Below are 46,061 nucleotides of genomic sequence, written 5' to 3'. Positions count from 1 at the left end.
GCTGGTATTACGAGGACTGGGCGGTCCATGTCAGCAACGGCCATGTTGCACACGACCGCTTTCCGCGCGGCGAACCGGACCACGATGTCGACAACAGTGTCCACCTATACGGCGGCCCCGCGCGCCGAAGTAACCGCTAGCAGCCGCCCTCACACGCGGCCGATAACCACTCGCCTGACCAGGAACAGCCCACCACCGCGCCCGCACGGGTAGCGGCAAATCCGGGCGGTTGTGATTGAGGGTGTTTGCCGTCAACGGCCGAGTACGGCACCGCCGTTGAGACCGATGATCTGCCCAGTCAGGTAGCCGGCGGCCGGTGAGGAGATGTAGCGGATGGCCGCTGCTACATCAGCGGGTGTTCCGGCCCGTCCGACGAGGGTTTCAGCCACCTTCGCCGTCACGAAGTCTGCGGTGTCCTGACCGTGGAAGATGTCGGTCTCCTGGACATAGCCGGGCGCGAGGACGTTGACGGTGATGCCGTCCTTGCCGAGCTGGCGAGCCAGGCCCAAGGCCCATCCGTGCAGGGCCGCCTTCGCCGCAGCGTATGAGCCGGCTGAGTGCGACCCGGCCCCTCCACGTTGCGCGGCGGCGGAACTCACCATGATGAGGCGGCCGCCGGGCCGGCTCAGCTGCTGCAGGAGCGCGTTGGTCAGCAGTACCGCGGTGAGCAGGTTGATGTTCAGGTCATGCTGCCACGACCTCGCGAGCGCTTCGAGGCTTTCGTCCGCCGGCGGCCTGATGATCGCCCCCGCGTTGTTGACCAGTACGTCGACAGCGCCCAGCTCGGCAATCCGCGCGGCGGCACCACGAACCTGCTTCGGATCGGTCAGGTCCGCACTGACCGGAATCACGTGATCCGCCCCGGTGGCTTCGTTGATCTCAGCGCGCGCCTGACGCAGCAGCTCCTCCCGCCGGCCGATGACGACTACCCGATCGCCCTGGCTGGCGAACATGCGAGCGATCTGCTTACCGATGCCGGTGCCACCACCGGACACCACAGCAAGACGGGAACCAGTTGCCATGCCGTCACCATAACGATCATCCTTGGTGATCTCATGCCCTGCATCCGCTTCTCGGCACGAGCGGACGCTGACCCGGCGCGCGGTCTGCGGCAGATCAGTATGCCGGCCGACGTTCGGCACGGCACAATGTCGGCTCACGAGGGGTGGCAGAATGCGCCTGTGTCGATCTCCGCGGAAGACTCCCCCAAGGCTCGCATCGTCACGGCGTTGGTGCGGGACGGCAACCGGATACTGCTATGTCACCGATCTCCCCGGCGCCGTTGGTATCCCGACGTCTGGGATCTTCCCGGTGGCCACGTGGAGCCCGGGGAACTTCCGGGCGCGGCACTTGCTCGAGAGCTTCGAGAGGAGCTTGGCATCGACATCGCGGCGCCGTTGGGTCCGCCTGTGCAAGAAGTTCGTGCCGACACGTTCGACATGCAGATCTGGCTGATCGAAGCGTGGACGGGGTCTCCGGTCAACGTTGCGCCAGACGAACACGATGCCATCGAGTGGTTCACGGAAGACGCACTCGGAGGTTTGTCCTTGGCTCATGACAGCTACCTTGCGATGTTCAGCAGGGTTCTTGCCGAGAGCGCCAGGCCGGAGACCAAGACTGAGCACGCGCCTCATCGGCAGAGTCGGACGCACCGCACTCGTTGAGCTTTCGACGCCCGGCCAGCGGCATGAGAGTTAACGGTTCCTGTCAGAGTCTACCGATCAACACGGTCCTGCCCTGGTCGCTGCGTCAGAGCAGAGTGACCGCGTCGCGGCGGCGATGTAGCGGCGGCCGTGCGGCGCACGATCAGAATGGTGCGGGTCCGCGGCCTGCCAACGACATCAACACCTGCGTGGCGAGTAGCTTGCGTATGCCGGTGACGGCGACTGTCCCCATCCGATCGTAGGGCAGTTCCAATTGCAGCCCTTCGACTGCGTTGCGAAGGTCTGTCGTGATCTCGTCCGGACGGAACGTGCCGCCCCAGCCGTTGAGTCCTCCGCGCTGGTTGGTACTGAGGGAAGCCATGCCGGATATGCATGCGCCGTCGACCAGGATCAGCCTCGCAGGACCCGAGTAGGTCGTCGTCATAGTCATCAACCCTTCAGGATGTAACGCCGCGCACCCCGGGTCCCGGCTGTCTGACAGTCATCAGGAGGCGAGGCGTCGAGTCCGACCATGGTGTGCTCCACCTGGACCGCGACCGTACGTGCCTCGACCGTCAGGGCGGCGGCGATGCGGAATTCGGCTCGTTAGCGATAAGGGTCGATGTCTGGGTCTGTCTGGTTCATGAGCCAGAGGCGCGGCTTGGGCGAGCTGACAGTCGGCCTGTGCAGACTAGCGCCCGAGGTCCGAATCGATCCAGAGAAGAGAACACGGGGGCAATGCTGAGCTGACTCCACACCGAGATGGCCGGCCTTCTGCCGATCGGACGATTTTCGCGATGCCGTGGTGAGCGCATGAAACGCCGAACGGCGGCCCGCTGAACCAGTCGGGCCGCCGTTCGCAGAGTGTGGATCAAAGCGGGCGGATGTTCTCCGCCTGCGGGCCCTTCTGGCCTTGGGTGATGTCGAACTCCACCTTCTGATTCTCGTCGAGGCTGCGGAAGCCGCTCGCCGAGATCGCGGAGAAGTGGGCGAAGACGTCGGCGCCGCCGTCGTCCGGGCTGATGAAGCCGAAGCCCTTGTCGGCGTTGAACCACTTCACGGTACCTGTAGTCATGTCTGCTCCTTCGCAGGCTGTTAGAGACCGCACTGTGCGGACCCTTACGCCGCCGCGTTGATCACCCGCGTCGAAACGACACGAAAAACGAAAAGCGCCTGGATGGGTTTCAGATGCCCCATCAGGCGCCGGAAAACGTCTACGGAAATCAAAACTGCAACTAGGCTACCGTAGCACATGATCCGTCGTCGATCCCATGGCGGTGAGTGGACCTGGTCACTCGTCTGCTTGCCACGCCGCGTGGACGGCACGTTGACCGGGTTCACGATGGGCTAGTTGCAAGACTGGGAAGTGGCAGCGACACCGAGAATCGGCAGGTCGCGCCTGATGTGGCGTGAATTCTAGTCGGGCGCCGTCAGGACGAGCGGCCACGATGTCCGTCCACACGGGCTCGATTAGTCGGCGTGGGCACCTGCGGAAGCGCTGTCTGGCTCCGAGGCGGGACGGGGGCAGGTGGGCGGATCGGCCGGCTCGCCCAGTGGTCTCGGTGGAGAACCTTGGTGTGGTTCGGGTCGTGCCCGACGCTGGTGGCCGTGCGGGGCGGCCGCACCCGCGCGATCGCCTGACATTGGAGAAGCGCCTTGAAGCAAGGTCAGTTGCGCGCACATCGGCACGTCCGGACGGTAACCGGGCCAGCTCGGCGTAACGCTGTGTAGCGCGCGGATCGCGGCAGATGAATCTGTTGATTCTGCACGGTCCGCTGGTGGCACTGTCGCTACCGGCGGATCGTCTCGCTGTCGAGTCCTGCGGGCCGGCGGTCCGGCGCGGTGGTTAGGCTTTACGGATGCAGGGGGCGGTGTGCTGGAGCGGCCTCAATGGCCGACGCCGACGATGTTCGTCAGCTGGCGCTGGCGCTGCCTCATGTGGTCGAGATCGACAGTGACGGCTTCGACTTCCGGGTCGCCGTGCGTCGAGGATACGGAGCTGTTGCTGGGCGATCCCGTCGTGCCCGATGAGGTCGTGCGGTCGCGGTGACCGTTCAGCCCGGCGGTGGCCGTCGCCCGTGCGGGAGCGGGGGGAGGGCGGGCCGACCGTCTTCACTGACCGAGCTTTGCCACTGTCAGCAATACCACCGCGTCCTCGTGGGCGACCAGGCGGTGCCGCTCCGGTGGCACGAGGATCAGGTCCCCCTGGCGTCCGGTCCAGCTTGCCGCGGAACCGATAAGTTCGACCCGCCCCCGCAGCACCAGCACTGTCGCCTGGCCCGGGTTCTCGTGCTCGCTGAGCTCGACCCCGCGACGCAACGCGATGATCGTCTGTCGCAGCGTACGTTCATGTCCGCCGAAGACGGTCTCGGCGCTGCGACCGGACTCGGATGCCGCCGCCCGCTCGCTATGCTCGCGGGCCAGCGCGTCCAGGCTGAGTTTCTGCACCTGTCGCCCACCTGTCTGTTCAACCGGAACGACGCCACCGCCTCGGCAGATGCCGGAACGTCGTACCTGACGGCGTCGGATAGAGCGAGAATACCGATCTCGGGCCGCCAGCCGGTGTGGTCGGCGGAAGTCGTCAGCGCAGCCGTAGGACCAGCGAGATGCCCAACCACGCCACCGTGACCAGCTTGATCGCTTCCATGGCGATGTATACCACGTGCAGGTGGGAGGCGACTGGTTGCCCACCGGCGATGATCTGCTGCGCCCGTACGTCGAGCAGGGGTCGCATGACGAAGGCCTGGGTCAGCAGGACCGCCCCGGTGACCGCGACGAGCGTCCATCGAACTGCCCCGGCGCCAGCGCCGACCAGCGCCAGAGCAAGCAGGAGGAACAGCGTCAGCTCCGCCACATTGAGTGCGCGGAACACCAGGCGTCCGATGCCGAGCCCGAGAGCACGGGTGATCCCGGGAGCGCGGAACTTCAACGGCGCCTCGATCAGAGAAATGGCCACCACCATTCCGAACCAGACGAACGGGATCGCGACCTGCGCAACGAGTCGTAACCTGTCCATGATTTTCTCCCCTCTCTGCTATTGCGACAGCACGCCCGGGGCCATCTCTCGCTGGATCTCCTTGACGTGCAGCTCACGGCGGTGCATGGTGCCGGTCGGACTGGGTGGCGCGACGGCGTCGCGGGCGGCGAAGGTCGGTGCCGGGGGTCGCCATCGGATCGAGGGTCGTGCCGGGGTTCTGATGTTCCGCCGCCGGCTGCGCTGGCGGAGGCGCCGCGCCCACCGACACAATCTGGAGGGTCATGCCGGCCTGGCGATGTCCGGGCAGGGAGCACCACCCCGGATCGCCGCCCTGTCGACTCCCGCGCCCAGGCGGACCGATTCACCCCGGGCCACCAGTGGGGTCCGAGTGCCAGGTCCTGAGATCCAACATCCGGCCGCCGGCTGCCAATGGCAGGTCAGCCACCAGATGAGCGCGACCGACCTGGTGGGCGACGGACGAGTCGACCTGTACGTGGCGGGGCCCGGTCAGGACGAGGGTTGGCGGGTCCGAATGGTGTGGTGCTCGCTGCCGGTGCCGCCGTTGAGGCGCCGCAGCATCGACTGCGCGATCCGGCCGGCCTGCGCCTTGGCCAGCTCGGCCTTGGGGCCGGCGTGCCGGTCGTCGATGGTGCCGCACCACAGCTCCCACCAGCGGTCGAAGTGCCGCTCGACCAGGGGCTCCCGTCGGTGCAGGTCCACATGCAGGCGGAAGGCGCTCCCGTGGTACGCGCCGGTGCGGAACAGCACGGTCTCCCAGAAGTCGCACATGGTCGGCAGGTGGGCCGTGAGGTCCATCCGAGCCACGTCGATGAAAACCGGACCGAGCAGGTCGTCGGCGAAGGCCCGGCGGTAGAAGTCGGTCACCAGGGCGGTGATGTCGGCGCGGTCGGCGATGTCGGCCATGGGACCCTCCTTTTCACTATGCCCATCGTATAAAATAGGCGCGTGGTGGAAGACGTGAGCTACGCCGCACTCGCCGTGCAGAGCCGGCGCCGGATCCTCGACACGCTCCGCGCGGCGGACGGCCCGACCGGCGTCAGCGAGCTGGTCACCGTCACCGGACTGCACGCCAACACGGTCCGTTTCCACCTCGAGGTGCTGGTCGAGGCGGGCTTCGTCAGCAGCGGGCCCGGCCCGCGGCGCGGTCGTGGACGCCCGCACACGGTCTACCGCAGCGTCACGCCGCCGGCGCCGTCGACCGGGTACCAGTTCCTCAGCCAGGTGCTGGCGGCCCAGCTCGACGACCGGGGCGCGGGTGAGCTGGCCGAGCAGGCCGGCCGCTCCTGGCTGCGCGGCGACGGCCGCTCCGCGGCGGCACCGCCCGGCGCCGATCCCGTGGGCGTCGCCACCGCCCGGGCGCTCGCCCTCTTCACCGAGCTGGGCTTCGAGCCGGAGCGCGCGGCCGATTCCGCCACCGTCCAGATCGACCTGCACGCCTGCCCGTTCCTGGAGGTCGCCCAGCGCCACCCCGACGTGGTCTGCGCCATGCACCGCGGCCTGCTCCGAGAGGTCGTCGAGGCGGCGGCGCCGGGCCTGGCCGCCGAGCTGATCCCGTTCGCGCGACCGGGCGTCTGCGTCGCCCGGCTCACCCCCACGGAGAAAGGACCCGTCCGCTCATGACCAGGCTCCGGGACATCGTCCAGCTGGCCGTTCCCTTCCTCTGGCTGGGGATGGTGATCGCCATCTCGCTCATCGAGGCGCCGCTGAAGTTCCGGGCACCGGGCGTCAGCCTGCCGATCGGCCTGGGCATCGGGCGACTGGTCTTCCGCGCCCTGAACGCGGTCGAGTTCGTCCTGCTGGCCGGGCTGACCGTGGCGGTGCTCGGGGCGTCGATCGGCGCGGCCCGCTGGGCGGGGATCGGCGCCCTCTGGCTCGTCCTGCTCACCCAGGCCGCCGTCCTGCGGCCGCTGCTCGACCGGCGTGCCCAGCTGATCATCGACGGCCACCAGCCGCCCGCCTCCACGCTGCACCTGTGGTACGTGGCGCTGGAGCTGATCAAGATTCTCACCCTGGTGCTGCTCCTCGCCGGACGACTGCTGCGCTAGGCCGTGTCTTCAAAGGCTCACAACCGTTGCAGTAGCGCGGCGATGGTGACCGTGGCCTGGTACGACGTGGCGGTCTTGTCGTACCAGGCAAGCGCCGCAACGTCGTCGAGCGCTGCTTCAACCGACTCAAGCAGTGCCGCAGCGTCACACCGGAGGCCGGCCGCCGCGGCTGCCCCGCCGGCGGCGGTTGGCCTGCTGGTCAGCGCGTTCGGGGATCGTGTGCCCGATGCCGCGGCGGCGTAGCTCAGCTCGGATGGCCTTGAAGCTGTAGCCCTTGTCGGCGATGACGCGGTCCGGGCGGACCCGGGGCCGACCTGGACCGGGTCGGGCGATGCGGATGCCGGTGAGGACATGAGTGAAGCGGGTGCCGTCGTTGACGTTGCCGCCGGAGAGCACGAACGCCAAGGTCCGCCCGGCACCGTCGCAGGCGAGGTGGATCTTCGTCGTCAGTCCACCTCGGGATCGGCCAAGGGCGTGATCTTGTGCTTCGTCCGTTTCCTGGCGCCCCTTTTGGGCCAGCGGCATGCTGGTGCGCCCGCACGATCGTGTGGAGTCCACCGACGCCAACCAGTCGACGTCCCCGGCCACATCCGCTTCGGCATGGACCCCGGCGAGCATCCGCGCGAACGTCCCGTCCAAGGCCCAGCTGCGAAAACGCGTGTAGATCGACTGCCAGGAACCGTAGCGGGCGGGCACGTCACGCCAGGCCGCGCCGGCCCGGATCTTCCACACGATTCCGTTGAACACCCGCCGATCATCCGATCGAGGTCGACCGCCCGTCACCGCAGACGGAAGATACCGCGACAATGTCTCCCACTCGACGTCCGACAACTCGTAGCGACGACCCACGCGCTACATCATCCGGCACCAAGATCCTTTGAAGACACTGCCTAGGGCCACCGCCGCTTGGTCTGGGCAACTGGACCGGCAGGAGCCGCTGCGGTACGCGCAGGTCGAATCGACCCTGGTGGTGGAGATCGACGCCGACGTGGCGTTCGAGCACCGGCGATGGCGCCACCAGGTCCGCTACGCCCGCGCGACATGTCGGTGTATGACCCCTGCGCCTTCGGCCTGCTCCTCCCCTGTCGTGCGTCCGGGCAAGGGAGGAGCAGATGCGGTAGGTCAGGCGGACCGAGCAAGCGACTGTCGCGATCATGCCTGGTAGTCGACCAACTCGTTTACTGCACGCACGCCGCATGGGCGTCCGACGCACGACAAGGCCTCGGCCAGGGCCGGTCGCAGCAACTCGGCGTGCCGGCCGCCGTCCGATGGTTCATCCGCTGAAGGGCCGAGTGCCCGGGTTAGCGGGCCGATTGGATCCAGTCCTGGTAGTGCGTGGGTGCCAGGTGTGCGTCCGGGCCCGCGATGAGCACGTCACCGGCGACGACCGCGAACATGCCTGCCTTGTCGTCGGTGACGACGGTCCGGTCGTCGTGCTGTGCGGCCAGGGTGACCTTGCCGAGGTCGTCGAGGGCGAAGACGTCCGGGCCGGCGACGTTGCGGATGCCTTGCAGCGGGGTGCCGGTGCAGACGTCGACGACCGCGTCGACGACGTCCGCGGCGGCCATCGGCTGAATACGGGTGGCGGGCAGGCGAATGGTGCTGTCGTCGGAGGTCCAGGACAGGACGGCGTTCATGAATTCGAAGAACTGGGTGGCCCGCACGATGGAGTACGGCGTGGGTCCCTGCCGGAGCAGGTCTTCCTGCAGGGTCTTGGCGCGGTAGTAGTCCAGCTGGGGCACCTGGTCCACACCGACGATCGAGAGGATCACCTGGTGACGGACGCCGGCACGCTCCCCGGCGGCCAGCAGGTTGGTCATGGAGGTACGGAAGAAGCCCAGGGAGGCCTCGTCGAAGGTCGGCGAGTTAGCGACGTTGACCACGACGTCGGCGCCCTTCAGCGCCTGGTCCAGGCCCTGTCCCGTGATCAGGTCGACGCCGGTCGACAGCGCAGCGGGGACGGCCTCGTGCCCGGCCGCGGTCAGCTTCTGGACCACCTGCGAGCCGATCAGTCCGGTACCACCGACGACTGTGAGCTTCATGGCTCTCACCCTTCCACGGCGTGCGCGGGGGCACGCCAACTTCATCGAGGACGCATCCCCGAACTCGGACACTTTCTGTCCGAGACATTAGTCGGATAGTGTGTGTCCGAGTCAAGCCGGGGGTCGTATGAAGCTGTCAGGTGGCGTCGAGTGGGCACTGCACTGCTGCGTGGTGCTGACCACGGCAACGGAACCCGTGCCCGCTGCCCGGCTCGCGGAACTACATGACGTCTCCGGCAGCTATCTGGCCAAACAGCTGCAGGCACTCTCCCGCGCCGGCCTGGTGACCTCCGTCCAGGGCAAGGCGGGCGGATACGTCCTGACCAGGGCGCCCGAACTGATCACCATCCTCGACGTCGTCGCAGCCGTCGACGGCGCTCAGCCCGCGTTCGTCTGCACCGAGATCCGCCAGCGCGGCCCCCTGGCGACACCGCCGGAGGCCTGCACCCGGCCGTGCCCCATCTCCCGCGCGATGGCCGGCGCCGACGCCGCCTGGCGCGCCGCCCTACAAGCGATATCCATCGCGGACCTCGCCGGGAGCGTGGATGAGGACTACGGCCCTACCGCGCTCGCTAGCATCCGCACCTGGTTCAGCCCGAACGACGGCGATACCGCGATTGTCGAGCAGGGGTAGACGCGCGAGGCGATGTCGGCTTCCGCCTGAGACCGACGGCGAGCACGAACGGCTGCGGGCAGCCGCCCAGGAGGCGCAGCAGCGGACCTCGGGCACCTACCCATCCGGGGAAAAGCAATGTCGGCGCCGCCATGGCTGACTTCGCCCGGTCGAGTTTTGCCTTGGTCATTTCGATCAAAGTCGGTGTCCCGAGCTCCTGGCTCCCGATGCTCGCCTCGCTCAAGGTCGCCGGGGCCGTGGGCCTCCTGCCTGGGCTTCTGGGTATCCGGTACATCGGCGTCGCGGCCGCGGTCGAAACTGGTTCTGTTCTTCCTGGGAGCGATCGGGGTCCACCTGCGCGCCCACGAACACAAGCACATCATCACCACGTCGGCTGTTTCCTCTTTGCGATCGCGGCGCTGGTGGCTTCCATCGCCCGCTGAAGACGGCGCTCATGGGGGCGTTCGAAGCGGGATCCAAGTGTCGAAAGGAGAGGGGTGGCGCGGTGAGGACCAGTCGGCTGGAGGCGTTCAGTGATGGGGTGCTTGCCATCATCATCACGATCATGGTGCTGGAGTTGAGGGTGCCGGAGGGTCACGATCTCTCCGACCTCGTCCACGCGACCGGCGTCGGGTTGCTGACGTATCTCCTCAGCTTTGTCTATGTGGGCATCTACTGGAACAACCACCACCACATGTTCCACCTGGTTCGGCGGGTCAGTGGCGGTGTGCTGTGGGCAAACCTGGCGCTGCTGTTCTGCCTGTCGCTGTTCCCGTTCACGACAGCCTGGGTGTCCGAATCGAGGTTCGAGCAGATCCCGGTCGTCATCTACGGTCTGAACCTGCTCAGCGCGGCCGTCGCTTACTTCGTGCTCCAGGCGGTGATCATCCGGCGGCAGGGACCGGAGTCGCCGCTGCGCCAGGCCGTCGGCACTGACCGCAAGGGCAGGATCTCCGTAGCGTTCCACGTCGCCGGGATCCTCAGCGCCCTGACGATCGACCGGAGCGGGCATGTCGGAGTTTGGATTGCCATGGCGTGCTTCGTCGTCATCGCGATCATGTGGATCGTCCCCGACCGCCGCATCGACCGGGTGGTCCGCCAGTACGAACCTCCGGACTGAGGGCGCGAGGTCGACCTCGCCGCTCGTTGCATCCTCTCGAGCCCGTTTCCAGGGCAGGAACCGGGACGGGCCGAGGTCAACGAACGGCGCCGTTGCATTGAACGTTGGCAAGATCGAGGCAGGCTTGAGCAGTAAGTCATCGACCCGTCCTGGCCGTGGCTGCCTCCGAAGTCGGCGTTCGCCGGGTTTCGGTTCTCGCCGGAGGTGATCGTGGTCGCGGTGCGTTGGTATCCGCGGTTCAACCTGTCGTATCGGGACGTTGAGGAGTTGCTGGTCGAGCGCGGCGTGGAGGTCGACCACGTTACGGTCTACCGGTGGGTGCAGCGGTTCACCCCGCTGCTGGCCGACGCCGCCCGATTCTGCCGCCACTCGCCTGGCGACAGGCGGCATGTCGATGAGACGTACGTCAAGGTCAACGGCGTATGGCGGTACGTGTACCGGGCGGTCGACCAGTACGGGCAGGTCATCGACGTGCTCGTCTCGGCCCGCCGTGATGCCGACGCGGCCCGGCGGTTCTTCCGACGGGCGCTATCGACGTTGAAGGCGACACCCGCCGAGGTGGTCACCGACGCCGCCGCGGTCTACCCCGGCGTCCTCGACAAGCTGATCCCGCAGGCGTGGCACCACGTCGAGCAGTACGCCAACAATCCGATCGAGGCTGATCACAGCCAGCTCAAACACCGATTGAAACCGATGCGCGGGCTGCGAACGGAGAAGACAGCACAGGTAATCATCGCTGGACACGCCTTCATGCAGAACCTGCGCCGCCGACACTACGAACTCGCCGTCGACGCCCCGCCCGCTCTGCGAGTAGCCGCGGCGTTCACCGAACTCGCCCTGGCGATCTGACCTCGGACCGAGAAGGGTTCAACACGTCCGTCGATCCCTCAACGCAACGGCGCCTCCGCCATGATCCCGTTGACGTACAGCGACTCGGAGCACGTGCTGGGCGTTCTGGCGTTGACCGGGGTGCCCGGCCTGCGGCAGGCCACCGTCAGCGTCACCTGGGCCCGGGCCGGCACCCGGATCGGCGTCACGGAGTGGTAATCCTGCTCGCGGAAGTTCTCCAGCCCGTACGTCACGATCTTCACGCCGTTGGCGCTCACGCTCAGCGTGCCCTCGTCGCCCTGCGGGTTGTCCACGAGAAAATCGGTGAGCAGGAAGATCTTCCTGGCAGGAACCGTGTAACTCCGCTCCGCCGAGCCGCCCGGATTCGTGCGGAACGAGATCGCCGTGGAGAACTGCGTCTCGCCATCGCCGTTGCGACCACCACCGTTGCGGCCACCACCGTCCTCCGTGCCGCCCCCCGCCGGCGGTTTCGGCGCCTCGGGTGTCTGCCGCCGTTGCTTGTCGACCGCCTGGTCCGCAGCGCGGTCCGCGGCCTGCACCGCGGCCTGTTCGACCGTCCCGTCGACGGCTTCCCGCGCCGCCGAACGCACCACCGGTCGCAACAGACCGAACCAGAGCGCGAGCAGCAGCAACAGCAGAGCGAGCAGCAGCGCCAGCAGCTTGAGCAGCCACGCGGAGAGAATCGGCCGTTGCACGAAGGTGCCGTCGACCGTGCAGGCCACCCCGTCCTCCCGCAGCACCTGCGTGCGGAACGGGAGATGCCTCGGCTCGCCCCGCCACAGCAGGCTCTTCGCCCGCACCACGAGGACGGCATCGAGCCGCTCGCCGGCCGCCAGAGTCGCCCGCGCGGGCCGGAGGGCGAGCGTGAGCTGTTCGGCCGTGTCGGTGGCAGCGAAGGTGAGCTGCTCCGTGAGGTTGCCGCGGTTCTCCGTCTCCAGCCGGTAGCGGGCGCGCCAGCGCCCGTCGCGCACCTGCGGCCGCAACTCCGCGGCGACATCGGCGAACGGCAGGACGACGAGCGTCCCCTCCTCGACCACGGCGGCCTCGGGATGTTCCGACGGCAGCACGCGCACCCCGAACGGCATGCCGCCGGCGGGCACCTGCGACGAGCGCGGCGGCCGGAACGTGACGGTCACCGTCTCCGCCGTGCCCGGGAAGAGCGACAGGACCGGCGGGTCGATCGTCACCCACTCTGCGGGCACGCCGACCATCTCGAACCGGTAGGCCTCGACGATGTCCACCGTGTTGCGGACGCTGATCGTGACCTGTGCCTCGCCGCCCGGCGCGACGGCGACCTCGGTGAGAGCCAGGTTGGCGGATGCGCTCATGTCGGCCGACTGTAGGCCCACGCGGGAACGGGGAAACCCGCCTTACGGGAACATTCACGGGCAGGCCGGGTGCCCGTCCGGGCCGGCGTTAGGTGGACGCAAAGCCGCTCCCCCCACCCTTGCGCCGCGGGCTGCCGAGTGGGCGCCCAGCGATGGGGAGGTTTCCATGAACCGTGTGCCGGTCTGGGTCCACGCCGACGATCCGATCTCGCGGCAGGGGGTGGAGAGCCAGCTACGGTCGCGTCCGGAGCTGCGGATGCTGGCGCCCGGTGAGGCGCAGGACGCGGCGGTCGCGCTCGTGGTCGTGGACAGCCTCGACGAGGCGGCGGCCCGTGAGCTGCGCCGGCTGGGCCGGACCAGCACCGCGAAGCTCGTGCTGGTGCCGGCGCGGATCGACGACGCCGGGCTGGCCACGGCGGTCGAGTGCGGGGTGGTGGGCGTCGTACGCCGCGGGGAGGCCAGCGCGGAGAACCTGGTCCACGCGGTCAGCTCGGCGGTGCGCGGCGAGGGGGCGATCCCCGCGGACCTGCTGGGCCGACTGCTGGCACAGATGGGACGGCTGCAACGCCAGGTGCTCGACCCGCGTGGCCTGACGCTGCTCGGGCTGACCACGCGGGAGATCGACGTGCTCCGCCTGCTCGCCGACGGGTTCGACACCCGCGAGGTCGCGGAGAAGCTGTCGTACTCGGAGCGGACGGTGAAGAACGTGCTGCACGACATCACGAGCCGGTTGTGCCTGCGCAACCGCACGCACGCGGTCGCGTACGCGCTGCGGCAGGGGCTCATCTGAGCCGTCGGCAGCACCCGGGCGTCCGGAGGGTGCCCGATCGGGTCGCGGCTCCTGCCCGGGGCCGTGCCCGTCGGGCCCCTGCCGCCCGACGCCACCGCGTCGAGTATGGACGGATGTGGTGCGGCCTCCGCCAAGCGTCGTGCGGACGGGTCGGGAGCCGCGCCTGCCCCTGCCGTCCACCGCACCGCCTGCCGAGGTCCCGTTGCGAGGTCAGCGCCGAACGCCCACCATCGTGGCCGCAACGACAGCGGCCGCCGTCATGCTGCCCGGACTGGCCGCGTCGGCACCGCCGGCCGCGCCGCCCCGGCCCGCACCGGCCACGCCACCGGTGGCCGAGGAGCGCATCGCGTACGCCGGCACGAAGCACCGCAGCATCGGCGTGGTCCGCGGAGAGGGCGGGGCCGCTGTTTCGCTGCCGTTCTTCCCGATCGGCCCGGACCACTTCGACGACGAGGTGTCGGCGCGGGGCGACACGATCACCTGGGTGAGCCGGCGCGACGCCACCACCACCGAGGTCTACCTGCGCCGCGGCGACGGCCCCGTGCTGCGGCTGACCGTGAACACGTCCAGCGAGGCCCATCCGACGATCTCGCCGGACGGCACCCGGGTCGCGTTCGACTCGGGCGCCGGCCGGGGCGGTGCCGGGCACGACATCTTCGTGATCGGCGTCGACGGGACCGGACTGCGCCGGGTCACCGACGGAGTCGGCGACAACCGGTGGCCGAGCTGGTCGCCGGACGGCACGTCGTTGGCGTTCGAGGGGCGGCGCGGCGGCGAGGTGCCGCAGGTCTACCGGATACCGGTCGCCGGTGGCGCTGTCACGCAGGTGACCAGCGAGCCCACCGGCGCGGGCCAGCCGGCCTGGGACCCGAACCCGGCGCACGACCGCATCGCCTACACCTGCGATCCGGACAGCTCCACCAACCAGAAGATCCATCTGGTGTCACCGTCGGGCGCCGGCGACCGTCTGCTGCTGCCGGTCGAGTGGCAGAGCCGCGAGGCGGCCTGGTCACCGGACGGTTCCACGCTCGCGTTCGTCAGCCGCACCCCACCGGACGGCGGTCCGCTCGGCCAGGTCGACCTGGTCTACACCGGGGTGCCTCGCGACGACGGCTGCTCCTGCACGGCGCAGCTTCGCCTGGCCGAGGACCGGCAGCTGAGCTTCCCGGCCTTCTACACCGCGCCCGGCGAGTCGTCCCCGTCGCTGATCGTGATCCGCAACAGCGCGCCCGACCGACGCACCGCCACCCTGCAGGACATCCGCCCCGACGGGGTCGATCCACGCGACCTGCGCCTGTCGATCCTGCGCGAGGATCCCAAAGCGGAGCGGGACTCCCGGTTCATGTGGCAGCCGACCGAGGGCGACCCGTGGACGGAACGCCAGACGTACTCCCCGGACGGGCGCCGCATCGCGGTGAGCCGGTTCGAGACGGTGGATGGGCGCCGCGTCCAGCGCATCTGGACCGTCGACGCCGACGGGACCTCGCCACGTCTGCTGCCGGTGGCCGGTCGCGGTCCGGACGACCTGGAGCGCGACCCGGAGTGGTCCCCCGACGGCAGCCGGATCGCGCTGGTGCGCAACAGACCGAGCCGCCCGGCGCGGGTGATCGTGGTCGACGCCTCCACCGGGCAGCAACTGCTGGCCGTGCCGACGCCCCCGCCGTACGCGGGGCTCGACGACACCCAACCCGCCTGGTCCCCGGACGGCGCCCTGCTGGCGTTCACCCGGGGCCGCTACAACGAGGAGGCCAGCCGCGCCCACGTCTGGACGGCGAACGCCACCGACGGCCTCGACCAGCGGGACCTGACGCGCGCCGTCTGCGGGCGGGACTGCGACGTCGTCGACGACAGCGCGGCCTTCGCCCCGGACGGCCGCCAGATCGCGTTCAACCGCCGGGAGGACGGGCTGGTCCTCACCGACGTCGACGGCACCCGCTGCCGGCTGCTCTTCCCGCCTTCCGGGGCCTCCTGCGCCGCCCCGGTTCCACCGCAGCCGGACGGCCCGTTCCAACCGCGCGACGTGAGCTGGTCGCCGGACGGACAGCGGCTGGTCTTCTCGGCCCGGCGCGAGCGCGACCAGAACTCGCCGGAGGCGCTGCACGTCTACGACATGACGACGGGCCGCCTCGCGTCGATCACCGGCGCGCTGCCCGGTCGACAGAAGGAGCCGACCTGGCAGCGGTCGGTCGATGTCGCGACCGCCGTCGTGACCACACCCCCGACAACCACCGTCGGTGGCCGCACCGCCTTCACCCTGTCGGTCACCGACCGCGGGCCGAGCCCCGCGCCCGCCGTGCGGCTCGACCTCACCGTGCCGTCCGGCGTGCAGCTCACCGCGCTGGTGCCGGAGCGGGGGACGTGCCGGCTCACCCCAGCGGGCTGCGACCTTGAGGCCATCGGCGTCGGCCGCACGCTGACCGTACGGGTCGAGCTGACCGGGATCGCCGCCGGTTCCTTCCCGCTCTCGTGGTCGGTGAACCCGGGAGTGACCGACGCCGTGCCGGCGGACAACCGGGCTCGCACGGACGTGCGGATCGTGCAGCCGCCACCGACCGCACCGGCGGACCCGGCGCTGACCGTCTCGGTCACCCCCGCACCCGCGTACGTGGGGGGCTCCGCCGGCGTCACCTACACCGTGCGCAACGCGGGCGGGCAGCGGGCGACGGGCCTGCGGCTGAACCCGACGCTGCCGCCCCGCGTCCGCGTCGCGGCCTCGCCGCCGGGGTGTGCCCCGCAGGCGGGATGCCGGCTGCCCGATCTGGCCCCGGGCGGGGCGACCACGGTGACGTTCGTGCTGACGCCCGACGCGGCCCTGGCCGCGACCGTCGCCGGCGCCGTCACGACCACCGGCGGCAACGCCGACCCGGCCAATGACACCGCCAGCGCGCCGCTGCGGGTGCTGCAGCCGCGCATCGTCGCCGTGCCGGCGATCGGACCACCCGGTTTCGTCACCTCGGTACGCGGCACCGACTTTCCCCCCGGAGCCCGGGTGCGACTGGCCTGGAACGTGGGCATCACCGCCGCGACCGCACCGGCCGTGGCGGCACCGGACGGCACCTTCGCCGCCCAACTGCTGGTGCTGCCGAAGGATCGGCTCGGCCCCCGCGAGATCACCGCGTCCGGCACCGGCTTCGCCCCGGTGACCACCCCGTTCCGGGTGGTGCTGCCGCCGCTGCAGCCGCCCGGCCACGTCAACCGGCGGTGGTGACCGGGTGATCCACGAGGTCGACGAGGCCCTGCGCGGACTGGTCACCGACGACGCGCTGGCCGGCACGGGGGTCGAGGTCACGTTCGACGCGCCCACGAGGGAGTGGGCCGCGCGGCGCAACGCACCGACGGTCAACCTGTACCTCTACGACATCCGGGAGGACCTCGCGCGCCGCAGACAGGGCGCCATCGCCGAGTACGACGATCGGGGTGCCACGGTCGCGCTGCACGACCCCGCGCGGTACTTCGCCCTGTCGTACCTGGTGACGGCGTGGACCAACCGCGCCCAGGACGAACACCGCCTGCTGGCGACGCTGCTCGGCACGCTGATCCGGCACGACGCGCTGCCGCCCGCACGGCTGACGGGGTCCCTGGCGACGCTCGGCCTGACCGTGCCGATGACCGTCGCCCGGCCACCCGGGGAGGATCGCGCCTTCGCCGACGTGTGGTCGGCGCTCGGTGGAGAGTTGAAGCCGTCGCTGGACCTGGTCGTGGTCGCGCCCCTGTCGGCCCGGCGGACACTCGCCGCCCAGCCGGTCGTCGACGGGCTGCGGCTACGCACCGCGGACCCCGCCGACGGGCCGGTCGAGACCGCCGCCCTGCGCTACGGCGACCCGGTCGCGTCGCCCGCCGGTCCCGGCGACGCGGAGCAGGGATCTGCCCTGTCGATGGTCGGCGCACGCCGCACCCGAGGCGCCGCGCGACACCGCGACGGGTCCGGATCCCCGATCCGCGGCTCACAGCGGTGACCGCCCCCGCGATGCCCGCGACCCACCTGCTCGCCCGACTCCGCCTGATCGAGCGGCGGGTCCGGCGCGCCGTGGACGAGCGCCGCCGCGCCGATCCGGCGCCGGACGACGCGTTCCGGGGCCTGTACGTGTCGGACGAGATGGCGGACCGGCTGCTGGACACCGCCACGCCGCCGCCCCGGGACGACGACGGCGAGGGATTGGCCGTCGAGGCGGACACCGACGCGCACCAGGGCGAACCGCGACTGCGCCGGTTGGCCCGCGACTTCGGGCTCGCGCCACTGGACGTCGAACTGCTGCTGCTGGCTCTCCTGCCCGACGTCGACGCCCGGTTCGAGCGGCTGTACGGCTACCTCAACGACGACGTGACCCGACGGCGGGCGTCGATCGGGCTGGCACTCGAGCTGTGCGGCGCCGTCCCCTCCTCGGCCACCGCGCGTGGCCGCTTCGCCGCGTCCGCGCCGCTGGTCGCGGGCGGTCTCCTGCTGGTCGAGGAGGCGGCCGAGCGGCCCTTCCTCTCCCGCGCGCTGCGGGTGCCCGACCGGGTCACCGCCCATCTGCTCGGCGACGACACCGGCGACGCCCGGCTGGCCGGCCTCGCCCGCTACGAGGAGCCCGACCCGGGTTGGCGGCCCGCGTCGGCGGAGCGGCTCGCCGCCGCCATCCGCGACGGACTGCGGTTGGCGTACGTGCGGGAGCGGCCCGGCGCGGCGGCGCAGGCGCTCGCCGCGGCGGCGCTGGCCGCGACCGGCGCTCCGGTGCTGCGCCTCGACCTCGACGCACTGGCCGCCGACCCCGCGCCGGAGGAGGCGCTGGCCGCCGCCGCACGCGAGGCGCGGCTGCGCGGCGGAGGGCTGGTCGCCGGCCCGGTGGACGCGCTGGACCCCACCGGGAGGCCCGGCGGCTCCCGGCTGCTGCGCCGACTCGCCGCGCTGGCCGTACCCGTCCTGCTCACCGGCCGCACCGGGTGGGATCCCTTCTGGGCCGAACGCTCCCCGCTGCTGGTGGCGGCCGAGCCGATGACCGTACGGGACCGCAGCGCACTGTGGTGGGCCGGGTTCGGTGCGCGGGCGGGCACCCCCGCCGGCGCGGACCTGGACCCCGAGCGCGAGCTCGCCCCGTACCTGCTCACGCCGGACCAGGTCCGGCGCGCCGCCGAGACGGCCGGCCACCGGGCGCTGCTGGAGGGCGCAGCGCAGGTCGGGCCCGAGCACCTGCGCGCCGGGGTGCGGTCGCAGAACGGGGCGGGGCTGGAAAAGCTGGCCCGGCGGGTCGAACCCGCCGTCGGCTGGGTCGACCTCGTCCTGCCCGACCCGGTTCTCGAGCAGCTACGCGAGCTGGCCATGCGGGTACGCCACCGCGACCGGGTGCTCGGCGGGTGGCGGATGCGCCCCGGCGGCGGGCGCGGTCGCGGCGTGACGGCGCTGTTCGCCGGCGACTCCGGCACGGGCAAGACGATGTCGGCCGAGGTGGTCGCCGCCGACCTGGGCGTCGAGTTGTACGTGGTGGACCTGTCCACCGTGGTCGACAAGTACGTGGGCGAGACCGAGAAGAACCTGGAGCGCATCTTCACCGAAGCCGCGAATGTCAACGGAGTCCTGCTGTTCGACGAGGCCGACGCCATCTTCGGCAAGCGCTCGGAGGTCAGGGACGCCCACGACCGGTACGCCAACCTGGAGAGCGCCTACCTGCTGCAGCGTATGGAGTCCTTCGACGGGGTCGCGATCCTCACCACGAACCTGCGGGCCAACCTCGACGAGGCGTTCACCCGGCGGCTGGACGTGATCGTCGACTTTCCGCTGCCGGACGAGGGACAGCGGCGCGCCCTGTGGGACCGCTGCCTCGGCCCGGCGCTGCCCCGCGCCGAGGATCTCGACCTGGATTTCTGCGCCCGGGCGTTCGAGCTGGCGGGGGGCAGCATCCGGGCGTGCGCGGTCACCGCCGCGTACCTCGCCGCGGGGGCGGACCGGGCGGTGACGACCGACGACCTGATGGCCGCCGTGCGGCGCGAGTACGGCAAGCTCGGGCGGCTGCTGCTGGAGAGCGAGTTCGGGCCGCACCTACGCATCGGGCGGGGAGCGCTGCAGGAGCGCTAGTCGCCGGACGAGGTGACGGCGACGCGCCGCTGCCCGTTCGGGCAGCGGCGACTGCCCTCGACCACGCCCGGCGGTCCCTGGCACGCCCCAGTCGGCGGGGACAGCGTGAGGACAGGGGTTGGATCCGCGGCGAAGAGGACAAGTCATGCATGCCCATCAATCCGGGCCGGAATCGGCCCCACCATCGGTCCGGACGCCGCACCGGCGGCCGCCGTCGGAGTCCGCACCCGGTCCGCTACCCGGTCCGGAGGCGGTGCTGGCGCTGCAGCGCACGGCGGGCAACGCCGCGGTGGCGCGGCTGCTCGGCCGCGACGAGCACCGCAACGACGCCGCCCGCGGGCACGCCGCCCCGGTGCAACGCTCGGCGGTGCACGACGTCCTGCGCAACCCGGGTCGGCCGCTCGACGGCGACGTGCGGGCGGAGATGGAGCAGCGGCTGGGCACGGACTTCTCCGACGTCCGGCTGCACACCGACGCGGCCGGACACGCCGCCGCTGAATCCGTGCAGGCCGAGGCATTCACCTCCGGCTCGCACATCGCGTTCCAGCGCGGCAGATTCGACCCGTCGTCGGCGGCGGGGCGACACGTGCTGGCACACGAACTGACCCACGTGGTGCAACAGCGGTCCGGTCCGGTGACCGGCACAGCGACCGACGACGGCCTGCGGGTGTCGGATCCGTCGGACGCCTTCGAGCGCGCGGCCGAGGCGAACGCCGCTCGCGCGATGGCCCGACCGCTGTCCACGCCCGCGTCGGCCGCCCGGCCTGACCCGGCGACGACCGGCTCCGGCGGCGCAGCCGACGGTCCGGGGACGGTGCAGCGTATGCCGAAGAAAGACAAGGGCAGGAAGAAGACCGCGGGGTCGTCCTCCGCGGGCGGCTCGTCGGCTGTGGAGGCAGCGCCCGCCGCGCCGGCCGAATCCGACTACGAGTACGTGATGCGGCAGATCGGCGACCGGGTCGAGGGATTCGCGGAACTGGAGGAGAACCCGCGACAGGACCTCCTGGCGGCCGTGGGGCTGTTGAACCCCGACGACATGACGATCTTCCTCGACAGAGATCAGGTCGACGCCGATTTGGACGACCTCGCCGCACAGGTGGCGGACGAGTTCGCGCAGCGGGCGAACCGGCCGGGCTACCAGGTGAGCGGCGGCCGGAGCGACTGGGCTTCCAGCAGGACCACGGCCGAGCACGCCGCGCTCCGGGAGACACCGGCCAACCAGTGGGGCAGCCAGACGACACTGCACCACAAGATCTCGCGGAGCAACCTCAAGGAGCTGCTGGCGGCGGCCGAGGCGGCCCGGCCGGCCTCGGACCCCCTGTTCACGTTCCTCGAGCAGTTGACGGACCGGGTCGGCTCGACGGGCCACGAAAAGCTCCTCTACAACATGCCGGCCAACCTCGAGATGGGCCCCGCCTCCGACATCCGTCGGACCGACCCGGGCAGCGGGTTCGACCCCAACCATGTCGACGGGCGGATGACTCCACGCTCGAGCCACCTGGTGGAGGTCGATCGGATGATCACTGCCGGCAGCTACGACTGGCAGCGGCTGGCCGAGCTTCTGGAAGCGGCCGACGCGGAACACCGGACGGCACACCGAGGTCAACTGCTGTCACCGCCACGGCCGGAACTGTGGGAGAAGGCCGGCGCCAAGTACGAGAAGAAGGCGACCTGACCGGCTCGTGGGCGAGACCGGGAAGCGTCGACGGTGCGATCGACACGTACCTCTCAACCCCCGGCTCCCGCCCGGGGCCGGTGACAGGAGTGATCATGCGCGACCACGAACAACGACCGGACCCCGGCAGCGGTCGGAGCAGCGCGCTGCGCCGGGCTCCGGCCGCCGGTGTACCGGTCACCGCACCGGACGGTCGGAGCAGCGCCCTCGACCCGCGCTCGATCCAGGCGCTCCAACGCTCAGTCGGCAACGCCGCGGTCGTCCAGATGCTGCACCAACGGCACACCCACCCCGCCTCCTGCGGTCACGGCCCCGAGGGCCAGGACACCGCAGCGGCCACCGTCCAACGGTCGGCGGTGCACGATGTGCTGCGGTCAGCCGGGCGGCCCCTGGCCGAGCCGCTGCGCACCGAGATGGAGGCCCGCCTCGGCGCGGACTTCTCGTCGGTACGCGTCCACGACGACGCCGCGGCCCGGCGGTCGTCGGACGAGATCGGCGCCCGCGCCTACACCTCCGGGGAGCATGTCGTCATCGGCGACGGCGGCGGCGACAGGCACACCCTCGCCCACGAACTGACCCACGTCGTCCAGCAGCGCCAAGGCCCCGTGGCCGTTACCGACGCCGGCAACGGGCTCAGCATCTCCGACCCCTCCGACCACTACGAACGCGCCGCCGAGGCTAACGCGCGGCACGTCATGCGGGCGCCGCTCGACCAGCAACGCCCCGTGCAGGCGCCCAGCGCGGCCGCCGCCCCCGACGGCCCCGTCACCGTGCAGACCATGCCGCCGCCGGTGCCGGTCAAACCCGCCCACCTGAGGGTCGGTCAGACCAGCGAGGCCGCTACCGCCGAGGAGGCGCCACCGCCGCAGCCCGCGGTTCCCGAACACGGGTACCTCCTCAAGGGAGACGCCGGGCCACTGCGCTTCTTCCGCGCCGACCGGCGGGCCCCCGAAGACCTCTCGCGAGGGATGAGCTCCTTCCGCTCCGCGTCCGTCACGACCGAGCTGGCCGCGTTCCTCAACGATCCCAGGGCCTACGCCCAGGACCATGTCAGCAACAACAACCCGCGCCTGGTATCCACCGCGCTGGACCAGGAGTGCGGCGGCTACGCCAGCAACGACAGGCACCTCTACCAGATCGAGGTCAGCGGCTGGTACAGGTTCGAGCAGGAACCGCCCGCGAGAAGCAGGATCCTGGCCAAGCCGGCCATCTACGCCAACAGCACCTCCCTGGGGACGGCGACCGCGGCCGTCATCGGACCCATCGGCGCCACCCAGGAGATGGACTTCTTCGCGGAGATCCCCCGGTCCTTCATCACCGCCTGCCGCAGACCGGGCGCGAGCGACTTCACCCCGCTCTGACGTGCCTGAACGGGGGCGACGCGTGCCGGATCCCTGCCCTTTCGGGAACCGGACCATGCCCCGGTCCACGCCCACCCGGCCGTTTCCGGACGCGCCACGTGACCGGAAGGCTACGGAGGACAGACCACCGCCGGAAAAGGAGCGTTCATGCCGTCGTACCTGTCCCCCGGTGTCTATGTCGAGGAGGTCCCCAGCGGCTCCCGCCCCATCGAGGGCGTGGGGACCTCCGTGGCGGCCTTCGTGGGACTCGCCGAGAAGGGACCGTTCCACACCCCCACCCTGGTCACCACGTGGAGCCAGTACGTCCAGGTCTTCGGGGACGTCGTCGAGGGCGCGTACCTGGGCCGCGCGGTGTACGGCTACTTCGCCAACGGCGGTGGCATCTGCTACGTGGTCCGGGTGGGCGAGCAGAGCCCCGGCAACGGGCAGGGCCGCGACCGCGGCGACGGGGCCGGCAAGGACGGGCCTCGCGCGCTGCCGGCCGGCGAACCGGCGGCGCTCGGCACGTTCAAGGTGACGGCGCTGCCCGCCAGCGGCGGGAACATCACCGTCGAGGTGACCGACGCCGACGCCGACGGCGCCGGCGAGGACCGGTTCAGGCTGCTGGTGCACCAGAACGGCACGGTGGTGGAGACGTACGACGTCTCGTCCAAGAAGAACACCAAGGCGTACGTGGTGACGCAGGTCAAGGAGCGGTCGCGGCTCATCACCGTCGAGGAGGCCGCCCCGGCGAACGCCCTGGCGCGCCCCGCCAAGCAGACGGTGACGCTGGCGACGCTGGCGACGCCCGCCGAGGTCGTACCGGCCGCACTGTCCACCGAGGAGTACGTCGGGGACCCCGACGCGCGTACCGGTTTCGGCGGCCTGGAGGCGATCGACGACATCACGATGGTCGCGGTGCCCGACCTGATGAGCGGGTACGAGCAGGGGCTGGTCAGCGCGGAGGACGTCAAGGCCGTGCAGCTCGCGGTCATCTCGCACTGCGAGCAGATGGGCGACCGGATGGCGCTGCTGGACCCGCTGCCCGAGATGACGGCCCGGCAGGTGCTTACCTGGCGGCAGGAGGAAGCGGGCTACGACTCGAAGTACGCCGCCCTGTACTACCCCTGGATCAAGGTCTTCGACCCGGCGACCGGGCAGAACCGGTTCATGCCGCCGAGCGGACACGTCGCCGGCCTGTGGTCCCGCACCGACACCGAGCGCGGGGTGCACAAGGCGCCGGCGAACGAGGTGGTACGCGGCGCGATCGAACTGCAGAACAACGTCACCAAGGGTGAGCAGGACCTGCTCAACCCGGCCGGCGTCAACTGCCTGCGCGCCTTCCCCGGGCGGGGCATCCGCGTGTGGGGGGCCCGCACCCTCTCCTCCGACCCGGCATGGCGGTACGTCAACGTCCGCCGCCTGTTCAACTACCTGGAGGAGTCGATCCTGCTGGGCACGCAGTGGGTGGTCTTCGAGCCCAACGACGAACGGCTCTGGGGCACCATCCGGCGCAACATCTCCGCCTTCCTCCTCGAGGAGTGGCGGCGGGGCGCCCTGTTCGGCAGTTCCCCGGCCGAGGCGTTCTACGTCAAGTGCGACCGCGAGACCAACCCGCCGGAGGTGATCGACCGGGGCCAGGTGGTGTGCGAGATCGGGATCTGCCCGGTCAAGCCCGCGGAGTTCGTCGTCTTCCGGCTGGCCCAGTTCTCCGACAGCACCAGCCTCGTCAGCGAGTAAGACCCGAAAGGCGGTAGCGACACATGCCCGAGACCGGCGACACCCTCATTGTCCACAAGTTCCAGGTCGAGCTGGGCGGCATCCAGGTGGAGTCCGTCCAGGAGGTCAGCGGCCTGACGGTCGAGCTGGACGCGATCGAGGTGAACCAGGTGACCCCCACCGGGGAGTACATCATCCGGAAGCTGCCCGGCGCCCGTAAGGGCGGCGAGGTCACCATCACGCGCGGGCTCGACAAGAGCAGCTCGTTCACCGAGTGGATCAAGCAGACCTTCGAGAAGGGCGCGGTCACCGCCGCCCGGAAGAACATCAGCGTCATCCTCGTCGACCCCGAGAACTCCAACCAGCGTCGCTTCGACATGAAGAACGCCTGGGTGAGCAAGTGGGAAGGGCCCAGCCTCAAGGCGGGCGAGCCGTCGGCGGCGACGGAGAAGGTCACCGTGGTGTTCGAGGACATCACCACCTCATGAGACGACGTACCGTGTCCACGCTGGCGCTCGCCGAACGGGCCGAGGACGACCACGGCTCCGGCGCGGAGCCGGGGACGCCACCGGCGCGGACCACGCGGCCGCCGAAGCTGCAGACGGAGTTCGAGTTCGAACTGCCGCGCGGGTACGTCGACGACTCCGGCACCGTGCACCGCCACGGGAGCATGCGGCTGGCCAGGGCTCGCGACGAACTCGCACCGCTGATCGACCTGCGCGTCAAGCAGAACCCCGCGTACCTGTCGGTCGTGCTCCTCAGCCTGGTCATCACCCGCATCGGCAGCATCACCGAGGTCCATGCCGAACTGGTGGAGAAGCTGTTCGCCTCGGACCTGGCCTTCCTGCAGGACTTCTACCGGCGGATCAACGCGGAGGGCCACACCCGCGCCGCCGTGACCTGTCCCGCCTGCGACGCGAGCTTCGAGGTGGACATCGCCGGTGGTCGCCCGGGGGAATCGTGACGTACGCGGCCGACCGGCTCTACGAGGAGGTCGCGTACGTCGCCTACCACTTCCACTGGCCGCAGCAGGAGATCCTCGATCTCACGCACGAGGAGCGGCTGCGCTACGTCGAGCAGATCGCGCGCATCAACACCCGCATGAACGAAGGCGAGTAAGTGGGCCTACGCGACCTCCTGCGCCGACGCCGCCGGGACACGCCGTCCGAGGCCGAGCGAGCAGCAACGGGTACGCCGTCTCCCGACGCCGGGCCCGCCGACGTCGGCTGGCGGGCCCTGCCACCGCCGCGGCGGACGTTCGACAGCGACCCGGGCCTGCTCACCGATCCGCACCGCTTCGAGGCCCGGCTGACCACCCGGCAGGACCCGACCCTGCACACCGCGCCCGGCCACCTCGTCAGCCCCGACGCGCCGGCCGGTCTGGCGTACGACCTGCTGCGCGCGGCGCCGGTCCCGCCCCCGGGTTCGGCCAGCACCGTGCAGCGCCTACCACTGGCCTCGCCGACGCCGCCGCCGGAAGCCGGCGTGCAGCCAGCGTGGCTGCCCGAGCCGACGACGGCCACCGAGGCGGCGCCATCGGTCGCCGCGGGCATCACGGAGCCGGCGTCACCGGCCCGCGCGGCGGTCGTCCCCCGGACACCGGTCGCAGGGCGTCACCGCGCCCTGACCACGGCGCCGGCGGTACGGTCCACCCGGCGGCTGCCCGCGGTCCAGCGGGCGGGGGGCGGAACGACCTCACGGCGCGCCCCGGTCCCCCCGCCGGCCCCGGCGACTCCATCGCCGTCACCGGCTCAATCGCCACCGGCGGCGGCATCCCCGTCACCGGCCCAATCGGCTCCGCCGGTCGGGAACGCTTCCGGTCCCGATTTCTCGCTGCCCGCGCGGCATCCGTCGACGGCGCCACCGGCGGGTGCCTCCGATCGGCCGGGCACCTCCGATGGGCCGCAGCGACCCACCCTGGCGCACCGTGCCCTGGTGGCGTCGCAGGACGCCGCCGCGAGCGCCGCGCAGGACACCTCCACCGGCGCCGCGCCGCCCCGACCGGTGCCCGCGCCCCGAGCGGCACAGCCCGCATCCCCGGCGGCACCACCGCCGCCCCGGCCGGTCCCGTCGGGACAAGCGACGCCGGCGGCGGCCAGACCGCCCGCACCGGCGAAGCCTTCGCCCCGTGCCCCTGGCCGAACCGGGCTCGGCGACCCCCTGCCGGCCCTGCCCTCCACCGCGCGCGGGAACGCCCGGACGGGTGTTCCAGGGGTTGTGTCGGCGCCGCCCCTGCACCCCGCCACTCCCCCGACGCCCGCCCAGCGCGCGTCCACAACGACCGCCGCAACGGCTTCTCCGGCGCCCAGGACCGGCGCGACGGGATCGTGGGGGGCGCGGTCGTCCCGCCCGCCGTCCGGGTCGGGTCGCACACCGACCCAACCCGGCCCCACAACGGCCCAACCCGGCCCCACGACGTCCGGAACGGGCCGCACAGCGGTCGGGACGGGCCCCACAAAGGCCCAGCCCGGCCCCACAACGCCCGGAACAGGCCCCACAACGTCCGGGACGGGCCGCACACCGGCCGAGTCGGGGCGCCCGGCCGAGACAGTCCGCAGACCGGCCGGGACAGGCCGCACACCGCCGGAGTCCGGGTCTCCACCGGCCGGGACAGCCGGCAGACCGGCCGGGTCCGGCGGGGCAGCGCCGGGGGCCGGGATGTCAGACAGCGCCGCGACCTCGCGCCGGACGGCGGACGGGCCAGCCGCCCACGACGGCCCGGACGTGCCCTCCACGCCGGCCATCGCGCCCCTCCTGCCGGGGCCGCACTTCGGACCGGTCGCGCCTGCTGCGGGCGGAGCAGCCGGACCCACCGCCGACGCGAGCGGTGCGCCTGTCGTACAGCGCGCGGTCATTCAGGCCGGCCAACCGCGGCGCGCGCAACCGGACGAGCCGCACGCCGCTCGTGACAGCTTCCACGCTCCATCGGCCCATGTCGGCACGGTGGCCCGCATCGCACCCACGGTCCCGGCCACCGCCGCCGACGCGGACACCACCTCGCGCGCGGACACCGGGACCGTCGGCGTTGCGCCCCCGGCCGCTGCCGCCCCGCCGTCTCCGCCGTCGGGCGCGCCCGGCCGTGCTGGGCGGCCGGTTCCTCTCCACGCCTCCGCACCATCCGTGCCCGCCGTGCAACGGCTGCCCTTCCCGCCCGACCCGGCCCCGCCGGTCACCCGCGTCACGCCACGGCCTGCGGGAGTACCGGCCGACGGCACCAGCCCGTGGCACACCGACGCATCCCGCACGGGACGGCCACGGCCTGCCGTGGCCTCCGCCGCTTCGGCCCCCGTCGCGCCCGTCGCCGGCTCCGCCGCGGTGCCCGTCGCGCGTGCACCGCTGCGGCAGACGGTGGGTGCGGCTGCCCCGCACGCCGGCACCCGATCGACCCCCGCGACCGGATCCGCCCTGCCATGGGTCACCGGCTCGGTACCCGCGTTATCGACCGGCGATGCCGGGCCGGTCCCGCCGGGTGGGTCGCCCACCGGCTCCTTCCGCCGGGCGGTTCACGTCGTACAGACGCTCGCCGCCCGGCCGCTGCACCCGGCGCCCACGGCGGTCGCCGCGCCGACTGCGCCCGCCGGGGTTTCCGCGGCCGGGACCGGCGCGGTGCCGGTCCGGTGGACCAGGCCGGGCGCGACGACGTCCGGGGAGCGCGGTCGCGCCGCCACCGTCGGCGGCAGCGGGCAGGTCCGTCTCCCACCGGAACTCCACCCGACCGGCAGGCACGGAGGCGCAGGCAGCACACCGACGGGGGGCCGCCGTGGTGGCGGGGCGCGGGTTCCGGAGGCCCCGGCGCGCCGCCGGCCCCCGGTCGCGCCGGCGCTGCCCGCGGACCGCCCCGACGGCCCGCGCGCCGAGGTGCCGACCGTCGGGGCCGTTCGACCGCTACCCGTACAGCGCGCTGCCGCACCGACGTGGCAGCGGCCGGCGGCCACCGGGCCGCTGCCCACCGTGCACCATCCGGCGTCGACTGCCGCTGCGGGGCAGCCCGCAGCCGCGCCGGGCACGCCCGCCCCCCGCGCCGGCGGACCGCCGCCGGCGCCGCCCGCGCCATCGAGGCCCCCCTCGCCGGGCACGGGCGGGACCGCCCAGCGCGGCCGGGTACCCGTACAGCGGAGCGTTTCCGCGCCGCCCGCCACCGGCGTGCCCCACCGGGGCGGGGGCAGGGCCGCCGATGAACTGATCGGCTCACTCGACCGCCGCCACCTCGACGAGCTGGCGCACCGGCTGATCGGCCCGCTGGGCCGGCTGCTCCGCGCCGAGCTGCGGCTCGGCCGGGAACGGACCGGCCGGCTCCTGGACGGTGGTCGGTGAAGGGCCGCCGGCACGCTCGTGCCGGCCCGATCCGGCCGGCACGAGCGACGGGTAAGGACAGTGGCACAAGGAGAGGACGAGCATGGCAACGGTCGACCCCGGTACGAGCGTCCACTTCCGACTGAGGATCGACGGGATGGATCTGGGCGACTGGAACAGTTGTCAGGGGCTCGGCTGCCAGGTGGAGGTCGAGCAGCACTCCGAGGGCGGCAACAACAGCTTCGTGTGGCAGCTTCCCTCGCGCATCTCGTACTCCAACGTCAGATTGGCCCGGCCGCTCACCCCGGACACCGCCAAGGTCGCGCGGTTCCTGTCCCAACTGCCCCGCGGCGTCAAACGGGGCACCGCCCAGATCGCCGCGCTGCGACCGGACAAGGCGGTACTGGTGCAGTGGGCGTTGGCCGACGTGGTGCTGGCGAGCTGGGAAGGGCCGTCGTTCGACCCGAGCCGCTCCGAGGTCGCGACCGAGACCATCGAGCTGGCGTACCACGGTTTCCTGGAGGTTGGCGCGTGACCGCTGCATCCGGCAAGGTCGCCGCGTTCCTCCGGCGCTACCAGCCGCCCACCGACGGTCGCGGCCGGCCCGGCGGCGCGCTGGGCGGCCCGATCACGTTCATGTTCAACCCCAACCAGCTGACCCTCACCAAGTCGGCGAGCTGGATCACGCACATCGTGCGCGGCGCGGAGAAGGTCGGCATTCCGGAGTTCACCGGCTCCGGGCCCCGCACGCTGAGCCTGGAGGTGTTCCTGGACGTGACCGACACCCACGCCCGTACCGTGCAGCAACGGGTCGACGAGCTGTTGACGTGCCTGGTGCCGACCGCGCCGAGCATCCGGGCGAAGGCGCCGTCGCCGCCGTGGGTGAAGTTCGCCTGGGGCCAGTTCCAGACGGTGTCCTTCTACGCGTACGTCAGCAGTGTCAACGCCTCCTACACCCTGTTCGACGCCAACGGCACGCCGCTGCGCGCGACGTGCTCGCTGACCCTCACCGAGATCAGCGGCAACGTGCCCGGCCAGAACCCGACGTCGGGAAGCCGGTCGGCGCGGCGGGTGCACCGGGCGGTGGACGGGGACTCCCTCGCGCTGCTGGCCCACCGCGAGTACGGGGACCCGACGGTCTGGCGGGTCATCGCGGAGGCCAACGACATCGACGACCCGATGCGGCTGCGGGCCGGCACCGAGCTGCTGCTGCCGGCGACCGACGAGCTGCCGGCGCGCGGGTAGGAGAGCTCCGTGTCCGAAGGCAACTACACCAGTTACCTCGTCGTGAAGGCGCCGCGGGAGCTGCCGCCGGCGTGGGACACGAGGCTCGTGCACGCCTCGATCGAGGACAGCACGAACCTGCCGGCGTCGGCGACGCTGCGCTACCGCGACCAGAAGAGCCGGATGCTGCAGGAACTGGGCATCACCATCGGCACGAAGCTCACCGCCGCGGCGCGGACCGGCGACCAGCCCGCCCCGGTGCAGCTGTTCACCGGGGAGGTCGTCACGGTCGAGACCGAGTTCGACGGCACCGGCACGTTCACCACGATCCGCGCGCTGGACCTGTCGCACCGGCTGATGCGGGGCCGCCGGGTCGCCAGCTACTTCAACAGCAAGGCGTCGGACATCGCGGCCCAGCTGGCCAGGAAGGCCGGACTGCGGGTCGGGCGCATCGACCCGACGACCACGGTCTACGAGATGGTGACCCAGCCGAACATGACGGACTGGGAGTTCCTGCGCATGCTGGCCGTCGACAACGACGCCGAGGTGGTCATGATCGACGGGACGTTCGCGTTCCGAAGGCCGGTGCGGGCCGCCACGGCGCCCGGCGCCGGTACGCCGGCGCGCCAGAGCCCGTACGTGGTCCAGATGAACGAGAACCTGCTGGCCGTACGCTCCACGGTCACCTCGGTCGGGCAGCTGTCGCGGGTCACCGTCCGCGGCTGGGACGTCCAGCAGCGCAAGGAGCTGCGCGGGCAGGCGGTCACCGCCACCAGTGACGAGCTGCAGCTCTCGGTCACCCCACGCGACGTCGTGCGGCCGTTCGGCGAGGCCGAACTGCTGGTCACCGACGTGCCGTACCGCACCGACGCCGAGGTGAAGGCCGTCGCCACCGCGCTCGCCTCCGACGTGACGTCGGCCTTCGCCGAGCTGGAGGTGGGGATTCGCGGCAACCCGCGACTGCGGGCCGGCACACCGCTCACCCTGCAGGACGTCGGCGCCCCCTTCGCGGGCAAGTACACCACGACCGCCAGCCGGCACGTGTTCGGCCCGGCCAGCTTCTACGAAACCTGGCTCACCGTCAGCGGGCGGCAGGACCGCTCGTCGTACGGCCTCGCCGCCGGCGCGTCGGCGGCGGCGCGGGTCACCCGGGTACCCGGGTTGGCGATCGGGATCGTGACCGACACGAAGGCCGGACTGGACCGCCGGCACCCGGAGCGTCGGGACCAGGGCTGGGTGAAGTTGCGCTTCCCGTGGCTCTCCGATCAGTACGTCACCGACTGGGTCCGCACCGTGCAGCTCGGCGGGGTCGGCGGCGGCGGGGTGATCAGTCCCGAGGTCGGCGACGAGGTGCTGGTCGGCTTCGAGCAGGGGCTGCTCGACCGGCCGTACGTGATCGGCGGCCTCTACAACGGCGTCGACAAGCCCAGCCCGCACGACCTGCCGTTGGTCAACCCGGCCGACGGGTCGGTCAACCGGCGCTCGCTGGCCTCCCGCGAGGGTGGCTCGCGCGGGCGCCGGTCCCGGCGGGGCAACTGGGTGGAACTGCTCGACGGCAGCACGGCGCAGGCGGCCCAGGGCATCCGGCTCACCACCCAGAGCGGCGCCGACAAGCTGGTCGTCCACCTCGACCGGGCGGGCACGTCAGTGGTCGTGCGCAGCGACGGCAGCGTCGTGATCGAGGCGAAGCAGGAGGTGGTGGTGAACGGGCAGGGCATCACGCTCGACGCCGGCCGGGGCCCGCTGACGCTGACGGGACGGTCGGTGTCGGTGTCGGGCACCGCCGACGTCGACATCAAGGCACCGATCGTGCGGATCAACTGACGTGTCCGCCAGGAGAGGAGGAGCCATGCCGCAGGCGGCCCGGATCAACGACCCCGTCAGCCATCTCGGCACACCGCTGGCCCCCGGGCCGCCGAACGGCACGCTGGGGGTGCCGGCCGGCGCGGCCGTACCGGGGCTGCCCGCGAACGCCGGCTCGCCGCTGCTCGGTGTACCGAGCGTGCGCATCGCCGGCCAGCCGGCGGCGGTGGTCGGCAGCCTGAGCGTCTGCCAGCTGCACCTGTACCTGGCGCAGGGCAACCTCGTCCTGCCCGCCACGCCGCCCCCGACCAGCGGCAAAGTGCTCATCGGCGGCTTCCCCGCGGCCCGTCGGGGCGACCGCGTCACCTGTCAGGCGACCATCAGCACCGGCGCCCCGAACGTGATCATCGGAGGCTAGCCGTGGCCGAACAGTTCATCGGGGCGGGCTGGGGATTCCCGCTGCGCACCGACGCCACCGGCGGCATCGCGCTCGTGACCCGCGAGCGCGAGATCGTCGAGGCGATCCACCTGATCCTGGGCACCGCGCCGGGCGAGCGCCCGATGCGGCCGGAGTTCGGGTGCGGCATCCACGAGTACGTCTTCGCGCCGGCGGACGAGAACACGGCCGGGCAGGTCGCCTTCGAGGTGCGGGCGTCGCTGGAGCGGTGGGAGCCGCGCATCGAGGTGCGCGACGTGGTGGTGGACTTCGACGCCGAGGAGGCCGGGACCCTCTACATCGACATCCGCTACGTGATCCGCGGCACCAACGACCCGCGCAACCTGGTCTTCCCGTTCTACGTCATCCCCACCCACGACGAACCCGCCGAGGAAAGTACTGCCTGATGCCGCTGCCCGCCCCGAACCTCGACGACCGCCGGTTCCAGCAGCTCGTCGACGAGGCCAAGCGCTTCGTCCAGCAGCGCTGCCCCGAGTGGAGCGACCACAACGTCTCCGACCCGGGGGTGACGCTGATCGAGGCGTTCGCCCACATGGTCGACCAGCTGCTCTACCGGCTCAACCGGGTACCGGACAAGGCCTACCTGGCGTTCCTCGACCTGATCGGCGTCACCCTGTTCCCACCGACCGCCGCCCGGGCGGACGTCACGTTCTGGCTGTCCGCTCCGCAGACGCAGCCGGTCGTGCTGAGGGCCGGCACGGAGGTCGGCACCGTGCGCACCGAGACCGAGGAGGCGATCGTCTTCGCCACCTCGGCCGACCTGACGATCGTGCCGTGCGAACTCACCCGGCTGCGTACGCATCCGGCGGACGGCCGGCCGGTCGACCTCACCGACGAGCTGCTCGACGGCCGTGACGTCGCCGCCTTCTCCCCCACGCCGGCGGTCGGCGATGCCATGCTCGTGGGCCTGTCCGCCGCGGTGCCGTCGTGCGCGGTGGTGCTGAGCCTCGACAGCCGCGTCGAGGGGATCGGCGTCGACCCCCGGCAGCCGCCGCTGGTGTGGGAGGCGTGGAACGGCGCGGACTGGACGGCCTGCGAGGTCGACCGCGACGACACCGGAGGGCTGAACAAGCCCGGCGACGTGGTGCTGCACGTGCCGGCCACACACACCACCTCGGTCGTCGCCGGCCGGCACGCGGCGTGGCTGCGCTGCCGCGTCGTACCGGCCGATCCGGGGCAGCCGTTCTACTCCACCTCGCCCACCCTGCGGGCGGCCACCGCGTTCACCGTCGGCGGCACCGTCGACGCCGTCCACGCCGAGACCGTGTTCGGCGAGGCGCTGGGCGAGTCGGAGGGCGTGCCGGGGCAGCGGTTCACCGTGGCACGAACGCCGGTCATCCCCGACGACGAGCCGTTCGTGGTCGAGGTCTCCGACGGCGACGGCTGGCAGGAGTGGTCCGAGACCGACGCGTTCGGCCCGTCCGGTCCCCACGACCGCCACGTGGTGGTGGACCGCACGGCCGGCGAGGTCTCCTTCGCCCCCGCGGTCCGGCAGCCGGACGGCTCGCTGCTGCGGTACGGGTCGGTGCCGGCGAAGGGCGCCCGGCTGCGGGTGCGGCGCTACCGCACGGGGGGCGGCCGCAAGGGCAACGTGGCGCGCGGAGCGCTGTCGGTGCTGCGCACCTCCGTGCCGTACGTGACGGAGGTGGAGAACCGGGAGGCGGCCGCCGGCGGAGTCGACGGCGAGACGGTCGAGAGCGCGAAGCTGCGAGGGCCGGTGCAGTTGCGCGCGCAGAACCGTGCGGTCACCGCGCGCGACTACGAGTCCCTCGCGCACCAGGCGTGTCCCGCGGCCGCCCGCATCCGGTGCCTGCCGGCCGGTGACGGCGCCGAGGCCGGCGGGGTACGCGTGCTCGTCGTGCCCGAGGCGACGGCAGACGCGGACGAACGGCTCCGCTTCGAGCAGCTGATCCCGCCGGACGACATGCTCGCCGGCATCGCCGGGCATCTCGACCAGCGCCGCGCGATCGGTGCCCGGCTGGTCGTCGAGCCCCCCTACTACCAGGGCGTCACGGTGGTGGCCCGGCTCGTCGCCCGCCCGGACGCACCCCCGGAGCGGCTGCACGCCGACGCGCTCGAGGCACTGTACGCGTACCTCAGTCCGCTGCGCGGCGGGCCGGACGGGACGGGATGGCCGTTCGGGCGGCCGGTGCACTCCGGCGAGGTCTTCGGGGTGCTGCACCGGCTGCCCGGCGCGGAACTGGTGGAGGAGGTCCGGCTCTTCCCCGCCGACCCGCTGACCGGGCGCCGCGGCGACCCGGTGGCCCGCATCGAACTCGACCGGCACGCCCTGGTGTTCTCGTACGAGCACCAGGTCCGCGTGCACGAGCGCTGACGGAAGGGAGTTTCACATGCGCGGGGCCGTCGAGGGACTGGGCACACCGCATCCGCTGGCGCGCCAACTGCCCGCGATGTACGCCGCCGACGAGTTCGCCCAACGCCTGCTCGCCGCGCTGGACGACGTGGTCGCCCCGGTCTACGCGACGCTGGACAACCTGGCCGCGTACGTCGATCCGCGGCTCGGGCCGACCGACTTCGTCGACTGGCTCGCCGGGTGGGTGGCGGCGACCGTGGACCAGGACTGGCCGGTCGAGCGCCGCCGCGAGGCGGTGGCGCGCGCGGTGCGGCTGCACGGCATGCGTGGCACGCCGCGGGGCCTCACCGAGCAGGTGCGGGTGGCGTTCGGAGTGACCGTCGAGGTGACCGACAGCGGCGGCATCGCATGGTCGCCGACGCCGGGCGCCGACCTGCCCGGTTCGCCGCAGGCCGAGGTGACCGTCCGGGTACGGCCGGAAGACCAGCACATGGTGCCGTTGACGCGGCTGCGCGAGCTGGTCGACGCCAACCGGCCGGCGCACGTGCGGTACACGGTCGACGTCGCGGAGGCCGGGGCCACGGACGCCTCCACGCCCGCGGAGGGGTGAACGTGTCAGCCCGGATCTGCGACGAATGCGGCTCCCCGGTGACGGTCGGTGAGGCGTTCTGTGGCGTCTGCGGGACGTTCCTCGCGTGGGAGAACGGTGCGGGGACCTCCGCACTGCCGCCCGCCACGGCCCCGGCGGTCACCGCCCCACCCAGGACCCCGCCGCCGCCGGTCCCGCCGCTCGAGGCAGCGGCACCAGCCCCGGGACCGCCGGATCGCGCCGGACCACCCGACCCGCTGAACGGTCACGAACCGACCACGGCCGACCAGCCGAGCGCGGTGCAACCGGCGCGCCCGGCCGCGCGCCGACCGACCGTACGCACCCACGCCGACGACGGCGCCGGCCCGGACGATCTCCTGTGCCCGGTCTGCGACATCGGCAACGCACGCGGCCGCAGCTTCTGCCGCCGCTGCGGCGCGAGCCTCGTCAGCACCGCGCAGCAGGCTGCCCGGCCGCCGTGGTGGCGGCGCTGGCGCCTGCCGAGACGCCGACGGTGGGGCCTGCTCGGCCGGCTGCTCACCTGGCTGCTCGTCCTCGCGCTCCTGGCCGGCCTCGGGTACGGGGCCGTCGTGCTCGGTCGCAAGGCCGCCGACGCGGTACGCGACCGGATCGCCAAACCCCAACCGGTGCACCCGGTCTCGGTGCAGGCCTCAAGCTCGGCACGCGGGCACCCGGCCGCGTCCGTCGCCGACGGGCTGAGCAACCGGTACTGGGCGCCGGCGACGACCGGTGCCGCCGCGGGCGAGTACGTGGAGCTCACGTTCCCCGCACCGTTCCGGCTGCTCGACCTGATCGTGCATGCCGGCGCCGCCACCGAACAGGAGGTGTTCCTCACGCAGGCACGCCCGGCACAACTGGAGCTGACCGCCTGGACGCAGGACGGGCGTCAGCTGCGCAGGACGCTGCGCCTGGCGGACCGGCCCGGGGAGCAGAAGTTCCACTGGGTCGTCGGCGATGTGGTCCGCGTCCGTCTCACCATCGGTGCGGACTACGGCGCCGCGCGTGGCCGCCGGGTGGCCCTCGGCGAGGTCGAGTTCTTCAGGCGCCCGTGAGCGTGCAGCGTCCGGGGGAAGGGGTTCGGAGCGCGCGACCTGCCGTCGGGGTCCCTGCCCGCCTCCCCGGTGACGCCGAGCGACTCCAGCACGGCCTCGTACGCGCGCCACGTCCGCTCGGCCGCCGCCGCGTCGCCGCTGTCCCGGTACGCCGACGCGAGCGTACGCCAGGCCTCGTCGCGGAACCGGTCCAGTTGTACGCTGCGGCGCGCCGCGTCGACGGCGGCGTCGTGCCGCCCGGCGTCCAGCTCGATCCCGGCGAGCACCGCCGCCGACTCGGCGGCCATCACCCGGTACCGGTCGCGTTCGACGACGACCCACTCCGCCGGACCGTCCTCGGGCAGCAGGTCACCCGAGTAGTGCGCGAGCGCGCCACGCAGCCCGTCCGCCGCCACCTCCACGCGGCCCGCGGCCAGGGCCCGACGCGCCGTCGTCACCGACTCCTCGAAGACCCACACGTCACAGAGGCCCCCGTCGGGGACGACGAGCAGGTACGACTCACCGTCGCGGCGGATGAACCGCGACGCTGCCCGGCCCACTCCCGGCTCCAGAAACGTGCGCAGGGTGGAAATGCCCACGTGCAGGTTGCGGATACCCGCCTTGGTGGGCAACTCCGGCCACAGGGCCGCCAGGATGCGCTCCCGGTGGACCGGCCGTTGCGCGTGTACGCCCAGGAACCGCAGCAGGGTGCGCACCCGGGGACGGATCGCCGCCCAGTCCAGCCGCCGGTCGGAGAGCTCGAAGTGGAAGCCGCCGAAGCAGCGCACCAGCAGCGCCCGGTCAGGGCGTGAGGATGGCTCCCCACCCGCGCGGCGGATGCCCGGTACGGGAACCGTGAATCGCAGCTCGGCGCGGGCTCGGCGGGCCGCCGAGTCGGCCGCGCACCTGGTGGCGAGGGCGAGAGCGCGGCTGAACTGCTCGTGCGCGTCGGATCTCCGCCCCGCGTCGCGCAGCGCGATGCCGTGGTCCAGGAGCGCCTTGGCCAGTTCCGGCCGGGCCGGCGACGCCTCCAGCGTCAGCACCGCCTCCCCCAGCAGGGGTATCCCTTCGGCGCCGCCGGTCACCACTCCGCTCGCCCCCAGGGCGATCCCGAGCGCCCGGGAGCTGCCCCATCGGCGGCTCAGCTCGAGCTGCTCGGCGGCGAGCCACCGCGCCTCGGCCGCCTCGCCCAGGCGGTGGTGCGCGAGCGCGGCCCAGGCGCGCCACGGCTCGTACCCGGCGCTGCGCACCCCGACGCTCTCCAGCCCCCTGCCGTACTCGTGAAGATCGGCCAGCGCACCGCGGAGATCGTCACGGGTCAGCCGCAGAAGACCGCGCGCGGCGAGCAGCTCCAGCGGCCACGTCGAGCCGTTCGCGCCGGGCGCGAAGCCGCCCCGGCCGAGCAGCGCCTCCGCCTCGTCCAACCGACCGCGCTCGATGAGGACGTACACCAGCATCGACCCGTGCAGCACCCACGACCTGTCCGGGTCGGCACCGATCTCGGCCATCAGCGAAAAGGCGCGTCGCGCGTACTGTTCGGCATCGACCAGGTAACCCGTCAGGTGACAGACCCGGCCCCGCACGGCGGCGGCAAGCGCCTCGTTGAGCCGCCAGCCCAGCCCGCGCGCCTTTCGGTCGGCGTCCGCGCAGAACGCCGGCGCGGCGTCGAGGTGCTCGGCCCGGGTCAGCGAGACGACGGCGGCCCAATAGGGGACGACCTCGTCGTAGCAGCCGGGCGGCCCGGCGGCGAGCGCCTGCCGCGCCAGCGCCACCGTACGCGCGGCCGAGATGCCCAGACGGCCTTCCTGCACCGCACGCGCTGCGGCGACCGCCCGCCGCACGGCTGGTCCCGAGTCTTCACCGAGCGCCAGTGTCCCGAGGCGGCGGTCCAGCTCCGGCGCCTGGGTCAGATCCGAGACCGTGGCACAGAGCGCCTGGAGCTGTAGGCGCCGAGCGAGTTCCGGGTCGCGACCGGCGACCCGCTCGGCGGCCCCGTCGAGCAACTCCAGCGTGTCCGCGCCCCTCCTGTCGGCGAGGAGACCGTTCGCCAGCTCGGACACCACCCGCCCGCGGGTGGCCTCGTCGTCGGCCGCGGCCAGCGCCGTCGCGAGCCGCTTCATCCCGGTGGGCATGTCCACGAGGAGCTCCGCGGCCCCGAGCTCGGCGAGCAGGTCCGCGTGGGGTTGTCCGACCCGAGGCTCCCGGACAGCCCGCTGCAGGTACCCGACCGCCGTCGTGGCGTCCCCCTGAGCGAGCGCGGCGCGCGCCGCCTGCCGCAGCACCGGCACGGCCCAGGGCTCACCGGCCGGTGACGCGCGCACGAGGTGCGCGGCCACCTCGGTGTCGTCGCGACCCGCCTGGTGCAACAGCCGCGCGGCGCGGGCGTGGGCGCGCCGGGCGTTCGCCGGCCCGATCTCCCGGGCGATCGCCGTGGCGAGGAGCGGGTGGACGAAGGTGAGCGGGTGCCCGTCGCGAAAGATCCGGCGGCGGACGAGGCCGTCCGCGACCTGCGCCGCCCGTCCCGGGTCGAGCCGGGCCAGCCGCGCCGCCAGGTCGGGCTCGGCTGAGCCGTCCACCGCGGCGACGGCGCGCAGCAGCGCGATCGCCGCGGGATCCGCGCGGTACACCGGGGCGAGCAGGGAGTGCGCCATCGCCGGTGTGGCGAACTCGCCCATCCGCCGGGCCGTCAGCGCCGTGGGTGGGGCGCCACGCGCCATGATCTCGGTGAGGAGTTCGTGGAGCAGCCGGGGGTTTCCCGCGGTGCCGTGCTGGCAGACGGCCACGAATTCCTCGTCGGGTTCGGTGGCCAACGCCTCGCGCGCGACCCGGGCGATGGCCCCGCGGTCGAGACCGGCCAGCGGGAGACGACGCAGCCGCCCGGTCACCTCGGCCAACAGGGGTCTCCCCGCGCGTTCCCCGGCGGGCACCGCCGCGAGCACCCCGACCGCCGTCGACTGGCACCGGCGCAGCAGGTAGGCCAGCCACCGCAGCGAGAGATCGTCGGACCAGTGCAGGTCATCCACCACGATCAGCAGCGGCGTGTGGGACGTCGTGCGGGCCACCACCGCCCACCACCGGTCGAAGAACTCGTACAGCCCGCCGACGCCGAGCGACCCGCCACCGGGCCACGAGTCGGACCGGTCACGATCGAGCGTCTGGAACACCTGCCGCGCGGCACCCAGCGGGATGCGCTGTTCGAGCACGTCCGCCGCCACCCGTGCCACGGCGTATCCCCGCGAGGTCGCCAGCTCCGCCGCACGTGCCAGCAGCGCGCTGCGCCCGATCCCGGCCTCGCCCTCGGCGAGCACGGCCGCACCGTGGCGCATCGAGAGGGCGTCGAGGAATTCGGCCACCGCGGTGAGCTCGTGGTCACGCCCCCGCAGCGGCGGCAGCTCGGCGGGAGCTTCGAGGACCTGCCCCACAGTGGACGTGCCGAGAGGCGAGGTGCCGTTCAAGGCCGTGCGGAGGCGCGGCGGCGTCGATCCGCGGGGTGACAGTCTGTAACGCGACACTGTATCGATCGTAGTGGCCGACAACGGCATGACAATGAAATCGATGTATGGCTGGTGCGATCTTTGCCACTCCCTCATGCCATCCTCCGCCGCCTCCAGCCCGCCGCCGGTGTTGGTCACAGACGTCGCGGTTCTCGGCGGGGTTGCGGAGACCGTTGGTCACGCCACGACCCGATGCCTCCACCGGAAGGGAACTGTCCCTGCTGGAGACAATCGCTGAGGGCTTGCGAGACCGTTCGCTTCGTCGGCAGATGAATCCTGTTGATTCTGCGCGGTCCGCAGGTGGCGCCGTCACTTCCGGCGGGTCGTCTTGCTGTTGCGGGCCGAGGGCGGAGCGACTGCGTCGGCCAGTACCACCGCCTACAAGCGGCAGATCCGCGACCAGATCAGCGCCGCTCAACCATTTCCCGATGGCGGTATCACCCTCCAGCTTGCGTTCGTGGTCGGGCCCCGCCGCGCCTGGCCGAACCTCTGGAAGGCCACGATCGACTCGCTCGGCTCAATCTTGGTGACGCCGGTGCCCGCGAGAGGAACGCACGCGACGGCCGCATCAGAGACCTCGGGCTGCACTGCGTCATCGATCCCTCCGCGGGCAGCCAGGTCACCATCGCGATCCGAGCCTGCACCGTCGGCAAGCAAGCGGTCCGCTGACGCGACGCCGCACGACCTGGGCTCGGCACAGCGATCAATGGTCAGGCAGGCCGATGCCGTGACGCCACAGGCATGCCTAGCTCACGGTGCGCGGCATGACAGTGCGTTCCGTTGTGGTCTGCGCGGCCGATGGGGCTTGCGTCTCGGGCCGGTGGTGCTGAGGTTGGGCGAGTTCCTACCTCGGTGTGGTGGGTCTTGGGGCGACGGTGGGGATCGATGGGAGTCGGCGCAGGGCCCGGATGGCTAGTACGGCGACCGGTACGCCTACCGCTAGGACGGCGATGACCTGCACGGAAGCGATCGTGGCGAGTGTTGTGCGCTGTGCCTGGTCGCTGTAGTCGGGCAGGGTTGCGGTTCGCTGGGCGAGCGTGGTTACGGCGAGCAGGGTGAGCGCCAGTGACCATGGCAGCGTGCGAGACGGACGACGGGATACTCGAACGGCGAGGTGGATCACCATGGCGGAAGTGACCGCCGCGCAGGACAGGCCTGGCCAGTCCAGGAGCCTCAGCGCCGGTGTGGTCGCCTGGATGGTGAACAGCGGCACGGGGACGAGGAGGATGCCGATCGGCAGCGCGAGGAGCCAAGGGCGGCGCGGCACCGGTGGGGCGCCGTGGTGAAAGGCCGCCATCGCGAGTAGCAGGACGACGTCGATGAGCCGCATCGCCCAGGGCGACACGGACAGCGGTACGTCACCGGTGGCTTGTTCCACGGCGGCGGTGATGGCCGGAGGCACGATGGCGAGCAGGGCGACCGCTTGGGCCACGCGCCGGTGTCCGAGGACAAGCGCGATGTAGGCCGGTAACCAGGCGTAGCCGGCGAGATTCCACGCGGTGTGCCAGATGTTCGACGGCGGGCTGAGTGGCGATTCCAGTGCAGGAGCCGGCAACCAGGCGATCTTCCCGGAGAGCCACAGTGTGACGGCGATGCTGGCGGTGACCATGACGGCGTGGGCCAGCATCGCCATCAGGGTCGCCAGTCGCACGGCCTGCCCCCAGGCGAAAGAGCGGGGTGGCGCGTCAGCCCCGCCGAGACGCAAACGAACGGCGAGGGACACGATGCTGGCGACCTCCGACAGGCTCGGCCGGCCATAGTCCGTGACATACGCGGTGGTCTCGGAGTCGCCGGTGTCCATGCTGTCCAGAAATGCGGCGACCATGTCGTCTTCCCATTCCTGCCGGTAGGCGGCGGGCAGCAGCCGAAGAACGAACCGGTAGCGCTCCTCCAGCCGGCTCACGACGGCGTCCCCGTGATCGGGTTCCGCCGCTCGCGCAACCGGGTCGAGGCGAGGCGTGCGTTGGCGGCCAGCCGTTGAGCCTCTGCGTCGAGGGCATGGCGACCCCGCTCGGTCAACCGGTAGTACCGGCGTAACCGTCCTTGCCATGCCTCCTCGCGGTCCAACTCGACCAGGCCATCACCGACGAGTCGGTCCAAGACCCCGTACAAGGAGCCGATCTTCAGCTGGACGCGGCCCCGCGACAGTTCCGCCACCTCCGCGACGATCCCGTAGCCGTGGCGCGGAGCGTCGAGCAGCGCGGTGAGGATGAAGAAGGCTGGTTCCGTCATCGCCCGAGAACTCATCCACCTAATATAGTGGAAGACAAGATATGCTGTGTGCCGGAAGCCGAGCTGGCGCCGGCGGGTTGACCGGGCCCCGGCACGCGCCGAGCCCACAGAAGGAGTGATCATGGGCGACGGTGACGCGGCGGACGCCGGAGACCTGGGCGGGCCGGATTTCGCTCCTGCGATACCGGCGGTGGAGAGCAGCGTCGTCGGCGCCCCGCCCACGAACGGGGCGGCCATCGTCCTGGGTCCCGGATACAGCGGTCAGGTCCTACTGCCCCGGACCCCGCAACGGGTTCGGCCGCTGCCACCAGTCGCAAGCAGTGACCTTGGCGGCGGAGCTGGAGAGGATTCACGGGCAGCGCCGACGATCATCCGTAACGGGGCCGGAGGCTAGCGAACGACCGCGTCGGCACGTCCGGACGTCGCAGACCGGTGCCGACGTCACCTTCGGTGACGAGCGCTTCGCGGCAGATCCGTGCACGCGAGCGTGGACTCTACGAGGCGACCCGTGAACTAAGGATCAGCGCTCAAGCGATGTTTCCCCTTCAGCTATCGTCGCCAGATGCCCGGTGCCCGCACCGCCGTGACCGCCCTTATCGCCCTCACGGTCGTTGACGTCTTCCACACCATCGTCGCCCTCGCAGCGTACGAGCACCGGATCGGCGTAGTGACCCACGACGGGTCCGGCACGTTGGACATGCTCGACACCATCGCGCCGCTTCGCGAGCTGTCCGCAGCGATGTTCTGTCTGCTGCTTTTCACGCTGCTTACCGCCTGGGCCGGCGTCGCCAACTGGGCCATCCGGGCCCGGCGCACCGGACCACCGGTCGCACCCACAGAGCCAGTGGCGTGGTGGCGGATGAGCGCGATCGTCGCCGTACCCCTCAACCTGATCGCAGCCGTGCAGTACCTGTCCGCCACCGCAAACGGGGGCGAGTACATGCGCACCGTTCTGGCCGAGACCACCCTGCTGCTGGTCGCCGCATCCGTGGCACTCGTGACGACCACGACCGCCGGTACCCAGGTCGTCCGGCACACCGCAGCAAACCAGCAGCACACCGCCTTTGCCGGAGCCACAACGGCGTAGTCGTCCACGTGACGCACGGTCGGCGGCAGATGCGGATGCCGGCGCGCCGACACGTCGCTGTGACGGCCATCCGGTGTGGGTGGCGCACCGGTTCAGGCGGAAGGAGGGTTGGCCATGATTTGCGTCTGAGAGTGCGTTGACCCATCCGGCTCATGGAGCGTGGCGCCTGGTCGACGGCATTAGCGGACGTCGCCAGGACCTCACCCTGAGCATGCTGCGCGGGTCCGCACCCATTCGGCGAATCTCACGGCGTTGTCATGCTGGGCAGGAATGACGTTAGCCGTGGCGTAGCTCAGGAGTTCTTCGAGCCGTGGGCTGGAGCCATTCTCGGCGAGCATGAGGGCCTCTGCCCGAGCAAAGAAGACCGCGAAGTTCTTGGCTTTCATGCGTCCGAGGTCTCCGGAGCGGATCTGGTCGTGTAGTGCTTCTCGGTCCATCAGCCGCTTCAGGGTTGGCCAGCCGTGGATAGCCAGTTGCTCGGTCATGTCGGTTGCCGCCGCCGATGGATCTCCCCTCTCGCCGCTGATCTCCCACCAGCCGTCCGTGCCAGGAGGCGTGCCGGTGGGGTGCAGTCGGTGGCGGTACAAGCCCAGCGATTCGTTGATTGCTTTGGGGAGTGACCCGAGAGATTGCTGCTGCCAAGCGAGCCATGGCGCGGGCGCAACAGCGAGATTGATGACGCACCGGAGCGACTCCGAGGTGCTGTATGCGGACGACTGCACGTTGACCACAGCCCAGTCACCTAGAGCGTTGGTCATTCGCCAGGTGGGCGCAGACCCCTTGAACCCCTCGGCCCTTGCTGTAGGCGCGACCACGTCACGTAGCGCCGCCCTGAGCGCTGCCTGCGCCGTCATGGACACACCTTCTCAGACCGCATCGTGACGCGGACGTGCTGCCCTACGATTCGCTGCCGGAGCCGCCAGGCGTCGCGTTGCACAACGTACTCGCCCTGGACGGGATGCCGCTGGCCTGGACCGCCCCACACGAGCAGGCGATCATCTGGTTTGCGTGAATCCGCCAGCGATTCGCAGCGTGGTGTTGAGCTGGACCATGGTCGCGATGTTTGAGGCTGTCCAAAGTCCGCTCGTCGGCATGACCGTGCATCACGTCCGGCACGACCAACGCCCGATCAGCGGCTCTAGACTAGAAGAGGACGTCGCGAGGGGCGGGTCTCGTCAACAGGGCGCTGCGACCGCAGAATAACGGGGTGACTTCGGAAGCCGCCCTCGACGAGGTGCTGCGCAGCGCCGCGCGAGTTCGGGTGACCGATGGCGGGGTGTCCGGTGTCCGGGTGCTGGGCGAGGATGTGCTGCTGGAGGTGGCTGAGCCGGCGGCAGTTCGCCAGCTAATCCAGGCCTTGGCCGTCGAGCAGACGACCGACGGGTACTGCATGTGTCACGGCGATCTCGCCTTCGAGTTCTTCGACCGCAGCGGGCGGCTGACCGCGGCCGTGGGATTTCATCACGCCAACTACCTGCGCTGGTCTGGCTGGGACGGCGACGCCATGCTGCGCGATGGCGGCGCGGTGCTGCGCTGGCTCGCTGAGCAGGGGGTCGAAGGTCCGTTGGTGCAGGAGGAACAGCGGCAATGGGAACGCCACGAGCAGCGGCTCGCGGAGCAGCGGTGGAGGGCCGCTGCACCCGCCTCAGTACGTGACCTCCTAGATGTGGCAGTGGACGCCGGCAGCACCGACGGACTACTTCCCGAGGGGATACACCGGCTGGTCGCCCAGCGCCTTGAAGAAGCGATTCCGGATCCGGTCGAACGGGCTGGCGTCATGCTTGCCTGGTATGGCTCCGGAACGGGACGCTGTTCCGGCTTCCCAGTACACGAAGGACTGCCGGAACCAGCGCTCGCCGAAACGCCGATCGCCCACCTCGTCCAAGCCCTGCAGGCTTACCCCACGGACGCTCACATCGACGCCGGCGCCGTGCGGCACCTGTGCGGCTGGAAGACTCGCAAACACCAGGCGAGGGATATCGCCAAAGTCCCGGCAGAGCTGCGGGTACGCCTGCTGACGGCAGCGAGGGAGTCCGGCGACGACGACAAACGCCGCCGGGCGGAGCGATGGCTGAGCGCACCTTCGGGACACCGGGCACGGTAACGCTCTCGCCCGCCACCTTGAACCGCCCCCGACGCACGCCGCGCGCAGAGTTCGGTTGCGCCTCCGCATGCGACAGCGACACGCACTGTTCTCGGCACGTGCGTGCGTCTCCAGACGCGGTGAACCGGCGGCTCGGCGTACGGACGGTGATGCACTGCAAAGCCGGTGCGCTCGCTCGGCGGATGTGCAGATGCCGCTGTGGGCGACAGGGTCGGCAGGCGGCGCGGTGGAACAAGGTCACGGCAGGTCGGACGGGCTGGGCGCAGTGCCGCCGACGCCCGGCATGTAGCCGCTTGGCCGGCGTACCGGCAGCCGGTCGAGCCGGTCCGCTGAGCCCAAAACGTGACGTTTCGCTATATTGACGAACGCCAACCGCGCGGCCTCCATCAGCTCCGTCGCCACGAACCACGCGGCCTCATCGGCGATTTCGCCGCGGCCGATGCGGTCACTGTGCTGCCAGAACACCGCATCTACCTCGCCCGCGGCCTCGACGACCGCTCGGTCGGCGACCAGGCTGATCTTCGCGAGGGCTTCATTCCATGGCATCCAGTCGACACGCTGGTCGTGCTTCCACTGCCCACGCAGTGACAGCTGAACGCGCGTCGACTCGACCACGATCGCCGCGCACGCCTCGATCTGCTGGCCCCGAGCCCACTGCCGCTTCTGCACCCGTGCGGTTAGGAAGCCACCCATCGCTACTCCGAGCAGCGCGGACACGCTCGATATGATCGCGGGCCACAGCAGTGTCGACATGGAAGACCTCCATCTGGACTGCCTGCTCATCAATCAACGAGACCACGCCGTCGGGCTGGCCCAGGATGCGTGCCGACCAATCATCTGGTGTGGCGACAACGTCGTCTACGGGCGGGAACCAGAGGCCGCCACGCCGCGTAGCGCGGATCGCGGTATGTCGGGCCTTCACCGGCCGGGGGCGAAAAGGTCCTCGCCGCTGATCACGATGCACCCGAACGTGTCGCCGAGGACAACTCGTTGATGTTTCGTCAGCGGGTTTACGAAGACCGCAACGCCGACCTCCGCGGCCCGGCAGGCTTGAGCGATTTCGCGCGCTTTGCCGGGGCTAAGGGCGCGTCTCATTTGGATGATCGTTCAGCTCGGGCATGATCTGCTTCCGTGGACGAGGCCATGATCCGTACCTGGGCGCCGGATGATCTGTGGGAGATCGCGGCGCCGTTGATCC

General features: G+C 71.5%; 42 protein-coding genes and 1 pseudogene. 28 read left to right on the top strand and 15 right to left on the bottom strand.

The features are described from left to right. Positions 1 to 251: 251 nt before the first annotated feature. Positions 252 to 1,022 (bottom strand): SDR family oxidoreductase, encoded by a 771-nt coding sequence (locus tag M2302_RS28915; protein WP_280840983.1) that lies wholly within the window; start codon positions 1,020 to 1,022, stop codon positions 252 to 254. Between the two features lie 159 nt (positions 1,023 to 1,181). On the opposite strand from M2302_RS28915, the gene M2302_RS28910 reads away from it, so the two are divergent. Further along, a complete protein-coding gene (locus M2302_RS28910) occupies positions 1,182 to 1,664 on the top strand; it encodes an NUDIX hydrolase (RefSeq protein WP_280840980.1) in 483 nt (160 codons plus the stop codon). 142 nt (positions 1,665 to 1,806) lie between these two features. Here the strand turns inward: M2302_RS28910 and M2302_RS28905 are convergent, their stop codons facing one another. The 5 genes from M2302_RS28905 to M2302_RS28885 all read right to left on the bottom strand — a co-directional run bounded on the left by M2302_RS28905 (position 1,807) and on the right by M2302_RS28885 (position 5,544). After that, positions 1,807 to 2,088, bottom strand: a complete 282-nt coding sequence (locus tag M2302_RS28905) for a hypothetical protein (RefSeq protein ID WP_234038701.1) — start codon at positions 2,086 to 2,088, stop codon at positions 1,807 to 1,809. Between the two features lie 426 nt (positions 2,089 to 2,514). After that, positions 2,515 to 2,718 carry a cold-shock protein gene (locus tag M2302_RS28900; RefSeq protein WP_013283833.1) on the bottom strand — a complete coding sequence of 68 codons (204 nt, stop codon included), beginning with the start codon at positions 2,716 to 2,718 and terminating at the stop codon, positions 2,515 to 2,517. A gap of 1,037 nt (positions 2,719 to 3,755) precedes the next feature. Beyond that, entirely contained in the window at positions 3,756 to 4,091 is a 336-nt protein-coding gene (locus M2302_RS28895) for a cupin domain-containing protein (protein WP_210778567.1), read from the bottom strand. Between the two features lie 133 nt (positions 4,092 to 4,224). Next, positions 4,225 to 4,659, bottom strand: coding sequence for a hypothetical protein (locus M2302_RS28890; protein ID WP_280840979.1), 435 nt, complete (start codon positions 4,657 to 4,659; stop codon positions 4,225 to 4,227). A 468-nt stretch (positions 4,660 to 5,127) separates the two neighbouring features. Further along, positions 5,128 to 5,544: a group III truncated hemoglobin gene (locus M2302_RS28885; RefSeq protein WP_280840978.1), complete on the bottom strand. Its 417-nt coding sequence runs from the start codon at positions 5,542 to 5,544 to the stop codon at positions 5,128 to 5,130. Positions 5,545 to 5,586: 42 nt separating this feature from the next. Between M2302_RS28885 and M2302_RS28880 the strand changes: the two genes are divergently transcribed. Both M2302_RS28880 and M2302_RS28875 read left to right on the top strand, forming a co-directional pair. Next, a complete protein-coding gene (locus M2302_RS28880; protein WP_280840977.1) occupies positions 5,587 to 6,261 on the top strand; it encodes a helix-turn-helix domain-containing protein in 675 nt (224 codons plus the stop codon). After that, complete coding sequence (locus M2302_RS28875; protein ID WP_280840976.1) at positions 6,258 to 6,686, top strand: hypothetical protein; 429 nt, start codon at positions 6,258 to 6,260, stop codon at positions 6,684 to 6,686. Before M2302_RS28880 ends, M2302_RS28875 begins: the two co-directional genes overlap by 4 nt. Positions 6,687 to 6,830: 144 nt before the next feature. Here the strand turns inward: M2302_RS28875 and M2302_RS28870 are convergent, their stop codons facing one another. Together M2302_RS28870 and M2302_RS28865 are read right to left on the bottom strand one after the other, a co-directional pair. Next, positions 6,831 to 7,469, bottom strand: a complete 639-nt coding sequence (locus M2302_RS28870; protein WP_280840982.1) for an IS5 family transposase — start codon at positions 7,467 to 7,469, stop codon at positions 6,831 to 6,833. A gap of 518 nt (positions 7,470 to 7,987) precedes the next feature. Continuing rightward, positions 7,988 to 8,728, bottom strand: coding sequence for an NAD(P)H-binding protein (locus M2302_RS28865; RefSeq protein WP_280840975.1), 741 nt, complete (start codon positions 8,726 to 8,728; stop codon positions 7,988 to 7,990). Between the two features lie 127 nt (positions 8,729 to 8,855). Here M2302_RS28865 and M2302_RS28860 point away from each other — a divergent pair, with 127 nt between their 5' ends. The 4 genes from M2302_RS28860 to M2302_RS28845 all read left to right on the top strand — a co-directional run bounded on the left by M2302_RS28860 (position 8,856) and on the right by M2302_RS28845 (position 11,310). After that, positions 8,856 to 9,362: an Rrf2 family transcriptional regulator gene (locus tag M2302_RS28860; protein WP_280840974.1), complete on the top strand. Its 507-nt coding sequence runs from the start codon at positions 8,856 to 8,858 to the stop codon at positions 9,360 to 9,362. 131 nt (positions 9,363 to 9,493) lie between these two features. Beyond that, positions 9,494 to 9,784 carry a DoxX family protein gene (locus M2302_RS28855; protein WP_280840973.1) on the top strand — a complete coding sequence of 97 codons (291 nt, stop codon included), beginning with the start codon at positions 9,494 to 9,496 and terminating at the stop codon, positions 9,782 to 9,784. A gap of 11 nt (positions 9,785 to 9,795) precedes the next feature. Next, entirely contained in the window at positions 9,796 to 10,461 is a 666-nt protein-coding gene (locus M2302_RS28850; RefSeq protein WP_280840972.1) for a TMEM175 family protein, read from the top strand. A 159-nt stretch (positions 10,462 to 10,620) separates the two neighbouring features. Then, positions 10,621 to 11,310 (top strand): IS6 family transposase, encoded by a 690-nt coding sequence (locus M2302_RS28845; protein WP_280840981.1) that lies wholly within the window; start codon positions 10,621 to 10,623, stop codon positions 11,308 to 11,310. A 38-nt stretch (positions 11,311 to 11,348) separates the two neighbouring features. Here M2302_RS28845 and M2302_RS28840 read toward each other — a convergent pair whose 3' ends face one another. Next, a complete protein-coding gene (locus M2302_RS28840; protein ID WP_280840971.1) occupies positions 11,349 to 12,551 on the bottom strand; it encodes a hypothetical protein in 1,203 nt (400 codons plus the stop codon). Between the two features lie 253 nt (positions 12,552 to 12,804). Between M2302_RS28840 and M2302_RS28835 the strand changes: the two genes are divergently transcribed. From M2302_RS28835 to M2302_RS28790, 10 genes are all read left to right on the top strand, one after another. Beyond that, positions 12,805 to 13,428 (top strand): response regulator transcription factor, encoded by a 624-nt coding sequence (locus tag M2302_RS28835; protein WP_280840970.1) that lies wholly within the window; start codon positions 12,805 to 12,807, stop codon positions 13,426 to 13,428. A 232-nt stretch (positions 13,429 to 13,660) separates the two neighbouring features. Then, positions 13,661 to 16,636, top strand: coding sequence for a hypothetical protein (locus M2302_RS28830; protein WP_280840969.1), 2,976 nt, complete (start codon positions 13,661 to 13,663; stop codon positions 16,634 to 16,636). Positions 16,637 to 16,640: 4 nt separating this feature from the next. After that, positions 16,641 to 17,384, top strand: coding sequence for a DUF4255 domain-containing protein (locus M2302_RS28825; protein ID WP_280840967.1), 744 nt, complete (start codon positions 16,641 to 16,643; stop codon positions 17,382 to 17,384). Between the two features lie 11 nt (positions 17,385 to 17,395). Beyond that, on the top strand, positions 17,396 to 19,480 hold the full coding sequence (locus tag M2302_RS28820; protein ID WP_280840966.1) for an ATP-binding protein: 2,085 nt from the start codon (positions 17,396 to 17,398) through the stop codon (positions 19,478 to 19,480). Positions 19,481 to 19,733: 253 nt separating this feature from the next. Then, positions 19,734 to 21,155: a DUF4157 domain-containing protein gene (locus M2302_RS28815; RefSeq protein WP_280840965.1), complete on the top strand. Its 1,422-nt coding sequence runs from the start codon at positions 19,734 to 19,736 to the stop codon at positions 21,153 to 21,155. 95 nt (positions 21,156 to 21,250) lie between these two features. After that, on the top strand, positions 21,251 to 22,516 hold the full coding sequence (locus tag M2302_RS28810) for a DUF4157 domain-containing protein (RefSeq protein WP_280840964.1): 1,266 nt from the start codon (positions 21,251 to 21,253) through the stop codon (positions 22,514 to 22,516). A 147-nt stretch (positions 22,517 to 22,663) separates the two neighbouring features. Then, a complete protein-coding gene (locus M2302_RS28805; RefSeq protein ID WP_280840963.1) occupies positions 22,664 to 24,235 on the top strand; it encodes a phage tail sheath subtilisin-like domain-containing protein in 1,572 nt (523 codons plus the stop codon). A gap of 23 nt (positions 24,236 to 24,258) precedes the next feature. After that, on the top strand, positions 24,259 to 24,702 hold the full coding sequence (locus tag M2302_RS28800; RefSeq protein ID WP_210778695.1) for a phage tail protein: 444 nt from the start codon (positions 24,259 to 24,261) through the stop codon (positions 24,700 to 24,702). Continuing rightward, positions 24,699 to 25,178: a hypothetical protein gene (locus M2302_RS28795; protein ID WP_280840962.1), complete on the top strand. Its 480-nt coding sequence runs from the start codon at positions 24,699 to 24,701 to the stop codon at positions 25,176 to 25,178. The genes M2302_RS28800 and M2302_RS28795 overlap by 4 nt, the downstream gene beginning before the upstream one ends. Next, positions 25,175 to 25,333, top strand: a complete 159-nt coding sequence (locus M2302_RS28790; RefSeq protein WP_280840961.1) for a DUF6760 family protein — start codon at positions 25,175 to 25,177, stop codon at positions 25,331 to 25,333. The genes M2302_RS28795 and M2302_RS28790 overlap by 4 nt, the downstream gene beginning before the upstream one ends. Positions 25,334 to 28,402: 3,069 nt before the next feature. Here the strand turns inward: M2302_RS28790 and M2302_RS28785 are convergent. Beyond that, positions 28,403 to 28,570 (bottom strand): hypothetical protein, encoded by a 168-nt coding sequence (locus M2302_RS28785; protein ID WP_280840960.1) that lies wholly within the window; start codon positions 28,568 to 28,570, stop codon positions 28,403 to 28,405. Between the two features lie 40 nt (positions 28,571 to 28,610). On the opposite strand from M2302_RS28785, the gene M2302_RS28780 reads away from it, so the two are divergent. From M2302_RS28780 to M2302_RS28745, 8 genes are all read left to right on the top strand, one after another. Further along, positions 28,611 to 29,042 carry a phage tail protein gene (locus M2302_RS28780; protein WP_210777627.1) on the top strand — a complete coding sequence of 144 codons (432 nt, stop codon included), beginning with the start codon at positions 28,611 to 28,613 and terminating at the stop codon, positions 29,040 to 29,042. Then, the gene (locus M2302_RS28775) at positions 29,039 to 29,752 is read left to right on the top strand and encodes a peptidase M23 (protein ID WP_280840959.1); all 714 of its coding nucleotides are present in this window, start codon (positions 29,039 to 29,041) and stop codon (positions 29,750 to 29,752) included. Before M2302_RS28780 ends, M2302_RS28775 begins: the two co-directional genes overlap by 4 nt. Before the next feature lie 9 nt (positions 29,753 to 29,761). Beyond that, positions 29,762 to 31,555: a VgrG-related protein gene (locus M2302_RS28770; protein WP_280840958.1), complete on the top strand. Its 1,794-nt coding sequence runs from the start codon at positions 29,762 to 29,764 to the stop codon at positions 31,553 to 31,555. Positions 31,556 to 31,580: 25 nt separating this feature from the next. After that, positions 31,581 to 31,952: a PAAR domain-containing protein gene (locus M2302_RS28765; RefSeq protein ID WP_280840957.1), complete on the top strand. Its 372-nt coding sequence runs from the start codon at positions 31,581 to 31,583 to the stop codon at positions 31,950 to 31,952. Positions 31,953 to 31,954: 2 nt separating this feature from the next. Beyond that, entirely contained in the window at positions 31,955 to 32,377 is a 423-nt protein-coding gene (locus M2302_RS28760) for a GPW/gp25 family protein (protein ID WP_210777623.1), read from the top strand. Continuing rightward, positions 32,377 to 34,326, top strand: coding sequence for a putative baseplate assembly protein (locus tag M2302_RS28755; RefSeq protein ID WP_280840956.1), 1,950 nt, complete (start codon positions 32,377 to 32,379; stop codon positions 34,324 to 34,326). Before M2302_RS28760 ends, M2302_RS28755 begins: the two co-directional genes overlap by 1 nt. A 16-nt stretch (positions 34,327 to 34,342) precedes the next feature. Then, complete coding sequence (locus M2302_RS28750; RefSeq protein ID WP_280840955.1) at positions 34,343 to 34,915, top strand: phage tail protein; 573 nt, start codon at positions 34,343 to 34,345, stop codon at positions 34,913 to 34,915. Positions 34,916 to 35,193: 278 nt separating this feature from the next. Next, the gene (locus M2302_RS28745; RefSeq protein WP_280840954.1) at positions 35,194 to 35,967 is read left to right on the top strand and encodes a hypothetical protein; all 774 of its coding nucleotides are present in this window, start codon (positions 35,194 to 35,196) and stop codon (positions 35,965 to 35,967) included. Here the strand turns inward: M2302_RS28745 and M2302_RS28740 are convergent. The 3 genes from M2302_RS28740 to M2302_RS28730 all read right to left on the bottom strand — a co-directional run bounded on the left by M2302_RS28740 (position 35,904) and on the right by M2302_RS28730 (position 41,672). After that, positions 35,904 to 39,458 (bottom strand): BTAD domain-containing putative transcriptional regulator, encoded by a 3,555-nt coding sequence (locus M2302_RS28740; RefSeq protein ID WP_280840953.1) that lies wholly within the window; start codon positions 39,456 to 39,458, stop codon positions 35,904 to 35,906. The two genes, M2302_RS28745 and M2302_RS28740, sit on opposite strands and share 64 nt — an antisense overlap. Before the next feature lie 826 nt (positions 39,459 to 40,284). Further along, entirely contained in the window at positions 40,285 to 41,343 is a 1,059-nt protein-coding gene (locus M2302_RS28735; protein WP_280840952.1) for a hypothetical protein, read from the bottom strand. Next, positions 41,340 to 41,672 (bottom strand): PadR family transcriptional regulator, encoded by a 333-nt coding sequence (locus tag M2302_RS28730; RefSeq protein ID WP_280840951.1) that lies wholly within the window; start codon positions 41,670 to 41,672, stop codon positions 41,340 to 41,342. The genes M2302_RS28735 and M2302_RS28730 overlap by 4 nt, the downstream gene beginning before the upstream one ends. Before the next feature lie 562 nt (positions 41,673 to 42,234). Here M2302_RS28730 and M2302_RS28725 point away from each other — a divergent pair. Further along, positions 42,235 to 42,759 carry a hypothetical protein gene (locus M2302_RS28725; protein ID WP_280840950.1) on the top strand — a complete coding sequence of 175 codons (525 nt, stop codon included), beginning with the start codon at positions 42,235 to 42,237 and terminating at the stop codon, positions 42,757 to 42,759. 200 nt (positions 42,760 to 42,959) lie between these two features. On the opposite strand, the gene M2302_RS28720 is transcribed toward M2302_RS28725, so the two are convergent. Beyond that, positions 42,960 to 43,613 carry a DUF4304 domain-containing protein gene (locus tag M2302_RS28720; RefSeq protein WP_280840949.1) on the bottom strand — a complete coding sequence of 218 codons (654 nt, stop codon included), beginning with the start codon at positions 43,611 to 43,613 and terminating at the stop codon, positions 42,960 to 42,962. 35 nt (positions 43,614 to 43,648) lie between these two features. Between M2302_RS28720 and M2302_RS28715 the strand changes: the two are divergent. Both M2302_RS28715 and M2302_RS28710 read left to right on the top strand, forming a co-directional pair. Then, positions 43,649 to 43,771, top strand: a pseudogene (locus M2302_RS28715) (DUF2332 domain-containing protein); the annotation flags it as partial. Between the two features lie 195 nt (positions 43,772 to 43,966). Continuing rightward, positions 43,967 to 44,863, top strand: a complete 897-nt coding sequence (locus tag M2302_RS28710) for a hypothetical protein (RefSeq protein ID WP_280840948.1) — start codon at positions 43,967 to 43,969, stop codon at positions 44,861 to 44,863. A 237-nt stretch (positions 44,864 to 45,100) separates the two neighbouring features. Here M2302_RS28710 and M2302_RS28705 read toward each other — a convergent pair whose 3' ends face one another. Next, the gene (locus M2302_RS28705) at positions 45,101 to 45,616 is read right to left on the bottom strand and encodes a hypothetical protein (protein WP_280840947.1); all 516 of its coding nucleotides are present in this window, start codon (positions 45,614 to 45,616) and stop codon (positions 45,101 to 45,103) included. Between the last annotated feature and the right edge of the window lie 445 nt (positions 45,617 to 46,061).

The sequence above is a fragment of the Micromonospora sp. A200 genome (assembly GCF_029893845.1).
Lineage (GTDB): Bacteria > Actinomycetota > Actinomycetes > Mycobacteriales > Micromonosporaceae > Micromonospora > Micromonospora purpureochromogenes.
This window is presented reverse-complemented; position numbering and strand designations above follow the sequence as displayed.

Coding starts and splice junctions, on each gene's coding strand:
- M2302_RS28915 (WP_280840983.1), bottom strand. CDS start 1,022: ATGGCAACTGGTTCCCGTCTTGCTGTGGTGTCCGGTGGTGGCACCGGC.
- M2302_RS28905 (WP_234038701.1), bottom strand. CDS start 2,088: ATGACGACGACCTACTCGGGTCCTGCGAGGCTGATCCTGGTCGACGGC.
- M2302_RS28900 (WP_013283833.1), bottom strand. CDS start 2,718: ATGACTACAGGTACCGTGAAGTGGTTCAACGCCGACAAGGGCTTCGGC.
- M2302_RS28890 (WP_280840979.1), bottom strand. CDS start 4,659: ATGGACAGGTTACGACTCGTTGCGCAGGTCGCGATCCCGTTCGTCTGG.
- M2302_RS28885 (WP_280840978.1), bottom strand. CDS start 5,544: ATGGCCGACATCGCCGACCGCGCCGACATCACCGCCCTGGTGACCGAC.
- M2302_RS28875 (WP_280840976.1), top strand. CDS start 6,258: ATGACCAGGCTCCGGGACATCGTCCAGCTGGCCGTTCCCTTCCTCTGG.
- M2302_RS28865 (WP_280840975.1), bottom strand. CDS start 8,728: ATGAAGCTCACAGTCGTCGGTGGTACCGGACTGATCGGCTCGCAGGTG.
- M2302_RS28860 (WP_280840974.1), top strand. CDS start 8,856: ATGAAGCTGTCAGGTGGCGTCGAGTGGGCACTGCACTGCTGCGTGGTG.
- M2302_RS28855 (WP_280840973.1), top strand. CDS start 9,494: ATGGCTGACTTCGCCCGGTCGAGTTTTGCCTTGGTCATTTCGATCAAA.
- M2302_RS28850 (WP_280840972.1), top strand. CDS start 9,796: ATGGGGGCGTTCGAAGCGGGATCCAAGTGTCGAAAGGAGAGGGGTGGC.
- M2302_RS28835 (WP_280840970.1), top strand. CDS start 12,805: ATGAACCGTGTGCCGGTCTGGGTCCACGCCGACGATCCGATCTCGCGG.
- M2302_RS28820 (WP_280840966.1), top strand. CDS start 17,396: ATGCCCGCGACCCACCTGCTCGCCCGACTCCGCCTGATCGAGCGGCGG.
- M2302_RS28810 (WP_280840964.1), top strand. CDS start 21,251: ATGCGCGACCACGAACAACGACCGGACCCCGGCAGCGGTCGGAGCAGC.
- M2302_RS28805 (WP_280840963.1), top strand. CDS start 22,664: ATGCCGTCGTACCTGTCCCCCGGTGTCTATGTCGAGGAGGTCCCCAGC.
- M2302_RS28800 (WP_210778695.1), top strand. CDS start 24,259: ATGCCCGAGACCGGCGACACCCTCATTGTCCACAAGTTCCAGGTCGAG.
- M2302_RS28795 (WP_280840962.1), top strand. CDS start 24,699: ATGAGACGACGTACCGTGTCCACGCTGGCGCTCGCCGAACGGGCCGAG.
- M2302_RS28780 (WP_210777627.1), top strand. CDS start 28,611: ATGGCAACGGTCGACCCCGGTACGAGCGTCCACTTCCGACTGAGGATC.
- M2302_RS28765 (WP_280840957.1), top strand. CDS start 31,581: ATGCCGCAGGCGGCCCGGATCAACGACCCCGTCAGCCATCTCGGCACA.
- M2302_RS28755 (WP_280840956.1), top strand. CDS start 32,377: ATGCCGCTGCCCGCCCCGAACCTCGACGACCGCCGGTTCCAGCAGCTC.
- M2302_RS28750 (WP_280840955.1), top strand. CDS start 34,343: ATGCGCGGGGCCGTCGAGGGACTGGGCACACCGCATCCGCTGGCGCGC.
- M2302_RS28730 (WP_280840951.1), bottom strand. CDS start 41,672: ATGACGGAACCAGCCTTCTTCATCCTCACCGCGCTGCTCGACGCTCCG.
- M2302_RS28725 (WP_280840950.1), top strand. CDS start 42,235: ATGCCCGGTGCCCGCACCGCCGTGACCGCCCTTATCGCCCTCACGGTC.
- M2302_RS28720 (WP_280840949.1), bottom strand. CDS start 43,613: ATGACGGCGCAGGCAGCGCTCAGGGCGGCGCTACGTGACGTGGTCGCG.
- M2302_RS28705 (WP_280840947.1), bottom strand. CDS start 45,616: ATGTCGACACTGCTGTGGCCCGCGATCATATCGAGCGTGTCCGCGCTG.